Consider the following 56,013-nt stretch of genomic DNA (forward strand, 5'->3'; position numbering starts at 1 on the left):
AGCGCCCAGGCGTTGGGAACAGAGTTATTCAACACCACGAATTCGTAGGGCAGGTCAGGGCGGTCGCTGACTTTGGCGAGTTTTTCCCCCACCTGGCGCACATAGAAGGTCAGCTCCGGATCAAGATAATACAGTCCGCCCTGGGATTGTTGTGCGGGTTGGTACTGTTCCTGTCCCAGGCTCATCTCCTGCTGCTCGCTGATGATCATGATCTCGCGCTTGCCGGTGACCGGGTTCACGCTGCATCCTTGCAGCAAGATCAGGATTAGGCACAGGCTACATGTAAAGAGGCGTAGCATTATCTTCTCCAAGCGTCTAAATGAATTTCTACAAAAAATGGTCAAAAATAATATCAAAGTATCTAACGATTAAGGTGTTATGAATCTACTGGATTATTTTGCTCTCGTCTGGTTCTTATTGAATTGCGTCGGTTACACCTATTATTCGGAGCACCGCGCTAAAACCCGGCCCTGCTTGTCCAATACGTTGGACCTGTATCGCGCCGACTGGATGCGTCGTACGCTGATGCGGGACGCTCGCATCGCCGACGCCTCCGTAGTGGGCAGCCTGGAGCGCAACGGCGCTTTCTTCGCATCCAGCAGCTTGTTGATCCTTGCGGGTTTGATCACTGCTATAGGGTATACGGACAAAGCCATGTCCGTCTTTAGTGATCTACCCTATATCGCCCAGACCGGCAAGTTCATGTGGGAACTCAAGCTGGTGGTGTTGTGCGCAGTGTTCGTGTATTCCTTTTTCAAATTCACCTGGTCAATGCGCCAATACAACTTCTGTGGCGTGCTGATCAGCAGCGCGCCGTTGACCTATGAGGACAAAGTCAGCTCCGGCGCGCGCGAGGCGCTGGCCCAGTCCGCCGCACGGGTGGCGAATCTGGCCGGGGATTCTTTTAACCTGGGTTTGCGTTCATACTATTACGGACTCGCCGTACTGACCTGGTTTATCCATCCGATATTGTTCATGGCGATAACCAGCGCAGTGGTGGCCATCCTGTTTCAACGGGAGTTCCGGTCCCGCGCTCTGAAAGCGCTGCGCGCCGGTAAAACCTTTGAGGATGCGGCGGCGGGGAAAGAGTAATCGCGGAGCGTCAGTTATGTATTGCATGTGACGTCGCCGCGGTTGAATCACTTCTGCGTTTAGGGCGATTGAGATTGATGAAATCGGTCGCCGCCACGCAGGACGTTCATTCAATTTATATAGCGACGGATAACTGAAACATGCAGCAGTACGAACCCTGGGAGAACGACGAGATTCGTTTCGGCCGGGTATCGAGGTTTCTGGATAGCCTTAATCAATGTCGAGAACTTGGCATCAAAGTGACTTGCGCCAATGCGGATGGCCTGGAGCTGGAACTGCCTTACAGCGAACACATCGTTGGCGACACCGATACGGGCGTCATTCATGGCGGCGCCATCACAACGTTGATGGATACCGCTTCCGGCGGCAGCGTATTGTGTTGTCTGCCCGAGCTGGAGTTATGTCCCACCCTGGATCTGCGGGTGGACTATATGCGTCCGGCGCAGCCCGGCAAAACGGTCTACGCGCGCGCGCGGTGTTATCGGGTGACCGGTACGATCGTCTTCACTCGCTGTGAAGCGTTTCAACGGGGCCCGGATACGACAGTGGCCAACTGCGTCGCCACGTTCATGCGGATTGGGCGTGATGCGTCCCCCGATTGGTTCTGGGAAAAGATCGAGGGCAGGAAGTAATCATGGAGTCTTTACAGCAACACGTCGCCCAGGCGCACCGCAGCGGCGACTACAACAAGCTTCTGGAACTGATTCCTTACGCCAGCACCCTTGGTGTGCGCTGTGAGCGTTTCGGTAATGAAGTGGTGTTTATTCTGCCCAAGCGGGAGCAGAATTTGGGCAATCCCATTTTGCCGGCGATTCACGGTGGCGTGATCGGTGGTTTCATGGAGTTGGCCGCCGCCTTCCATCTTGCCATTTTCCTGGAGATCGACACTTTTCCCCGGATTGTCGACTTTTCGTTGGACTATCTGCGTGCAGGTCTGTATCAGGAGACCTATGCGGAATGTAAGCTGACCCGTCGCGGCAACCGCGTCGCCAATGTCAGCGTCAGCGCATGGCAGAAGAAGCGAAAGGACCCGATTGCATTGGCGCGCGCGCACTTTTTGCTCGGCTGAGCCGCTTTATCGAGCCGCGGGTTGTCACCTGCGGCTTTTCCTTTATATACCTTCTTATATATGTTCTCGGTTTCCGAAGCTATTTTGGGGCTCGTCGCGCCAATGCGGAGTTTAACCTGAGCCTTCTTAGCTAGGCGGGGGCGATCACTTCGCAATGAATTTCACCGTCGCTGAGACGGGCTTTGACTTTTTGTCCCGTGCGCACTTCTTTCTCGCTGCGAATAATCTGGCCGTTTTCGTCAGAGACGATGGCGTATCCTCGCGCCAGGGTGGCGATAGGGCTGACCGCTTCCATGTGTCCGCACAACTTGGCGAAGTGCTGAGACTTGTGTCTTAACACAGACAGAACGGCGGTTTGCAAACGGTGATCAAGGGCGTCCACGGTGGCGTAGCGGTTTTTTAAGGATTGCTTGGGGCTGGACGCCAACAGGCGGTCATGTAGATGCATCAACTGATTGCGACGGGCGGATAGCAGGTTTTGCGCTTGCCGGTGCAGACGCATCTCCAGGTCATCCAGGCGTTGCGCGGATTCCTGCAGACGCCGACCAGGATGCTTGAGACGCTCCCGAAGCTGGTTGAGACGCATGCCTTCCTGGCGTAGCAGGCGCTGCGCGGCGGCCCCGAGCCTTTGTTCATAAACCAGAAAGCGGTGTTTCCACTCGGCCTGGTCCGGGCTGACTTTTTCCGCCGCAGCGGACGGCGTGGGCGCGCGCAGGTCGGCGACCAGATCGGCGATGGTGATGTCGGTCTCGTGGCCGACGGCGCTGACGATGGGAATAGCGCTCGCTGCGATGGCGCGGGCCACGGGTTCTTCATTAAAGGCCCACAGATCTTCCAGTGAGCCGCCGCCGCGGCCGACAATCAGCACATCGCAGGCATTAAGTCGGTTGGCGCTCGCTATCGCTGCGACGATAGCTGGTCCAGCCTCTTTGCCTTGAACTGGTACAGGGAACAGCAAGACGGGAATGGCAGGAAAGCGTCTTTTCAGTACGGTGAGAATATCGCGCACTGCCGCGCCGGTCGGAGAGGTAATCACGCCAACCTGCTTGGGCATGGCCGGTAATGGGCGCTTGCGGCTCTCTTCAAATAGCCCTTCACGGGATAGTTTGAGTTTCAGCTCCTCGAATGCGCGTCGCAGTTCGCCTTCTCCCGCCAGTTCCATACCTTCCGCAATCAACTGAAACTCGCCGCGTCCTTCATAAAGGCTGACTTTGGCGCGCAAAGTAACCGCCTCGCCATCCCGGGGGCGCTGTTTCACAAACATATTGCGATTGCGAAACATGGCGCAGCGCACCTGTGCTTTGTCGTCCTTTAGAGAGAAATACCAATGTCCTGAACTGGGGCAACTGAAGTTGGAGATTTCGCCCGTCACCCAGACTTGCATGAAGCTGACTTCCAAAAGTCGGCGCACTTGACGGTTTAATTCACTGACGGAAAGGGGAGAATGGGGGCTGAGTTCGCTCATTACGCTGTATTTTTATCCAACTCTGTGGCTTGTTTTGCCCATTTGCAGGCGAAATACGGAATTTCTTAGAGAAAAGCGGGTATTAGGGAAGTCCGTAAGTTTACTGATTATGCCTTAAAATTTATAATAGTCCGATTAACTTATTTGCAAGCAAAAAGGCGATTCATATGCTGCGCATAGCTCAAGAAGCGCTAACCTTCGACGACGTTCTCCTCATCCCCGGTTATTCTGAAGTCCTGCCCAAAGACGTCAGCCTGACCACCCGACTTACCCGCGACATCACGATCAACCTCCCCCTTGTCTCCGCCGCCATGGATACCGTAACGGAAGCCCGTTTGGCTATCGCATTGGCGCAGGAAGGCGGCATCGGCATTATTCATAAGAATATGACGATCGACCAACAAGCGGCGGAAGTGCGTACGGTGAAGAAATTTGAAAGTGGTGTGGTGAAAGACCCCATCACTGTTTCACCGAGCAACACGGTCAGTGAAGTCCGCGCTATCACCATGGCCAATAATATTTCTGGTCTGCCGGTGGTGGACGGTAAGGATCTGGTGGGCATTATCACCGGTCGCGACATCCGTTTTGAAAATAACCTGAACAAGAAAGTTCAGGAACTGATGACGCCAAAAGAGAAGCTGGTCACCGTCACCGAAGGTTACGACATGGAAACGGTGAAGAACCTGTTGCACCGCCACCGTATCGAAAAAGTGTTGGTGGTGAACAACGAGTTCGAGCTTAAGGGCTTGATCACGCTGAAAGATATTCAGAAGGCGCAGGACTACCCGCGCGCATCCAAGGACGAGCAAGGGCGTTTGCGCGTCGGCGCTGCGGTCGGTACTGGCGAAGGCACTGATGAGCGTATCGCTGCATTGGCCGCCGCTGGCGTAGACGTCATCGTGGTCGATACCGCGCACGGTCACTCTCTCGGTGTGTTAAATCGCGTGCGTTGGGTGAAGACTCATTTCCCTGAAGTACAGGTGATTGGCGGCAACATCGCCACGGGCGAAGCGGCTCTGGCGCTGGTGGAAGCTGGCGCAGACGGCGTCAAAGTGGGTATCGGCCCCGGTTCCATCTGTACTACCCGTATAGTCGCAGGTATCGGCGTACCTCAGATGTCAGCCATTGCGAATGTGGCGGCGGCCCTGAAAGACAGCGGCGTCCCCTTGATCGCAGACGGCGGCATCCGCTTCTCTGGCGATATCGCCAAAGCGATCGCCGCTGGCGCCTCCAGCGTCATGGTTGGCGGTCTGTTGGCGGGTACTGATGAATCTCCAGGTGAAGTGGAGCTGTATCAGGGCCGTAGCTACAAAGCCTATCGCGGCATGGGGTCTCTGGGCGCCATGGCGCAAAGCCAGGGCTCCAGCGACCGTTACTTCCAAGACGCCAGTTCAGGTGTTGAAAAACTGGTGCCGGAAGGCATTGAAGGTCGCGTCGCCAGCAAGGGGCCATTGACCAATGTCGTGCATCAGTTGATGGGTGGCCTGCGTTCCTCTATGGGATACACCGGCTGCGCAACAATTGAAGAAATGCGCACCAAGCCCCAGTTCACCCGCATTACCAACGCCGGCATCCATGAGAGCCACGTTCATGACGTGACGATCACCAAGGAAGCGCCTAACTACCGTTCAGGCGGATAGGGACGCTCGGGTTGAAGATGGCGCATATGCAATTCTCGTCAGGCTCGGCTCATAAACCGGGCCGCGAGGCGAGATTGCGCGCCTCGGCGCCCAGTGATAGCGGCTGGCGCCGAAAAGATGTTTTTTAAACTATGGCGGGGCTGAAAGGCCCCGCCCTTGTTTCTGTCTGAGGAAGGCTTCGAATGTCCGAAAATATTCATTCCCATCGTATTTTGATCCTGGATTTCGGTTCTCAATACACGCAGTTGATTGCACGCCGGGTTCGCGAAATCGGCGTTTACTGCGAAATTTACCCCTTCGATATGAGCGAAGCGGATATTCGCGAGTTCAATCCTAAAGGCGTGATCCTGGCTGGCGGCCCTGAGTCTGTGACGGAAATGGGTTCGCCGCGTGCGCCTGAGTGTCTGTTTGGCATGGATCTGCCTCTGTTGGGTATTTGCTATGGCATGCAGACCATGGCGGAACAGATGGGCGGCAAGGTTGCAGGTTCGAATGTGCGGGAGTTCGGCTATGCGCAGGTGAAGATCGAGCGCTCCGAAGACGGTTTATTTGAAAATATCAAAGATCATGTGGCGGACGACGGTAAGCCTTTGCTGGATGTCTGGATGAGCCATGGCGATAAAGTCGTGACTCTGCCGGAAAGCTTTGTGATTAGCGCCTCTACGCCCAGCGCGCCTATCGCTGCGATGCAGCATGAGAGCAAGCCCTGGTTTGGCGTGCAGTTCCACCCGGAAGTGACCCACACGCTACAGGGACGTCGCATGCTGGAGCGGTTCCTGGTGAATATCTGCGGATGTAAGCAACTGTGGACGCCTGGACGCATTATTGAAGACGCCATCACGCAGATTCGTAATCAAGTGGGGCAGGACAAGGTGCTGCTGGGTCTGTCCGGCGGCGTGGACTCCTCAGTGGTTGCGGCGCTGCTGCATCGCGCTATCGGCGATCAGCTGACTTGCGTATTCGTGGACAATGGTCTGCTGCGTTTGAATGAAGGCGATCAGGTCATGGACATGTTCGCCAAGAATATGGGCATCAAAGTTGTGCGCGCCAATGCGCAGGAACAGTTTTTGAGCAAGCTGGCGGGTGAAAACGATCCGGAGCGCAAGCGCAAGATCATCGGCCATACTTTCATTGAAGTATTTGATGAAGAAGCCGCCAAGATCAAAGACGTGAAGTGGCTGGCGCAAGGCACTATCTACCCTGACGTCATTGAGTCCGCTGCAGCGAAAACCGGTAAAGCCCATGTCATAAAATCCCACCACAATGTTGGCGGATTGCCGGAAGACATGGAGATGCAACTGGTTGAGCCTTTGCGTGAGCTATTCAAGGACGAAGTCCGTAAGATCGGTCTGGAGCTGGGCCTCCCTTACGATATGGTATATCGCCACCCCTTCCCGGGACCGGGGCTGGGCGTGCGTATTCTTGGCGAAGTGAAGAAAGAATATGCGGATATTCTGCGCGAAGCGGACGCGATCTTCATCGAAGAGCTACATCACGCGGAGCTATATCACAAGGTGTCGCAGGCGTTTGCAGTGTTTCTGCCGGTTAAGTCGGTTGGCGTAGTCGGAGACGCTCGTCGTTATGAATACGTCATCGCGCTGAGAGCGGTGGAAACCATCGACTTTATGACGGCTCGCTGGGCGCATCTGCCTTATGAACTATTGGAAAAGATCTCCAATCGTATTATTAATGAGATTTCCGGCGTGTCACGGGTGGTTTATGACGTTTCGTCCAAACCGCCTGCTACTATTGAGTGGGAATAATCACACTGATAGTAATCTGTTAATCGGAATAGCCTAGAGGGATTTGTCCCCATATAGAAGGAGCCTGAGGGCTCCTTTTTGTCGGAAGGTCCCTGGCGAAATTTGTAAAGTTGAAAGAGTAATATGCAGGACGGTTTTGATTCGTTTCCCGGGAAACCGGATGAGGACGAATACTGGATGCGGCGGGCGCTTGGCCTGGCGGCGCAGGCGCTGGCGTATGACGAAGTGCCGGTGGGCGCCATTCTGGTGCGGGACGGTCAGGTGTTGGGGGAAGGGTGGAATCAGCCTATCCGCAGCCATGACCCTACCGCTCATGCGGAAATCAGTGCGATTCGCAAAGCGTCCGCGGTAGCGGGGAATTACCGCTTGCCGGGCTCCACGTTGTATGTGACGCTGGAGCCTTGCGTCATGTGTCTCGGCGCGCTGGTGCATGCGCGCGTGTCCAGACTGGTGTTTGGCGCCTATGAACCCAAAGCCGGCGCCGTATGCAGTAGCAGCCGCCTGCTGGATGAGCATAACTTTAACTGGAAACTGGAATGGACCGGCGGCGTGCTGGAACAACCCTGTTCGCAACTTCTCAGTGGTTTTTTTCAGCGCCGGCGTTCTGAAGCCAAAGACGAGCGACGGAAGCAACAGCCATCCTCTTAAGAATTCAGCTAACCTCAATGAAAATATTTAAGGATACGGATTAATGAAAGTATTAGTTACAGGCGGCGCCGGCTATATCGGCAGTCACGTAGTGCGTCAGTTGGGCGAAGCCGGGCATGACATCGTAGTGTACGACAACCTGTCCACCGGCCACCCCTGGGCTGTCACTTACGGCGAACTGGTGCAGGCGGACCTGGCGGATACAGACGCGCTGGATGCGGTGTTCGAGAAAGGGCAGTTTGAGGCGGTGTTGCACTTCGCCGCCAACATTGTGGTGCCGGAGTCGGTAGAGAATCCGCTTAAGTACTACAGCAACAATACCCGTAATACGCTCAATCTGTTGGGCGCGATTCAGAAGCACAAAGTTCCTTACATGGTGTTCTCTTCCACGGCGGCGGTCTATGGCATGCCGGAGAACACGATGATTACCGAAGAAACGCCGTTGATGCCGATTAATCCTTACGGCGCTTCCAAGATGATGAGTGAGCGCATGATTCAGGATCTGGCGTTCGCAACCGACCTCAACTACACCATTCTGCGTTATTTCAATGTGGCGGGCGCTGACCTGGAGAGCCGCATCGGCCAGGCGACGCCGGAAGCGACTCACTTGATCAAAGTGGCCTGTGAATGCGTACAGGGCGTGCGCGCCGGTATGAAAGTATTCGGTACTGACTACGATACCCGCGACGGCACCTGTATCCGTGACTACATCCACGTAGATGATCTGGCCAAAGCCCACGTGATGGCGCTGGATCATATGAAGGCGGGCGGCGGCTCCAATATTTTCAATTGCGGCTACGGACGCGGCTTCACCGTGAAAGAAGTGATTGATGTCGTGAAAGCGGAGTCCGGCAAAGACTTCCCGGTTGAGGAAGTTGACCGTCGCGCAGGCGACCCTGACGCGCTGGTGGCGATGAACGATAAAATCAAATCTGTCCTGGGCTGGAAGCCCGATCATGATGATCTGAATGTCATCGTTAAGTCCGCTTTGAATTGGGAAGCGGTCTGGCAGAACAAACAGAAAGAGATCTGAGATTAAGCAATAGGAACGTGCACTCATGAAAATAGCCATCTTCGGCACCGGATACGTAGGTTTGGTGACGGGCGCCTGTCTGGCGGACGTCGGACATCAGGTGCTCTGCGTCGACGTGGACGAAAAGAAGATCCAGAACCTGAAAAACGGTTTGATTCCAATCTATGAGCCAGGGCTTGAGCCCATCGTGAAGCTGAATGTGGAGGCGGGACGCCTGTCATTCACAACCAATGCTGAAGAAGCCGTGGCGTTTGGCGACTTGCAGTTTATCGCTGTGGGTACGCCGCCGGACGAAGATGGTTCTGCGAATCTGCAATATGTTTTGACCGTGGCGCGCACAATCGGGCGCCACATGCAGGACTATAAAGTAGTCGTGGATAAATCAACGGTGCCGGTTGGCACCGGCGATAAGGTTGGCGCGGCCATCAGCGATGAGCTGGCGAGACGAGGCGTTTCCTTGGATTTTGACGTTGTCTCCAACCCTGAGTTTTTGAAGGAAGGCGATGCGGTGGGCGACTTTATGAAGCCGGATCGTATTGTCGTGGGAGTGCAAAGTGAGCGCGCCGTCAGTCTGATGCGTGAAGCCTACGAGCCGTTCAACCGTAATCACGACCGAATGGTGGTGATGGATGTGCGTTCGGCGGAGCTGACCAAGTACGCCGCCAACGCCATGTTGGCCACCAAAATCAGCTTTATGAATGAAATCGCCAATCTGGCGGAACTGCTCGGCGCGGATATTGAACAGGTGCGTAAAGGCATTGGCTCTGATCCTCGTATCGGGTACCACTTCATTTATCCTGGCTGCGGTTATGGCGGGTCTTGTTTCCCAAAAGACGTCAAGGCGCTCGTACGCACCGCCAAAGATGTGGCTTACGATGCGAAGTTGCTGTCTTCGGTGGAGTCTGTGAACGACTCTCAGAAGCACGTGCTGTTCCGTAAACTCAGTGAACATTTCAATGGCAAGCTGGCGGGACGCACTTTTGCGCTGTGGGGGCTGGCGTTCAAGCCGAATACGGATGACATGCGGGAAGCCTCCAGCCGTGTTCTGATGGAGTCGTTGTGGGCTGCTGGCGCCAAGGTGCAGGCGTTTGACCCGAAAGCGATGGAAGAAACCCAGCGTATTTACGCCGACAAAGACGAGCTGATGTTGTGCGGTACGAAAGAGCAGGCGCTGAAAGGCGCGGACGCGCTGATTATCTGTACGGAGTGGAAAGAGTTTCGCTCCCCGGATTTCGGCTATATCGTCAGCGCGCTGAAAGAGCCTGTGATTTTCGACGGCCGCAACCTGTATGACCCTGAGCGCGTACACCGTAAAGGCGTGCAGTATTACGGCATTGGTCGTGGGCTAAGTATCAGCAAGGGTGCGGAAGCCTGAGTTCAGGTAAAGGAGAAACGCTGTGAGTTTTGAGCTGCACGCGCAGTTGGCGAAAGACACGATAGTGATCGGCGATTTGCCTCTGTGCCGCCTGTTGCTGATGAATGACGCCCAGTACCCCTGGTGCATTCTGGTTCCGAGAGTGGAAGGCGTTCGCGAGGCTTATGAGTTAGGCCACGAGGCGCAAGAGCAGTTGACGCGTGAGTCGGCGATAGTCGGCAAGACGCTGATGGCGCTGTTCGATGGGCATAAGTTGAATGTAGCGGCCCTGGGCAATATGGTGCCGCAGCTGCATCTTCACCATATCGTTCGCTTTCCCACGGATGCAGCCTGGCCGAAGCCGGTTTGGGGCGTGAGCCCGGCGCAGCCCTATTCAGAGCAGGATGCGCAGGCGCTCAAACAGAAGATTCACGGGGCGCTCAGTCCGCTGATCGCCATCACCGTTTGAGTTTGCTGATATCACCCGCCTGGGTCGCTTGTTTTGGCGGCGCCAGGCTTCCTTTCTTGCACAAGTCCGCCTCTCAACACCATACGTAGCTGAGTGGACAGTTTTAGTTTCAGTTGCTTTCTTTCCGCTGCGTCGGCGTCCAAACCCTCTGAGCCGCAGTTAAACACCAGCACCACCAGCGCATCCGCGACTGCTTTCGGGTCTCGTAACGGCGCGCCGCCATTTTCTCCAAATCGACCCAGGTCCGCCGCCAGCTCCGTAATGAAATGATCGGTTTCCGCTTTGATGGCTGTGCGAAAGCGCAACGAGACGCCGCTTTTTTCCCTCAGCAGTAAGCGAAACAGGTTGGCGTTGGAGTTCAGATACTCGAAAAAAGTATCGATGGAGGTTTCCACCAGGCCTCCTTTCTTGGCGACCCTTTTACGCGCTTGCCGCATTAGTCGGCGCAAGGTGATGCCTGCTTCGTCCACCAGAGCCAGACCGAGTTCTTCCAGGTCATTGAAATGGCGATAAAAAGAGGTGGGAGCGATGCCTGCTTCGCGCGCGACTTCTCTCAGGCTGAGGCTGGCGAAGTTGCGGTCTGGGCCGAGTTGTTGCAGGGCGGCGTTCATTAGCGCTTGGCGGGTGCGCTCTTTCTGTTGGGCTCTCGTGGTCAATAGCGAAATCCTGATTGGACGATCAGCGTGCGCCGCACTCCTCCATAGGAGTGCGGCTTGTTCAAGGCGGGCTAGTATAACTCGTATTTCAGTGGTCGGATGACGGCGTTAAACACATCGACCCATTTTTGTGAGAACTGGCTGCCGGAGCGGCTGTTAATTTCCAGCACCGCCCTGATAAAGGGACGTTTATAGCGACTGGAGTAGATGCGTGGGTGAGAAATCGCTTCGAAGGCGTCCGCGATGGCGATGATCTTGGCTCCATCGCAAATCTCCCGGTCCCGCAGTCCAATAGGGTAGCCCTTGCCGCTGACATGCTCATGGTGTTGATCAATGATGCGGCGTGACTCCTGCCACTCAGGCATGTTGATCAGCAAGGCGCTGCCTACGCTGGTGTGCTTATGAATGCTGTGGTCTTCTGACTCGGAGAGACTGCTGCTTTTATGCAGGATATCGAGGGGAAGGAAGGACATGCCGATATCATGCACCAGGGCGGCGGCGCTAAGCTGAGCTGGATCTACTGGTTCGCGCGCGTGCCGATTCATCGCCAGGGCGAGTAAAAGCACACGTCTGTTTTTACCCAGCCAAAAACGTGACCGTGCTTCAGCCGGCGTCGCGAGACTGAGGAAGAACAGCAGGTCGGCGTTGGTATGGACATCGTACTTGCGCCACAGCGCCAGCAGCTCGGAATAAACGTCATTCGCGTTGCGTCCCGCCGTTTGCGCACTGACTTCCGGGGCGAGCAGCGCCAGAAGCTCCTGCATGGCCTCGTTGCGACCGTTCGCGACGGTCTTGGGAAGCTGACAAAGCAGATCGCTGATTCTGGCGTTCTCCACCATTTGAATATTTTCGAAGCTGCCGTTATCGATAGCGACGGCGCAAACCTGGATGCGCTCCATCGCCAGCAACAGCAGGTCGCTGATTTCCGGGCGGAAGTTCAATTGCTTGTCAGCAATTCCGGCCATGATGGTGTAAATGCCCTGCATCAATGATCCCAGTTCGATCTCGGCGAACTTTATTTCCTGTGCGATGGCTTCGTAGTTTGCACAGAGACGGGCGATCAGTGTGGCGTCGTTGGGCGCGGCTTCCAGCTCTACCAGATTTTTTTCGAAACTTTCACGCAAGTCCGACAGTATGTCTGGCCTGAGAGTGGTTGCATGGAAATAGGGGAGAGGGGATGGTTGGGCCATATCTTATTACCAGCATGGATACAGTCATACTTTGAAGTATAGCCAGAAAAATAGTTATTGCCCGACTTCGCCGCACGGGCGCTATAGACCTCCCGGCGGCGTATGGGGAGCTAATGCGAGTGATTACGCAGTAGCGCGCTGCAGGCGGCTCATTTCGTCGTGACAGCGCTTCAAAGTAGGATAGATATCCTGGAGAGTGGCTTGAACGCCGGGAGCCTTCACTTCTTCGATGGCGTCGCGGATTTTTTCCAGGGTTTTGTCCTCGACTTCCTCCAGTTGCTCGATATACACATGTTCCGAATCGTCCTTGATGGCGGCCAGGATTTTTGCGTAATGCTCGCGCAGAATGCCGCCGAGAGTGTGTCCGGTCTCTTTTTCACCTTTTTCGAAGACAATATAGGGCTGCAACCGGCCTACTGCGCCTTCGCGAATGGCTGACATGCGTTCGAACACCAGACGCACTGCATTGCTCTTCACTTTGTCTTTGGCTTCGGTATAGAAATCGATGCCATCGTTAAGCACTTTTACCAGGTCTCTCAAGCTGTTTGTTTCTGATTTAGTCATCATTGATCTCCTCAGTATTCCTTGGATCTACATCTTGCGGGTTGTCCGCGGCTCATTAGTAGTAGAGCAACAGTCGTGCCAGACTTGGAGGAATTTGTAAGGTGTTGAAAATATTGGATTTTTGTCTGCATGGGGAGCTTGGAGTGAGGCGCAGGAAAGAAGGTCGTGTAAATACGAAAAAAGGAAGGCCGCTTTGTTGTGGCTTTTACAAGTCGGCCGGGATGTAGGGAGCGCCAATAGGCGTCAAAGCGAATTTTTGGCGGGAAGCACGGCTGTCAGTTCGCCCAGGGATACGGGCTTCATCAGGTGATGCTGAAATCCCGCTTCTGAGGAGCGACGTTTATCCTCCGCATAGCCGCTTAATGCAATAAGGCGGGCTTCTGTAAGGCCTTGGTCGCGTATTCTCCGGGCTAGACTGTAGCCGTCAGTATCAGGAAGATTTAAGTCCAGCACGACCGCAGAAGGCTTTATCCGCTCCGCCATTTGTAGCGCTTCGGCGCCGTTTGCGGCGCAGTGTACGCGCCAGCCCAAATGCTCCAGCAGGGCGGCGGTGGCGGCGCTGGCGTCTGCATTATCTTCCACCAGTAATAAGGAGGGTGACTTGGTCTGTGTGTTCGGTAGATGACGCTCAATCAGTGTGAACAGCTGACTGACGTTGACCGGCTTGCTCAAATGATCCGTACAGCCGCTGGCCAGGCAGCGTTCCCGTTCACCGCGCATGGTGGCGGCGGTCAGCGCCAGGACTGGCGTTTCGTGGCCGCGGCGACGCAGTTCGCGGGTAGCGGAGTGTCCGTCCAGCACGGGCATATGCATATCCATGATCACCAGATCAATCGGGCTATCCGATTGCGCAGCCTCAGATACGATGCGTACCGCCTCTGCGCCATTTTGCGCGTAACTGACTCGCGCTCCGGCGCTTTCCACCAGGTGGCCGATCAGGCGGCGAATATCCGGCAGATCATCAGCGACCAAAAGGTGGCCCTGCACTTGATGGGTTCGCGTCGCATGAGGTTCCGCCGCGCCGCCTGTTTCCAGGTCTGGTTGAATGCGTTTCACGCCTTCCAGCGGGCCGGGTTTGACGATAGCGGTGAAATCGCTGCCTTCTCCAGGTCTGCTGCTCAGGCGAATGTCGCCGCCCAGCCGGTGCGCTAATTGACGACTGATGGCCAGTCCCAGCCCCGCGCCTTCGCCGCGGCGCATGCTGTTGGCGTAAACCTGAGTGAACGGCTGAAACAGGCGCTTTTGGTCCGCGAGGCTGATGCCGGGGCCGGTGTCCAGCACTTTGAACTGGACTTTCTCCTGCTCCTCTTCCTTGACCATCTGTACGCGTACGGTGACTTCCCCTTGTTCGGTGAACTTGATGGCGTTGCCGATCAGGTTCAACAATATCTGTCGCAGACGAATAGGGTCGGTTTCAATATTTTCCGGTAGTGGCGAGTCGGCGATAAAACTCAGGTGCAGGTTTTTATCCTGTGCGGATACCGCCATGAGAGAGTATAGGTCGGCCAGAAATGCCTGTAGATTGACGCGCACAAACTCCATTTCGAGCTTGCCCGCCTCGATCTTGGAGATATCCAGAATGTCGTTGAGCAGGCTTAACAGATGCTGCCCATTACGTTGGACGATCTGCAGGTAAGACAGGTTGTCAGGCGCATTGTCCTGCGCGATGAGCAGCTCGGTATAACCCAGGATGGCGGTCAATGGCGTGCGCAACTCATGACTGAGGTGCGCCAGGAATTCACTTTTGGAGCGGTTTTCCGCTTCCGCCTTCAGTCTTTCCAGCCTCTCCGTTTCCATCTCGCGGCGAGCCAGCGCATAACGGATGGATCTGGCCAAATGGGCGGAATTGAGATCGGATTTCACCAGATAATCGACGGCTCCTCCACGAAGCGCGTCGGCGTCAAGGCGGCTGTCATCCTGGCCCGTAAGCATGATTATCGGGCCGTGAAAGCCCAGCTTGGGAGCCTCCCGTAATAGCATCAGGCCGTCATCCGGGCCTAAGCGATAGTCCATAAGACAGACATGGTGTTCGTCTCTGGCCAGGGCGGCGCGGGCTATTTCCGCGTTGCTGGCCCAATCCAGCTCGAATTGCGAGGGCGCTATCTGCTCCAGGAGATCCTTGGCGATGATATAGTCGTCTTCGTCGTCCTCCACCAGCAACAATTTGATCGGTGTGGGGAAGTTCGTCTGGTTCTCCGTCATTAGCGCCCTCCGTGATGATCAATGGCCGTGATTGGGCAATTCCACGAATTCGACCCAGTAATGTCCCAGCGCGCGCATGAGGGCGACCAGTCCTTCAAAGGTCACAGGCTTGGTGATGTACGACGCGGCGCCCAGATCATAGCCGCGCAGCATATCCTGCTCTGCTTTTGAGGTAGTGAGAATGACGACTGGCGTGCGTCGCAGCGCCGGGTCCGCCTTAATCTCCGCCAGCGCTTCGCGGCCGTCTTTGCGAGGCATGTTCAGGTCCAGAAGGATAATGCCGGGAGTCGGCGAGTTGGCGGGATCTTCAAACTCGCCTTCTCGACGCAGATACTGCATTAATTCAAAACCATCTTTCACAAATCGCAGCTCGTTCAGCACGCGGCTTTCGCGCATGGCTTCCAGGGCGAGCTGTCGATCATCTTCGTCGTCATCCGCCATTAAAATGACCAGTGGTCTTTTAGTGTCAGGCATATTGTTCAGGCTCCATTTCAGAAATAGGCGTATGCTGCAGCGGCAGGTTTACAATGAATGTGGCGCCTTGACCGGGGGCGCTCTCGGCGTTAATGGCGCCGCTATGGCGTTCAACGATGCGACGGCATACTGCTAGTCCTATGCCGGTTCCCTCGTATTCTCCGCGCTGGTGCAGGCGCTGGAAAGGAGTGAATATCCGGTCTTTGAATTTTTCTTCAAAGCCGATTCCGTTATCGCTGAAACGAAGCTCGCACCACTCCGTTTCCTCGCCTCCCTCCAGTAGCGAATGTTGATAGCTCTTCACGCTGATGGTGATTAGCGGCTTCTGTTCAGGAGGAATAAACTTCAATGAGTTGCCAATCAGATTTTGTATGAGCTGGCGCATTTGCGTGGGGTCCGCGTCCAGGGTCGGCAGTGGTGACGCGTTGATTTCGGCGCCGCTTTCATTGATGGGAATCTCCAGGTCTTCCAGCACTTCGTCGAGAATCTCGTTCAAATCCACTTGCGTGAATGGCTGCGCCTTGGTGGAAACCCGGGAAAAGGAGAGCAGGTCGTTAATCAGGCGCGACATGCGTTCTGCGGCGGATTGCATGCGCCGAATATAGTCGGCGCCGCTGTCTTCCAGCTTATCCGCGTATTTTTGTTGCAGACGGTCGCCAAACGCGCGAATTTTTCTTAACGGCTCCTGCAGATCATGGGATGCGACGAACGCAAAATCCTGCAACTCCCGATTGCTGCGCTCAAGCTCTTTGGAAAAGTGAGTCAGCACGGCGGTGCGTTCGGAGACTTTTTCCTCCAGCAGGTCATTCTCTGTCCGCAGAATTTCTGTAATGCGGGTGTGCTGGAGAAGATTTCTCTGCAGCAGGTAATAAACGAAGCCAATCAGCCCCAGGCTGGCCAGTGTTGCGGCCACCAGGGTGAAGATGGTTTCCCGTTGGTTCAGGTAGGACTCGTGGCGTCGTTGCGCCAGTAGCGCATACTCTTCCGCCTCCATTTCCTCCACCAGCTTGCTGATGATATCCATGAGGCGCTTGCCTTTGTCGGTATTCACGATTTCCGTGGCGGCCGCCACATCGCTGTTTTTGCGCAGTTGAATCACCTCGCGCATTTCGCCGATCTTGCTTTGAGTGACCTGACGCAGGCGCAGGAAGCGTTCCTGCTGTCCTGGTATTTCCGAGTCAGTCGCCTGCAGCTGGTTAAGGTAAATCTCCAGCGAATTCATGGCGTCATGGAAAGGCTCCAGATAGGCCTCGTCGCCGGTGATCAGGTAGCCCCGTTGGCCGGTTTCAGCGCCCTGGATGGCCGAGAAGGTGTTCCTGATAATGCCGATCACTTGCAGAGTATGGGAGACGCTGCTCTCAATGCGCACCAACTCGCGCATGGCGCGGTAGGAAGTGAGTCCATTGACGACCAATAACAACGCTACGGCGACGAAGGCGAAACGCCAGCGCCGGCTTAGCAGTAGAGGGCTTCTATGAGGCATTGTCCGTATCCGTTGCGCTGGCGTTGACCAAGTCGTTGATGCGCGCGCTACAGCGTTTGCATTCTTCCAGTATGCGCTCCACGCACACCAGGATTTCTTCCTTGTCGCGATTGGTCTGAAGTTGGAGCTTGGCCAGCTCCGCATTCACTGAAATGCTGTTCAACGGATTGCGGAGGTCGTGCGCTAATTTGGCGATATCGGCTTCCTGGGTCATAGGGGCATCCTGTCTCTTTTTTGGGAAATGACTTATACGGGCGTTTCCGTGTTTTCATTCTCTCCATAGCTGTTCAGGCGGTTATAGAGGGTTTTCAAGCTGATGCCGAGCATGTCCGCCGCGCGGCGCTTGTCGCCATCTAGCTGGGCAAGGGTGAGGGTGATAAGCTCGCGCTCCATCTCCTCTATGGTTTTGCCCACCTGCAGTCCGGGGGAGCCCTGTCGCTCGCGGGCGAAAGGCGAGGCGAGATTGTCCGGCAGGCTCAGTTCGGATTGAGCTGGATCAGTCATAATGAACGCGCGATGAATAGCGTGACGCAGCTCGCGCACATTGCCTGGCCAGTCGTAATCCTGCAGTCGTTTGAGGTTTTTTTCCCCCAGCCCGAAAGCGGAGCCATTCTCTTCGTTCAGCTCCTGCAGGAAGCGTCTGGCCAATAGTGGAATATCTTCCCGGCGCTGCCGCAAAGGCGGAATCTGAATGGGGAATACGGCCAGACGGAAGTAAATGTCCTCACGCAGGCATTCGTCTTCCGCCAGCTGTTGCTGGGTGCGGTTGGTGGCTGAAACCACTCGGCAATCCACCGGAATCTCTTCGGCGCCGCCGACTCGGATGACTTTATTGGTTTCAAGTACTCTCAACAGCGTTGGCTGCATGTCGATCGGCATCTCGGTGACTTCGTCGAGAAACAATACGCCGCCTTTGGCTTGTTCGAATAGACCGATTTTTCTGCTGACTGCGCCGGTAAATGCGCCTTTTTCATGTCCAAACAGTTCGCTGCCGATTAACTCGCGGGAAAGCGCGCCGCAGTTGGCCGCCACGAATGGCCCTTGAGAGCCCCTGGCGGCATGTATGGCGCGGGCGACCAGTTCTTTGCCGACGCCGCTTTCGCCTTGCAGCAGCACGTTGGCTCTGGTTTGGGCGACGCGTTCGATCATCTGGTAAAGCTCGCGCATGGCCGGCGATTCGCCGATCAAACTATTGAAGTGGCGGGGCGCGTCGATTTCCGACTGCTCCGGGCTGGTTTTTTCGATCAGCGCTTTTATCTGCTCAATATCAATGGGTTTGATCAGATAGCTGATGTTGGGTCCACAGACCGTTTTCACCAGTGATTTTACAGTCGGGTGGCCTGTGACAATGGCGATGTGGCCGGGTTGTTTGCGGGAGCCATTCAGGGCGTCCAGCACATGCAGGCCGCTTCCATCTGGAAGCATCAGGTCAAGTAATACGATATCGAATTGATTCGCCTGCAGAATGGTGTTGGCTTCCGCGACGCTGGCGGCGGAGCTGGCGTTATGCCCCAGCATTTCAAGAAGTGTCCGCGTGGCTTGGACGAAACCTTCATCGTCGTCCACGAGCAATATACTTGCCAAGGTGTGTTCCCTCGTGTGATTTTGAGTTCCCGCCGGTTAATATACCAACCGGCCGTATCAGGCGCTACCTGATAGTTGGGGCTAAAGTCGCTAGTATCAAGGGTTTACAGGTTAGGACTGATTTTGCGGAAAATAATGTTTATAATACAGCGCTTTTTTTGTCCGTCTGCGGTCGCTTCCTCTGTGGAATGACCTGTCCAAGGGCGTCTAGAAGCCTTCTAACTTAATATGATTTTTTGGTTTTTTCTGGAAAAGAGGTCAGAGAAAAATGCCGATTTACGAATACGTTTGTAAATCCTGCGGGTTTGAGAAAGATGTTCTACAAAGCTTGAGTGAAGCGCCGTTAACCGACTGCCCAAGCTGCGAGAAACCCGAGTTTAAGAAGAAGATTTCAGCGGCGGGTTTTCGTCTGAAGGGCGGCGGCTGGTATGAGACAGATTTTAAAACCGGCAAGAAGAAAAACTTGGCGGGCGATAGCGGCTCTTCGTCCTCTAGCGCGGGTTCCAGCTCTAAAAGCAGCAGTTCCGCGGACTGATCGGCGCGGCCCTTTTTTATACATATCATGCAGCCGGAGCGCGGTCTCCGGCTGAAAATTAACAGACAGTAATCAGAATTTAAGACAGGATCAGGATTATGCGCAGTCATTATTGCGGTGAGGTCAACGAATCTCTTGTAGATCAAGAAGTTACGCTGTGCGGTTGGGTTCATCGCCGTCGCGATCACGGAGGCGTCATCTTTTTGGATCTGCGAGATCGGGATGGTGTCGCGCAAGTAGTGTATGACCCTGATACAAATGAAGTTTTCCAGTTGGCAGAGCAGATTCGCGATGAGTTCGTGGTGAAAGTCACGGGTCGCGTGCGCTTGAGACCTGATGGAAAGGCCAACGCCGATATGTCCACTGGTAAGGTGGAAGTGCTGGGCAAACAGCTGGAGATTCTGAGCACGGCGAAAACGCCTCCCTTCCAGTTGGACGAATTCGTTCAGGTGGGCGAGGACGTACGTCTGCGTTATCGCTACATGGACTTGCGTCGCCCTGAAATGCTCAACAAGCTGCGTTTCCGCTCCAAGGTCACCAGCTACATCCGTAACTTCCTTGACAGCAATGGCTTCATGGATGTGGAAACGCCAATCCTGACTCGGGCTACTCCAGAAGGCGCACGGGATTATCTGGTGCCCAGCCGTACTCATGAAGGCAGTTTCTTCGCCCTGCCGCAGTCTCCACAGTTGTTCAAACAGTTGCTGATGATGTCCGGCGTAGATCGTTACTACCAAATCGCCAAGTGCTTCCGTGATGAAGACTTGCGTGCAGACCGTCAGCCTGAATTCACCCAGGTGGATATTGAGACTTCCTTCTTAAGCGAAGACGAAATTATGTCCATCACCGAGCGTTTGGTGCGGGATATGTTCCGCGATCTGCTTGAGGTGGAATTACCAGAATTTCCGCGTATGCCGTTCGCCGAAGCGATGAATCGTTACGGTAGCGACAAGCCTGACCTGCGTATTCCTTTGGAACTGGTGGATGTGGGCGACCTGTTGACCAACGTGAGCTTCAATGTTTTCAGCGGTCCGGCTAACGATCTGAAGAGCCGTGTGGCGGCATTGCGTCTTCCCAAGGGGGGCGAACTGCTGTCCCGTAAACAGATCGACGACTATACCAAGTTTGTTGGCATCTACGGCGCCAAAGGCTTGCCTTATATTAAGGTTAACGAAAAAGCCAAAGGTCTTGAGGGGTTGCAGTCTCCGATCGTTAAGCACATCGCTGACGTTATCGACCAGTTGTTGGAGCGTGTGGGCGCGGAAGATGGCGACATTATCTTCTTCGGTACCGACAAGACCCGCGTTGTCAACGAAGCGCTGGGCGCATTGCGCGTTAAGCTGGGCCATGACCTTAACCTGCTTGAGAAACAATGGGCGCCGCTGTGGGTTGTCGACTTCCCCATGTTTGAGGAAGACGGCGAAGGCGGCTGGACCGCTATTCACCACCCATTCACTGCGCCTTCCTGTGCGGTGGAGATGCTGGAATCCGACCCTGAAAACGCGTTGTCCCGCGCTTATGACATGGTGTTGAACGGCACCGAATTGGGCGGCGGCTCCGTTCGTATTCACGATTCTGAGATGCAGGAGACGGTGCTGCGCATTCTGGGCATTGGTCAGGAAGAAGCGCAAGAGAAGTTCGGCTTCCTGCTGGATGCGCTGAAGTTTGGTTGCCCGCCACATGGTGGTTTGGCGTTTGGTCTGGATCGTCTGGTTATGTTGATGACAGGCGCTCAGTCTATTCGTGAAGTGATTGCATTCCCGAAAACCCAGAGCGCGATGTGCATGATGACGCAGGCTCCAGGCAAAGTGGACCCGAGACAACTGCGTGAGCTGAATATTCGTCTGCGTAAAACCGAGCAGCCTGAATAAGTTTGAGTGACGCCAAAGCGCTGTCTTTGGCGTCGGCATGGCAAATCTATTTGTTGAAAGTAAAAGTATTTAGCGGAGAGTAACATGGCGGGGCACAGTAAGTGGGCCAATATCAAGCACCGTAAAGCGTCTCAAGACGCCAAGCGCGGAAAGATATTCACCAAGCTGATCCGGGAAATTACCGTGGCGGCGAAAAATGGAGCATTGCCTGAAGACAACCCAAGGTTGCGCGCGGTCATGGATAAAGCCCTGACCGTGAATATGAAAAAGGACACTATTGAGAAAGCGATTCAACGCGGCGCAGGCGGCGGCGATGACTCCAACTTTGACGAGCTGACCTACGAGGGCTACGGTCCTGGTGGCGTCGCCGTGTATGTTGAGGTTATGACTGATAATCGTAATCGCACCGTAGCGGAAGTGCGTCATGCATTCAGCAAGCATGGCGGCAACCTGGGCACTGACGGTTCCGTTGCATACTTGTTCAGCAAGACCGGCGTAATTTTATTTGCGCCAGGCGTTGATGAAGATGCAGTGATGGAAGCGGCCCTGGAAGCGGGCGCTCAGGATGTTATCGCTAATGATGACGGTTCTGTGGAAGTGCAAACCGCCGCTGAAGACTTCATGTCTGTCAAAGACGCGCTGATGGCGGCGGGCTTGACGCCAGAATCGGCGGACGTCTCCATGGTGCCGGCGACCATGGCGCCTTTGGATGTGGAAAACGGCGAAAAGGTCATGAAGCTGATCGAAATGCTGGAAGACCTGGATGATGTGCAGAATGTCTACAGTAATGCGGACATTCCTGATGAAGTGCTGGAGAGCATGGGCGGTTAATTCGCGACATGCTACACATGAGCTTCTCCTGAAAGGCGGCCTTAGCCGCCTTTTTTGTTGGCGTTGCCGTAGTTATTGAGGCTTGCGTCATCCGGGCGGCTCATATAGAAATGAAACGGCTCTGACGGGCTAAGTGGCCAATTTATGTTGAAAGTGTTAGGTATAGACCCCGGTTCGCGATTCACGGGTTATGGTGTGGTGGAGTGGGGAGGCGGCAAGCCTCGCTATGTCGCCAGCGGTTGTATTCGCGTTACCGGGGAGACATTGGCTGAGCGCCTGCGTTGTATCTATTTGGGGGTAACTCAGGTCGTCAGCATGTATGCGCCTCACGAAGCGGCGATTGAGCAGGTTTTTATGGCTCGTAACGCGGACTCCGCGCTGAAGCTGGGGCAGGCGCGAGGCGTGGCGATTCTGGCTATGGCGGAACAGGGACTGCAGGTGGCGGAATACTCCGCCAAAAAGGTAAAGCAGTCTGTCGTAGGTAAAGGGAATGCGGAAAAGTGGCAGGTGCAACATATGATGCAGGCAATGCTGGCTTTGGAGGCCAAGCCGCAGGCGGACGCGGCGGATGCTCTGGCGATCGCTGTCTGTCATCTGCATACTCAGCAAAGTTTGATGCGTATTGGATCGGTGTCGGGCAGTCGCCGTGGTCGCATGCGATAAGTACTTTTTACTGAGCGCTGGTTAATTGTTGGCCGCTTATGGTCGCGTGTTAGGTTTTTGATACGATTGCGCTCCTGAAATTATTGGCTGATATATAAAAGAAGAGGTTTCCCTTGATAGGAAGACTGGTCGGTAAGTTGGCGGAAAATCATCCGCCTTTCGTATTGTTGGATGTGAATGGCGTAGGTTACGAAGTGGAAGTGCCTTTGTCTGCGCTGGGATACTTGCCCAAGTTGGGCGAATCCTGCTCTTTATTTACGCATTTCGTGGTGCGCGAAGACGCGCAACTGTTGTACGGATTTATCCGTCGCGAAGATCGCGAACTGTTTCGCTTGCTGCTGAAGGTCAATGGCGTGGGCCCGAAAATGGCGGTGGCGATTCTGTCTCACATGTCCCCGAATGAGTTTGTTGAGTGCGTTCGCGGCGATAATCTCACTCGCCTGACCAAGATGCCTGGCGTGGGTAAAAAAACGGCAGAAAGGCTGTTGATCGAAATGCGTGACCGGATCAAAGACTGGGGCGCAGGAGATCGTGAATCGGCGACGCCGGAGCTGCTGAATCCGTCTGCTGGCGGGCATTCCCATCTTGAAGAAGCGGAAGCCGCTTTACTGGCTTTGGGCTACAAGCCGCAGGAAGCCAGTCGCGCGATTAACGCGGTCTATAAGGACGGCATGGGGCGTGATGAGCTGATCCGCCTGTCCCTGAAGGGGATGGTAAAAACCAAGTAGCCACGCTATGATGCCCCGAACGTTTGACGCCAATAAAGACCTCAAAAACACCCCATGATCGAAGCAGATCGCATTATCTCGCCAAGCGCCACTCTGCAGGAAGATTCTCAAGATCGAGCCATACGCCCTAAAAGATTGGAAGACTATGTCGGCCAGCCTCAGGTGCGTGAGCAAATGGAGATCTTCATCAATGCTGCGCGTGGACGCCAGGAAGCATTAGACCACACCCTGATATTCGGTCCTCCTGGGCTGGGTAAAACCACGTTAGCGAATATCATCGCCAACGAGATGGACGTCTCCATCAAAACCACCTCTGGTCCCGTATTGGAAAAAGCCGGCGATCTTGCTGCGCTATTGACCAATCTGGAGCCGAAGGATGTGCTGTTCATTGATGAAATTCATCGGCTCAGCGCGGCGGTTGAAGAGGTGTTATACCCGGCGATGGAAGACTACCAGCTGGATATCATGATCGGGGAAGGGCCGGCGGCGCGCTCCATCAAACTGGATCTGCCTCCGTTTACCCTGGTGGGCGCCACCACCCGGGCGGGACTGCTGACGTCGCCGCTGCGAGACCGTTTTGGAATCGTGCAGCGCTTGGAGTTTTACTCGGTTGAGGATTTGCGCCATATCGTTTCCCGTTCGGCCAGCTTGCTCGGCGTATCCATTGATGACGGCGGCGCCCATGAAATCGCCAGACGCTCAAGAGGAACGCCCCGTATCGCCAACCGCTTACTGCGTCGCGTGCGCGATTATGCGGAAGTAAAAGCGGATGGAGCCATTACCAATGATGTGGCGGACAAGGCTCTCAACATGCTGAACGTGGATTTGCACGGCTTCGATCATATGGATCGCCGTCTGTTGCTGGCCGTCATGGAAAAGTTTGATGGCGGTCCGGTGGGCGTGGAGAGTCTGGCTGCGGCTATCGGTGAAGAAAAGGGCACGATCGAGGATGTAGTGGAGCCATATCTGATTCAACAGGGTTTCCTAATGCGCACGCCGCGCGGCAGGGTGGCGACTCAGGCGGCGTACGATCACTTCGGATTAACCATGCCGGAGTAGAGATGACAAGGCTTTTGGCGAAATTTTATTAAGGGAATTTAATGACTTCCGGCTCGTTTGTGTGGCCCGTTCGAGTATATATTGAAGACACTGACGCTGGCGGTATCGTTTTCTACGCCAATTATCTGCGTTTTATGGAAAGAGCTCGCACCGAGTTCATCCGGTCTCTTGGGTTCCCCAGGCTGGAGACGGTGGATCTTGACGCCCAGTTCGTCGTGCATAGTTTAGCCTTGCAATATCACAGCCCGGCGCGACTTGACGACGAAGTGGCGGTAAGCGCCAACATTGTCAAATTGGGGCGCACCTACATGGAGTTTGAGCAGAACATCACTCGAGGCGCTAAGGCGGAACTGCTGGTCTCGGGTAGAGTCAAAGTCGCCTGCATCGACAAAGTCAGCTTTAAGCCCAGGCCGATTCCAGGAAATTTGGCCTCGGCGCTGCAAAAAGGTATAAACGTTTAGTTTTTGCGGCTCCGCTATGAAAGGCGGCGGCCCGCCCACGATAAAAACAGCAATAGGAGTCCTATAAGTGGAGGATAAACTTTCAATTTGGGCGCTGATTAGCAACGCCAGCTTTTTGGTGCAGATTGTCATGCTGATCCTGCTCGCAGCCTCGATTGTCTCCTGGATGATTATCTTCCAGCGCGCCAGAATATTTGGCTTGGCGCGCAGGGCGACCACCAAATTTGAGGAGCGTTTCTGGTCCGGTATGGATCTTAATCAGCTCTACCGCGAGTCCAGCGCCGCGCCGAACCCTAATAGCGGCATGGAGCAAATCTTCCGTTCCGGTTTCAAAGAATTCTCTCGTTTGCGCCAGCAAACCGGCGTCGATCCTGATGCAGTGATGGAAGGCACGCAGCGTTCAATGCGCGTCGCCATGTCCAGAGAGATGGATCGGTTGGAGGCCCACTTGCCGTTTCTGGCGACAGTCGGCTCCACCAGTCCTTATATCGGATTGTTCGGTACGGTATGGGGGATCATGAACTCCTTCCGTGGGCTCGCGCAAATTCAGCAGGCCACTATCTCTACCGTGGCGCCGGGTATTTCTGAAGCGTTGATTGCAACGGCCATGGGGCTTTTCGCCGCAATTCCGGCGGTAATCGCATACAACCGTTATTCGGCCAGAAGCGAGAGTCTCGCCAATTCCTTTCAGACTTTTGCGGAAGAGTTTTCCAGCATCCTGCATCGCAGAGTTCACGCAAAGTCCTCTTAAAAGGAGAACCAATCCTTGGATTTTACTCGCGTAAAGAAAAAGCAGATGGCGGAAATCAACGTCGTCCCCTACATCGACGTCATGTTGGTGCTGCTGGTCATTTTTATGATTACGGCGCCCATGTTGATGCAGGGCGTGGACGTGGATTTGCCGCAAACAGAGTCAGAAGCGTTACAGATTTCTCCCGATACGCCCCCTCTAGTGGTGTCGGTTGACGCGTTTGGCGCTTACTTCGTGGAAGTGGGCGACGACCGTTCCAAGCCCATGCCTCTGGATGATGTAGTGAAGCGGGTGAGCACCGTGCGGGAGGCCAATAAGTCTGTGATGGTCCTGGTGCGAGGCGACCGTAATGTGCCGTACGGAACGATAGTGGGGCTGATGGCGGCGTTGAAGGACGCTGGCGTGGCGAATGTCGGGCTGATTACAGAGAAGCCTTAAGCTGTTATGGGTGAAAGATAAGCTGTGATGGATAGCCCCGGTAATCAACCAAAAAGCGGATACATCGGTCCGGCGCTGTTTTCCGTTATCTTGCACTTGGGTATTGCGGGTCTGGCGTTTCTGGGCTGGTCCGCGCATACGCCCCCGACTCCTGTTGTTCCACATATGCAGGCGATGGTGATTGACGCAGAAACGTTGAAGCAAATGACCAAGCCTCAGCCTAAACCCGCGGTCAAGAAAGAAGAGCCGAAGCGGGAAGAAGAGCAACAAAAGAAACAGCAAGATCAGGAAAGGCAGCGCCAGGAAGAGTTGAAGCGTCAAGAGCAGGCGAAGCAGGAAGCTGAGCGTAAGGCTGCGGCGGAAAAAAAGCGTGAACAAGAGGCCATTGCGCTGAAGAAAAAGCAGGAAGAGGAGCGCAAGAAGAAAGAGGAAGAAAAACGTCAGGAAGACGAAAAGCGTAAGGCCGAAGAAAAGAAAAAGGCTGAAGAAAAACGCAAGGCGGAAGAAGAGCGTAAAAAGAAAGACGCTGAGCGTAAGAAAAAAGAGGAAGAAAAACGTCTGGCCGAGCAAAAGCAAAAAGAGCTTGAGCGTCAGATGAAAGAGGCGCGTGAGAAGAAGCGCCAGGAAGAGCTGAAAAAAGCGGAAGAGCTGAAAATGGCTCAGGAAGCGGCCGAGTATGAGCGTCGCTTGCAAGAGCAGCTTGAAGCGGAGAGTTCTGCACAGCGGCAACAGCGTGAACTAACTGAAGTTGAGAAGTACAAAGCGCTGATTTATTCCTCTTTGGTTCAGGCTTGGCTGCAGCCTCCGGGGGAGATCAAAGGCTTGAAGGCGGAGCTACAGCTTCAGTTGCTGCCAACTGGAGAACTTTTGTCCGTCAAGGTTGTTAAATCTAGCGGCAATAGCGCTTTCGATCAGTCTGCGATTGGCGCCGCGAATGCGGTAAGAAAATATTCTGTACCCTCTGATCCCAGTTTGTTTAATCGGGAATTCAGAAACGTAACCATTATTTTTAGTCCCAAATAAAAATCACTGCCTATTTGTAAATGTTCCAATGAAAAAACATATTTTTTTTACACTGGTGTTATTGATAAGCGGGTTGGCGAGAGCCGATCTGGTCATTGAAATTGATAAAGGGAGTCGGGCCGCTATACCTGTGGCGGTGGTTCCATTCGCCAATGAGTCAGGGCAACCGCTGGCGGAAGATATCGGACAAATTGTCACTGAGGATTTAAAGCGTTCCGGAGATATAGAACCTCTAGATCGCACCAAAATGCTAAGTATTCCCAGCAAGGCTGAGGAAATCTATTTTCGCGATTGGGGATTGCTGGGGCAGCGTTACCTGCTGGTTGGCGGTGTTCAATACGATGCTCCATCGCAGGTCTATAAGGTGCGTTACGAACTCTATAACGTTCAGTCGCAACAACGGGTGATTGGAAAAATCATCAGTGGAAAAAGTGAGCAGCTGAGAGATTTGGGGCACGCTATTGCGGATGCCGTATATGAAGCGGTGACGGGAATTCGTGGTGTATTTTCTACGCGTATCGCCTACGTCACTTTAGAGAAGAGCGGTTCCAAAAATATTTATAAGCTGGAAGTGGCGGATGCAGACGGGCGTCGCTCGAAGCTGGTTTACAAGTCGCCAATGCCTATTATTTCTCCTGCCTGGTCTCCTGATGGTAAAAAGTTGGCGTATGTCTCTTTTGAATCTCAGCGCCCAGCCATATACGTGCAGGATGTCGCCAGCGGCGTACGGACGCAGGTAACGTCTTATAAAGGCCTGAATAGCGCCCCTACCTGGTCTCCAGACGGAAGCAAACTGGCGGTGACTTTGTCGAAAGACGGCAATGCCGAACTTTATGTGCTGGACCTGCGTAATAATTCCCTGAAGCGACTGACCAATCACTGGGCGATCGATACTGAGGCATCCTGGTCTCCTGACGGCAGAACTATTGCCTTTACTTCGGATCGCGGCGGCGGCCCGCAAATCTACTTGATGGATGCTTCTGGCGGCTCTCCCCGCAGATTGACTTTCGAAGGTCGCTATAATTCACGTCCTCGTTTTAGCGTTGACGGCAAGAAGGTCTATTATGTTCATCAACGTGACGGTTCATTCAATGTGGCGTCACTGGATTTGGAGTCAGGACAGGATCAGATTTTGACGCAAACCGAAATGGATGAATCTCCAAGTGTCGCGCCCAATGGAAGTATGATAATTTATGCAACCCAGAAAAACGGTAAGGGCGTATTGGCGGTTGTAGGAGTGAATTCCGGATCGAAGTATACCCTGCCGGCCCAGTTTGGCGACGTGCGGGAACCGGCCTGGTCCCCGTATATTTCAAGATAAAACAAGCTAAGTATGTAAGGAAAAGCTATGAATGTACTGAGTATTCGTAATATTTTCGCGCTGGTGTTGGTCTCTTTTATTGCAGCAGGTTGTACTTCAACCGATACCAAACCAGACGAAACTGTTGGCGTAGTTGATCAAGACGGCGCTGACGCAGGCGGCGTTGGCCTGGGCAACGGCACTGGTTTGTCTGAAGAAGAATTGGCTGAGCAGCAGCGTCTGGCTGAGCAAAACGCAATGACTGCAGAGCAAGATGCTCTGCGTGAAGTGCGCGTATTCTACTTCGATTTCGACAAAACTATCGTGAAGCCAGATTCTCACATGTCTCTGCGCGCTCACGCGGCGTTGCTGGCGGCTAACCCTGCAGTAAAAGTAGTTCTGAACGGCTATGCCGATGAGCGTGGCACTAAAGAATACAACCTTGCGTTGGGCGAGCGTCGCGCGCAGGCGATCGAGCGTTTCCTGGTGGTCAATGGCGCCAGCGATAGCCAGATCGAAACTGTTAGCTACGGTGAAGAGTTCCCGGTTGATCCTTCTCACAACGAAGCAGCTTGGAACAAGAACCGTCGCGTAGTGATTGAGTACAAGTAATCTTATTTGAACTATTAAGGACGGATAGCCGAACTGATGTCTAAGAAAACTATTCGGAAGGTAACTCTCCTTGGCGTATTGGCGTGTGGAGCATTGTCTCCACTGGCGTTGGCGGCTTCGTCAACGACGACGCCAGTGCTGCAGGTGCGTCCGGCGCAACAGCAAGCCCCTTCTGCGGGCGGTTCTGCGGCGGAAATGCTCTACATGTTTGAGCAGATGCAACAGGAGGTGAGGGAGCTCAGAGGGCAAGTGGAAGAGCTCAGGCATCAGGTTGACCAGATGAAGAAGCAAGAGCGTGAGCGCTACATTGATCTGGATCGGCGAATATTGGAGTTGCAGCGCCAGGGGACTCAGACGCGGGAAACCCGTCCCCCTGTCGCTGTTGACGGACCTGCGCCAACGACAGGCGTGGATGCGTCAGTTACGCCAACTCCGGGCCCTGCGAGCAGCTCGGATGAGTCGCTGGTGTTGACGCCAAATAAAGCGCCTCCCTCCGCAGCGGAGCAACAAGAGTATGATCAGGCGTTTGATTTGATCAAGCGGCGCGAGTATGACAAAGCAGTGGAAGCCTTACATGCTTTCATCAAAAAGTATCCAGAGTCTGATCTTTCCGCTAATGCGTATTATTGGTTGGGAGAGGTGTATCTGGTGATTCCTAAGCTCGAGCAGGCGCGTCAGGCGTTTGTTGTGGTTGTGGGAAAGTATCCAGAACATAGAAAGGCTCCAGACGCCATGTATAAGCTTGGCGTTACCTTTCATCGTTTGGGCGATAACGCTGAAGCGAAGAAGTATTTGAGTGAAACAGTCAGCCGTTTTCCGGGCACTTCCCCTGCAAATTTGGCGAAAGATTATTTAAGACAGGTGCAGTGAGGGCGCCTGAAAAAAAGATGCGTTTTTTCTGAAAAAAATTTGAAAAAACCTCTTGTCATTTCCCTCAGAATCAGTAGTATATGCGCCTCGCTTGGGTCGTTAGCTCAGTCGGTAGAGCAGTTGGCTTTTAACCAATTGGTCGATGGTTCGAATCCATCACGACCCACCATTAAATTCCAGATTGTCGTCATCGAGACGATAATCATCCAAGAAAGTTTCTTGGGTCGTTAGCTCAGTCGGTAGAGCAGTTGGCTTTTAACCAATTGGTCGATGGTTCGAATCCATCACGACCCACCATTCTTCGCAAAGCGGGGCCTTCAAGGCCCCGTTTTTGTTTCTCTCGCACTCCAGTTCCTTGCGCTCCTTATCCGTATATCGATGAAAGGCTTAATCGGCGTTCATCATGTCGTATAATGTTGCTGTGGCGGTAAAATGCTGTGGATACAAAATACTATTAAATACGGGTCAAAATTGATGAGTGCTATAAGCGACCGAATTTTTGTTCAGGAGCATCTCGCTCGAGAGCACGAAGCCAGTGAATTAAGTCCGGAGGAAGCGGAGCGCCTGAAGGCGGAGATAAAAGAGCTGTTGGTGCAGGAAGACGCTGTGCTGGTGGCTCATTATTACACTGATCCTTTGTTGCAGGCGTTGGCGGAAGAGACCGGAGGCTGCGTCGCAGACTCTCTGGAGATGGCCCGTTTTGGCAATCAACATCCAGCGTCCACTCTGATGGTGTGTGGCGTTCGTTTTATGGGGGAGACGGCGAAGATCCTTAACCCTGAGAAAACGGTTCTGATGCCCACTCTGGAGGCGACATGCTCACTGGACATCGGTTGCCCCGTAGAAGAGTTCTCTGCGTTCTGTGATGAACACAAAGACCGCACGGTAGTGGTGTACGCGAATACTTCCGCGGCGGTGAAGGCGCGCGCAGACTGGGTGGTCACATCCAGCATCGCCCTGGATATCGTCGAATTCCTGCATGAGCGGGGCGAGAAGATCATATGGGCTCCTGACAAGCATCTGGGCGGCTATGTGAAAAACAAGACTGGAGCGGATGTCCTGCTGTGGGATGGCTCTTGTATCGTGCATGAGGAGTTCAAATCAAAAGGTTTGTCTGACCTCAAGCAGCTTTATCCTGACGCTGCGGTATTGGTGCATCCTGAATCGCCGGAGGCTGTCGTGGAGATGGCGGACGTTGTAGGCTCTACGTCGCAGTTGATCAACGCGGTCAAGAACATGTCGAACGAGCAATTCATCGTCGCAACCGATGCTGGCATTTTCTATAAGATGCAGCAAATGGCTCCAGAGAAAACGCTTATCGAGGCGCCGACTGCTGGGAATGGCGCTACTTGTAGAAGCTGCGCGCACTGTCCCTGGATGGCGATGAACGGACTGGAGAATTTGCGTGACGTTTTGATCAGTAAGCGTCAGGAAATTATCGTGGAAGCGGATTTGCGGGAGAAGGCGCTTATTCCATTGCAGCGGATGCTTAACTTCTCCAAAGAGCGCCAGATGGCTGTAAAAGGCAACGCGTAATCATATGGCTATGAAGGCGCTTCGATATGGAGCGCCTTTAGTGCTAAAACTTAAATTCCTTTCCTGCCTCGGCAAAGTCTTTCATCCGCTTTTGGATGACCGCCATTCTTTGATAGTTCCCTTCACTTTTGCTGAGCGCCTGACGTAACTGTTGCGTTGCTTTGGCGATATTGCCGGTCAGATAGAAATATTCCGCTCGCGCCTGATGCAGCTCGGCGATTGAACCGGCCAATCCATGGGTTTCCGCCAGTTCATACCAGAGGCTGGGCTCGGCGCCGTAACTGGAGGTTAATCCGCGTAGCAGGCGTTCCGCCTCCTTGTGATCGCCCCGTTGATTCAGCAGGCGAGCTAAATCCATGCTGAGCGGATAGTTGCCTGGACTGCGCTGCAGATGCTTGTTGAGCACCTGAATGGCTTCATCGTTTCTTTTGCTTGCCGCCAGCCAGTCCGCATAGGCGATGACGATGGAGATTCGATTGCTGTCTGCTTTAAGCAGTTGCTCCATTGCCTCTTTGGCGTCCTGTGGGCGCTCCACTTTGTTGGCGCTGATCACTTGTCCGTACAACGCCGCCAAACGCGAATTTTCTGTGCCGCCGGTGGCTTGCGCCTTGAAAAGATTAAAGGCGTCCTCAGCGTTCTTGGCGTAATGCAAAAGCACGCGGCTTTGCATGATGTAGTAGTCTGGGTCTTCTTCGTATACGCCGGCTGGATAGTTGGCGGCTCTGGCGGCGGTGTCCGATACGCGGCTCTCTGTCAGAGGGTGAGTGCGCAGGTATTCAGGAAATTGCTGTGCGTAGCGGTTGTTGCGCAGCATCTTTTCAAACATGGTGGACATGGCGCGAGGCTCCATGCCGCTGGCTGCGAGGGTTTCCAGACCGAGCCGGTCCGCTTCCTGCTCGTTCTGTCTGCTATAGCTCAATTGTTCCTGTATCGAATAGGCCTGTGTTGAGGCTAAGGCTGCGACGCCAGCATCTGAACCGGCAGTGGCGGCGATAATCACGCTTGCTAGAATTCCCGCCATGTTGAGAGCCGTGTGCATCTTGCTTTCTTCCAGGCGTCGGGCGAAATGGCGTTGGCTTAAGTGGGCGATTTCGTGAGCGAGCACGCCGGCCATTTCCTGTTCGCTCTGGGCATACAAAAACAAGCCGGCGTTGACGCCTATAACGCCGCCGGGAACGGCGAATGCGTTCAGGATATTAGAGTCGACGACTACCGTGGTCAGGTTGTGGTCCTGCAGCTCGCTGTTGGGCGCTAGTTTGTAGATCAGGTCTCGCACGTAAACTGTCAGTAACGGATCGGCGTACGTAGGAAGCTGAGAACGCAGAGAGCGCAGCCAGGCTTGTCCCAGTGCTTGCTCTTGAGCGGGCGTAATGATTGCGCCGCTGCTGTCGCCCAGCTCCGGTAGCGTGGATTCGTCGGCGTGAGTGACGGGGGAAAGAGTCAGGCTGAACAGTAATGGGATAAGGTATTTTTTGCGCATGGGACCAGGTTTCGGCAGCAGAATCCGTCAAATGGCGGAATGCGTGATTTACACGACTTTAAGCTGTTTTGGAGAAATCTTCTAATACTTTAACGCCTGAGATTGTACGTCAATCGGCGGAAAGAAGTGACGTCTTATCAATTACAATATAGCAATATGTAGTTGATATCCCTATCATGCGGGGCGAATCAACCGGTATTTGGAGGGGCGATGTCTAATCAGGAAGCGGCGGTCAGCACGCTTGATTTGAGGGGCTTGAAATGCCCGATGCCGTTGTTGAAGGCCAAGCAGAAACTGAATGCAATGGCCGCTGGCGAACAATTGTTGGTGTTAACGACTGATCCAGGTTCGCAAAGGGATTTTTCTTCCTATTTGCAACTTAGTGCGCACACTCTGGTGGAGAGCAGGGTGGAAGAGGGCGAGTTTCATTTCCTGATCTTGCGCGGCTGATTCTCTCCGGTGACATTAGATGTGAGCGCATTTCGATGTTAAAAGTATTTAAGAGCTGGTTTGACAAGTACTTCTCTGATGAGGAAGCCGTCATTCTGTTTATCCTGCTGGTGGCGGGCGTTCTGGTAATGGCGTTTTTCGGCGCCATGCTGGCGCCGGTGATCGGCAGTATTGTCATTGCTTATATTTTGCAGGGGTTGGTGATCAAGCTGCAGCGTCTGGGAATGGGGCATATTTATGCAGTGCTTTCCGTATTTGCGCTATTCGTAGGCGTGACGCTGGCGAGCGTGCTGCTGATCCTTCCGTTGATGGTGCGTCAGGTCACCTCCTTATTTCAGGAGCTGCCCACCATGATGACCAATCTGCAAACCTTGATAAAACTCCTGCCTGAGCAATACCCTCAATTCTTTACGGAAGAGAGTGTGGTGGGGCTGTCTCGTCAATTGACGACAGAAGTGAGCAAAATCACGCAGTGGGTTTTCTCTTTCTCTTTATCCAGCATTCCCACTTTGCTTGCGATCATGATCTATGCGGTGCTGGTGCCGATCATGGTGTTCTTCTTCCTGAAAGATCGCGGCGTCATTTTGAATTCGCTATCGACGCTGCTGCCGACAGAGCGTCGCTTAATGACCAATATCTGGGCGGAGGCCAACATGCAGTTCGCCAACTACATCCGTGGCAAGGTGTTGGAGATTCTGATAGTGGGAGTGGCGACCTATGTCGCATTCGTACTGATGGGGCTCAACTATTCTCTGCTGTTGGCGGTTCTGGTTGGGCTGTCGGTGGTGATTCCCTACATTGGCGCGGCTATTGTGACCATTCCTGTGGCGTTGATTGCGCTGTTTCAGTGGGGATGGGGGCCTGATTTCATCTGGTTGATGGTGGCCTACGGCGTTATTCAGGCGCTGGATGGTAATGTATTGGTGCCATTGTTGTTCTCCGAAGTGGTGAACCTGCATCCAGTGGTGATTATTGTCAGCGTATTGGTATTTGGCGGGTTGTGGGGTATTTGGGGAGTGTTTTTCGCGATTCCTCTGGCGACCTTATTGAAGGCGATCTTTTCAGCCTGGCCAACCGTCAAAGCGGCGGGAGTGTAATGTCAGGACGAGCCCGGCGATCCGGGCTCGTCCATAAAATCAAGAAAGTTCTTTGGCTGCCTTTACAACGCTTTGGCGGCTTCCAGTACTTCCGCTACGTGTCCTTTCACCTTTACTTTGCGCCACTCGTTGCGCAGCACGCCTTCGGCGTCAATGAGAAAGGTTGAGCGATCAATTCCCATATATTCCTTGCCATAAAGCTTCTTCAGTTTGATGACGTCGAATACCTTGCATACGACCTCGTCCGGGTCCGTGATGAGTTCGAATGGGAAGTCGTGTTTGGCTTTGAAATTTTGGTGGGTTTTCAGGCTGTCTTTAGAGACGCCGAACACCACTGTGTTCAGCTTTTCGAATTCGGCGTAGTTATCTCTGAAATCCTGGCCTTCTGTGGTGCACCCTGGAGTATGGTCCTTAGGGTAGAAATAAATGACGACATTTTTGCCTTTCAGGTCGCTCAGTCGAACGGTTTGATCCGGGGTGGCCTGGGCCTCGAAATCGGGAACGGCTTGTCCTGGTTGCGCCATGGTGGCTCCTTATTTCTGTTACGGTCGAATTGATGGGGATTAATAGATGCGCGGAGCGCCTAACTGTGCGTTTTACGTTGGCGCTCTGATGACGGATGTATATCGCGCTAAGTTAAATTGAGCGCATTGGCTCCAGTACTGCGTCCAGATTAAGGTCGTCGCAGAACAGCATGAACTCTTCGCGCAAACTCGCCAAGTGCATATCCGCAGGAATGTTTACGGTCATGTTGATATTAAACATCTGCGTGCCGGAATGCGGGGCGCTGTAGGTGTTGGTCTGTAGCTCATCAATATTGATTTTGCGGGAATAAAAGAACTGCGCAATCCGGTAGACGATGCCTGGGTGATCCAGCGCCACTACATTGACGTTATAAGTGAGCGCGCGCGCTGGGCGTCGGGCCTGAGTCTGTTTAATGATCAGGTTTAGATCAAGCTTGCGGGCCAACGGGGGGATTATATTTTCCAGTTTGGCGATGGCGTCCCAGCTGCCGGACACCATCATAACCAGGGCGAATTCGGTTCCCAGCACCGTCATGCGACTGTCGACAATGTTGCACTGGTAGTCTGAGCAGGCTTTGGCCAATTCGTTAACGATTCCCGGGCGGTCTTCGCCAATAGCGGAAATGACCAGATAATTTTCTCTAGGCAATGTATTTCCCATTCTTAATGTATATGTGTAGATGGATTGCAACGCACATACTCCTCCGGGCCCCCGCCACTGTCAAGTGTCCCCGGGGCGTGGCGTTGCGGGTCCTTTTATCCGCGCCAGTCTTGTTAATATTAAGGGTGGGAAGTACCATACCCGGGTTAGTAGAGGAAGGGCTCTCGGCGCCGTCCAAGCGCTGTTGTGAAATCGCTTTACAGCACATTCCGGAATTATTCATGGCATTCCTATTCCGCATGGATGGCGAGCGTTGTCCATAGGCGGCGCGTTTTATTCCACAAGCGTCCTGCGACGCCGGTTTAGTGCGTAAAGAACTAGTTGTTAATACGTGGAGAACAAGATGATAAAAGGTAGCTTGGTTGCATTGGTGACTCCCATGCTTGAGGATGGCTCCATTGACTGGCCAAACCTTGACCGATTGCTCGATTTTCATATTGATAACGGCACTCACGGCATTGTCGCCGTAGGCACCACAGGGGAGTCCGCGACCCTGGATTTTGAAGAGCACGAAACAGTTATCAAGCGGGTGGTGGATTACGTCAACGGACGCATCCCCGTTATTGCAGGCACGGGCGCCAACTCCACGACCGAAGCCCTGCATCTCACGGCGCAGGCGAAAAAAGCCGGCGCTGACGCCTGTCTTCTGGTAACTCCCTACTACAACAAGCCCACTCAGGAAGGTCTTTTCCAGCATTTCAAAAAGCTGGCGGAAGCCGTCGATATTCCACAGATTCTTTACAACGTGCCAGGGCGCACCGCCTGCGATATGTCCAATGAGACCGCGCTGCGATTGGCGCAGATCCCTAATATAGTGGGGATTAAAGACGCGACGGGTAACCTGGAAAGAGGGCGGCAGCTTATTAACGCTTCCCCTGAGGGGTTTGCGGTTTACTCTGGGGATGACGGCACTGCGGTTGAGTTAATGCTCGCCGGCGGCAAAGGCAATATTTCCGTCACCGCCAACGTAGCGCCTAAATTATTGTCCAGCCTGTGTGAGTTTGCTCTGAAAGGCGATGCGGATGCCGCTCGCGCCCTGCAGGAGAAACTGCAACCGCTGCATAGCGCCATGTTCGTTGAATCCAACCCGATCCCGGTGAAGTGGGCGATGGCTGAAATGGGGCTGATCAGTTCCGGAATTCGTCTCCCACTGACGGAGTTGAGCTCTGAACGCAGACCTCAAGTGCGCGACGCTCTAATGGCGTTGGACCTGATTAGCGAATAACGGACGGCCTCTGTTTTGATGAAACGTTTATTAAGTAGTGTTCTTATTGCGGCGGGGCTGTCGGGATGTAGTCTCATGACTGACCGTTCCAATCAATATATGCAGGCTGAGCGCGGCGATCCTTTGGTCGTGCCGGAGTGGTATTCCACCCGTCGCCTGCAGGACCGTTTCCCTGTGCCGCACGCGGAAAAGGCGTTTGTCGCCAGCAAGGACTTCGTGGTCCCGCCTCCGCCAGCGCCTGGCTCTGATCTGTTGCAAGAGCATTTCGCCATCAAGAAAACGGCTGACGATATCTGGTTGCTGGCCAGTGAGCCGCCAGGAAAAGTTTGGCCTGCGCTGAAACGCTATTGGGAGTCCATCGGCGGCAGCGTGGCGGAAGTGGATACCGCGGAAGGACGTATGCAGGTGAGCCTGCCGATGAACTCGCTGAAAGCGTCTGAGTTTGTCAGCAAAATGCAGTTGCAGCCTTACGTCAATAATGAGCAGTTGCAACTGCAGGTGCGAGTGCAGCAAGGTTTGAAAAGACTGAGCTCGGAAGTTCGAGTGACGGTCCAGGGTATGCCATTGATGGGGCCAACGCCTCAGCAGGAAAGCCTGTTGACGGATATGCGTCAGTATATGAGCGATCAAGGCGAGAGCCTGGGTAGTTACTCACTGGTGGCTCAGAATATCGGCGGCGAGTCTCGCGTATCGCTGGTGGAGAATGCTGATCAGCCCTATCTGCGGGTGGATCTCAATTATGACCGCGCCTGGTTTGCGCTGGGGCAGGCGTTGAATGACAGCCGCATTCCCGTGATTGATATCAACCGGAGCGAGGGTGTGTACTTCGTGCGCTTCGTCGAGAAAGAGCATGAGAAAAACACAAGCTGGTGGTCTGGCTGGTTTGGCGGTAAAGAGGAAGAGAAACTGTCCGACAGATTCAACTTCCGTGTTTTGCTGTCTCCCGCAGACGATGGCGTACACATATCCTCCGAACCAACGTCCTCGGACGTTGGCCGGCAAGAGCAGTTGATCCTGCTGAACAAGATTCTGGATAACATGTCTTAATTCAACTAACTGCGGAGACGCCCTCAATGCAAAAGCTCGAAGAGCTGTATTCTGGAAAAGCCAAGTCGATCTTTAAAACGGATGACGCGGACCTGTTTGTAATGGAGTTCCGTGACGATACTTCCGCTTTCGACGGTGTAAAGAAAGCGAAGCTGAGCCGCAAGGGTGAAGTAAACAATAAATTCAATGCTTTCATTATGAGCAAGTTGGCGGAAGCTGGCGTGCCCGTCCATTTTGTTCGCCTGCTTTCCGAGCGTGAGTCCCTGGTTAAGCGCTTGCAGATGATTCCTGTGGAGTGCGTTGTGCGTAACGTGGCCGCCGGCAGCCTGTGTCGCCGTCTGGGAATTCGTGAAGGCATGGAACTGACTCCTCCTACTTACGAACTGTTCCTGAAGAACGATGAGCTGCATGATCCGATGATTAATGAGCATCATGCGCGGGCTTTCGGTTGGGCGACGGACGAACAGCTTGAGGAAATGAAGGCGCAGACTTTCAAAGTGAACGAGATTCTGAAGTCTTTGTTCGACGCCGCCGGCATGACCCTGGTGGACTACAAGCTGGAGTTCGGCCTGGTTGACGGAAAAGTCACGCTGGGCGATGAATTCAGCCCTGACGGCTGCCGTATCTGGGACAAGGCCACTGGTGAGAAAATGGACAAGGACCGTTTCCGTCAGGATCTGGGCGACGTCATCGAATATTACGAAGAAGTCGGCCGCAGGTTAGGCGTCCAGTTCTAATCACTCTCCTAATCGGGCCGGCCATCGCCGGCCCTTTTTGTAAATAAAGTTGGTTCAGCAAGCGTTCATAATCAATAATTAAGCTGTGCCCGGGAGCCTTCGCACGACGCCCGGCCTGACGCAGGCTCCTCTCATTACTTTAAGCCCATCTGGTAAAGCAGGGCGGGCTATTCGCCAATGAAATAGAGGAATAATTAATGAAAAGAGCAACGATGACGTTATTGGCGGCGATTGCCTGTAACGGCGCTTATGCTGATACGATTGGGCTGTTCGCCGGCGTGAGCGGCTGGAACGCGGACTTTACCGGCGACGTCCAGTCGGGTTCAGAATCCGTGGATCTGGAAAATGATCTGGGATTGGGCGACGACACATTCATTCAGGGCTATGTGGCGTTTGAGCACTTTGTTCCCGGGCTGCCCAATTTGCGTCTGCAGTACACCGAGCTGAGCCAGAACGGCCAAGGCACGTTGACCAAAACATTCGATGGCGTGACCTTTACTGGCGATGTCGACACCGATGTAGATCTGACTCATACCGACCTTATAGCCTATTGGCGTCTTTTAGATAATGTCGTATCACTTGACCTTGGTCTGCAGGCCCGTATTTTTGACGGTGAGATCACTATTAAGCAAAAAGGCGCATCCACGAATGAAAGCACCACAGCCATCGACGAAGTCGTGCCAATGCTGTACGGCGCAGTGGGTGTAGACCTTCCTCTTACCGGCTTAAGCGCCGGCGCATCTCTTGCAGGCCTGAAATACAGCGACAACCGTATGCTCGACGTTACCGCCCGCATCAACTATGAAATTGAGGTGGTGGGCGTTGAGCTGGGTTGGCGTGAAATGCAACTGGAGCTGGACGATGTCAGCGATGTGGACGCTGATGTGAATATCGGCGGACCATATCTCGGAGTAAGCGTTCATTTCTGATGTGATTGCGCCCTGATTGTTTGCAGGGCGTTTGAGTTGTTTTTGAGCGCCTGGCGCACTGTTTTTCGCCTGGCGCGCTTCGAGACTGAATTCGTATAGGGGGATGTAAAATGAAAGTATTAGTAACAGGAACGGCCGGCTTTATCGGCTCTCATGTCGCATTGAGGCTGCTGGATCGTGGGGATGAGGTTATCGGTGTTGATAATCTCAATGATTATTATGAAGTTTCCCTGAAAGAAGCCCGTCTCGCACGTTTGACGCCATACAAAGGCTTTACTGATGTGCGCCTGGATGTCGCGGATCGCGAAGGCATTGAAGCGCTATTCGCCAAACACAAGCCTGATCGCGTGGTTCACCTTGCCGCTCAGGCCGGTGTTCGTTACTCCATCGAAAACCCGCATGCCTATGTGTCCGCGAACCTGGTGGGGCACATGAATATTCTGGAAGGCTGCCGTCATAACAAGGTTGATCATCTGGTTTACGCTTCCAGCAGCTCTGTATACGGCGCTAATGAATCCATGCCTTTCTCCGTGCATGACAATGTGGATCACCCTTTGAGCCTGTATGCGGCGACCAAGAAGTCCAATGAGCTGATGTCCCATACCTATAGTTCGCTGTATGGGATTCCGACGACGGGTTTACGCTTCTTTACTGTGTACGGTCCTTGGGGGCGTCCGGATATGGCGCTATTTATTTTTACGCGCAAAATCATCGCTGGCGAGCCAATCGACGTATTCAACTATGGCAAGCACAAGCGCGACTTCACTTATATCGACGATATTGTGGAAGGCATCATCCGTACGCTGGATCACGTGGCTCCAAGCAACCTGGAATGGGACGGCATGCAGCCTGATCCTGGCACCAGCAAAGCGCCGTATCGCATTTACAACATCGGCAGCAACAATCCGGTGGAGCTGTCCCGCTATATAGAAATTCTGGAAGAGTGCCTGGGCAAAAAAGCGGAAAGAAATCTGCTGCCCATGCAGCCTGGTGATGTGCCCGCCACCTATGCGGATGTGCAGGCGCTGATCGACGACGTGGGTTATCGTCCCTCCACGACAGTGGAAGAGGGCGTTAAGAAATTTGTTGAATGGTATCGTGACTATTATCGTGTGTGATAGATGGACGAAATTAATCAGCTTCTTATAAACAACAAAAAATGGTCGGAGAAAATCCGTAAGGCTGATCCCGACTTTTTTCCTACTTTGGAGCGCCAACAGGCGCCCACTTTTATGTGGATCGGCTGCTCCGACAGCCGCGTGCCGGCGAATGAAATCGTCGGTATGCTGCCTGGAGAGGTCTTTGTGCACCGCAACGTCGCTAACGTGGTGGTCAACTCTGATCTCAATTGCCTTTCCTCCATCCAGTTTGCGGTGGAAGTCCTGAAGGTGCGGCACATTATCGTCACCGGCCATTACGGCTGTGGCGGCGTGCGTGCGGCGCTGGGCGCGGATCAGTTCGGCTTGATCGACAACTGGTTGCGGCATATCAAGGATATTTACGCCCAACATCAGGATGAAGTGGACGCCATTGAAGACATGGGCGAGCGCGTCAACCGCATGTGCGAGCTCAATGTCATGCATCAGGTGCGCCACGTTTGCCATACAGGCATCGTTCAGAACGCCTGGAGCAGAGGGCAGCCGTTGTCAGTGCATGGATGGTGCTATGGGCTTAGCGACGGGTTGCTCAAAGATCTGCAGGTGACTCAATCCGGCCCTGAGCAACTGGGTTCCGTGTATACCTATATTGGGAAATAGTAATTTCTGCCTGCTCCCGGCAGAATCCGACACAAATGGTCAAGGTGTAAAATCATGGGACAGCATATCGTAGCCGAGTTCATGCCGCTCAATGTGGCGGTGTTGACCGTTTCCGATACTCGCACGCAGGAGACGGATACCTCCGGACAGGCTCTTGTGGACGGCGCGCGGGGAGCGGGACATGAAATTATTGATCGGACGTTGATTCCAGATGACGTCTATCTGATGAGGGCGGTGGTTTCCGCCTGGATTGCGGACCCGCAAGTGCAGGTGGTGTTGATTACCGGCGGCACTGGTTTTACCGGCAGAGACAGTACCCCGGAAGCGATCAAGCCGCTGTTCGATAAAGAAGTGGAAGGGTTTGGAGAGCTGTTTCGCGCCATTTCCTATCAAGAGATTGGCACCTCTACTGTGCAGTCCAGAGCCATCGCCGGGCTGGCTAATGGCACGGTGGTTTTCTGTATGCCGGGCTCTACCAACGCCTGTAAAACCGCTTGGAATAAAATCATCGCCGAACAACTGGATGCGCGACATAAACCTTGTAACTTTGTTGGCTTGTTGAAGCAGCCGGGAAAGTCTGCTGAGGGCTCTGAGAAGCCCGGCTGCGGACCTCGCGGATGAGCGCCTCCAATACTCAGGCGCATAGTCGCCACAGTTGTGACGCGCCGTCTTCTGGACTGCGCCCTGTCGCGGACGCCAAGGGTATTCTGCAAGCGGCTGCGCAGCCCATCGTAGGGGATGAAATTGTTCCTCTGCTTGAAGCGGCTGGCAGAGTGCTGGCGGAGGATGTGGTATCGGCCATTATGGTCCCTCCAACGGATAATAGCGCTGTGGATGGTTACGCCATTCCCAGAGAGGCCTGCGAGGCGGAGTTGGAAATAGCGCTGCCAATTTCTCAGCGTATCCCTGCGGGAGAAAGTCCGCCCCCCTTAAAAGCGGGCTCTGCGGCGCGCATTTTTACGGGGGCGGCTATTCCTGAGAGCGCCGCCGCTGTCGTCATGCAGGAGCACTGTCGGCTGGAAGGCGAGACCGTGGTTGTTCCCGCTGGGGTGCGACAAGGTAATAATCTGCGTCAGGCCGGTCAGGATATCCAGGTAGGACAGACTGTTGTTGGCGCAGGTAAGAAGCTGCTTCCGCAGGACCTGGGTCTGATCGCCTCCGTAGGCGTGGCGCAGGTTAAAGTGCGTCGCAAACTTCGGGTGGCGGTGTTGTCCACGGGCGATGAGCTGGTTGAGCCTGGCGCGCCTCTGCCGGCGGGTAAGATTTATAACTCGAACCGCTACACTCTGTGTGGCCTGTTATCTCGCTTTCAGTGCGAGATTATCGATCTTGGCGTGATAGCCGACACCTACGAGGCGACGGAGCGGGCGTTATTGCAGGCGGCAGCGGATGCGGATTTGATTATCTCCAGCGGCGGCGTTTCGGTGGGAGAAGAGGATCATGTCAAGGCTGCGGTGGAAGCGAACGGGGAGCTGAATATGTGGCGGTTGGCCATAAAGCCCGGTAAGCCCCTTGCTTTTGGTCAGGTTGGCGCAACCCCGTTTCTAGGCCTTCCTGGTAACCCTGCCGCAGTGTTCGTGACTTTTTGCATACTGGCGCGCCCCTATATTTTGAAGATGCAGGGCGCTGCTGAGAGTGGGGCGTCTGCGGTGGCGCGCCTGCCCGCGTTGTTTGATATCCCCAGGCCTGGCGGGCGTGAGGAATATCTGCGCGTGAGAGTCTCAGTGGACGATGAGGGAAGGGCGGGGCTGGAAATGCACCCCAATCAAAGCTCAGGCGTGCTGTCTTCCGCAAGCTGGGCGGATGGCTTTGCTGTAGCGCCAGCAAATACGACGATTCAACGTGGAGATCTGGTAGAGTATATTTCCTTTATCTCCATGGGCTTGTGAGTACGTTTTTTAGCCGTATTTCGTGGAAGGAATCAAATATTTAACGGATGTGCGTAATATGAATAAAAGTGCTTGCTCAGGTCAGGCTTCTTTGTTATCTTACGCACCCGCTGACAGCAGGACCGTAGCTCAGTTGGTTAGAGCGCCACGTTGACATCGTGGAGGTCACCAGTTCGAATCTGGTCGGTCCTACCAATTCCCTTCTTTGTCAGTATTTTTTTTAGTTTCTCAAATTATTCAAAAATAGTTTGCTGTCCACGGCCCTTGTGGCGTCTGAATGGCTGGTTTGTATTGACTTTTTAGTGATACGATTGCCGAAAACCAGTCACGGAGCGGGGCATGAAGTATCTTCGAACCTTCTATCAGCGCCTTCGGGATTTTCGGCACAAGAAAAAGCTTACCCTTGAGGACATCGCTACCTTTTGTCAGGTGGATGTCACGGTTGTGGCTGGTTGGGAAAATCCTATTGAATCCCAGCGTTGTTTCCCTTCTATCGATAATCTGTTTGACCTTTGCGTAAAGACGGGCGTTTCCCTGGATGCGCTGCTGGACTTTGATCAGAACGAAAAAACCAATCCTCAGTTGGACTTACCCGGTTTTGAGTTGGGCGAGGATGGGGATTTGGATACGGTCATTGAGCGCCTGACCAAAGTGATGGAAGAGGCATTGCCCGACTCGACGGAGCGGTTGTTGCTGAAACGCTTTCGCGCCAGTGACGAAGATAAAAAGCGCTTTATCCTGCAGTTAATGAATAGCGGAGAATGATGCTTCCCTCAGTTCGCGTCTATTGTCTTTGTCTGTATGCTCTGTTCTAGATGGCAGGGCGCCCCAAATAAAAAAGCGCCCATTTAGGCGCTTTTTTGGTGCATGGAAAAAGGTGATGAATTACATCAGGCCTTTTTTGTACACGTTTTCGTAGACATAGTTGGTGGCTTCAACAAAGCCATCGATGCTGCCGCAGTCGAAACGACGTCCCTTGAACTTATACGCCAGCACGCAGCCGTCTTTGGCTTGCTTCAGCAGTGCGTCGGTCACTTGAACTTCGCCGTTCTTGCCGGGCTCTGTGTCGCGGATGATGTCGAAAATATCCGGCGTCAGAATATAGCGGCCGATAATGGCGTAGTTGGACGGAGCCTGGTCGACGGGTGGCTTCTCCACCATGTCTGTGACGCGGAACAGGCCTTCTTTCATTGGGTCGCCAGCGATGACGCCATACTTATGAACTTCGTCGTGTGGAACTTCCTGGATGGCCACAATGCTGCAACGGAATTGATTGTACAGCTTGGTCATCTGGGCCAGCACGCTGTCTTCGCCTTCTTCCACCATGCAGAGGTCGTCTGCAAGTACGACTGCGAACGGCTCGTCGCCGATCAGAGTCTGTCCGGAAAGAATAGCGTGTCCTAAACCTTTCATTTCATTTTGGCGGGTGAATGAGAATTTATTGTTATTTATCAGGCTGCGAATGCTGGAGAGAAGCTCTTCCTTACCGGTTCCCTTGATCTGTTGTTCCAGCTCATAAGAAATATCAAAGTGGTCCGCAATGGCCCGCTTACCCCGGCCGGTAACAAAACCGAAAGAGTTCATGCCGGCGGCGACTGCTTCTTCTACGCCGTACTGAACCAGTGGTTTGCTTACGACAGGCAGCATTTCTTTAGGCATGGCTTTGGTGGCGGGCAGGAATCGGGTTCCATAACCCGCTACCGGAAACAGGCACTTTTTAATCATATATTCTCCTTGAAGTTGTGTAGGGCGTTAGTCTACTTGGATTTAGTTATCTTGCAAATCTCGGTCCACCGTTTCCAAAAACGAAAAAAGGAGGGACTCACCCTCCTATTTTGACATTGATTTCATAACAACTTTATTAACAGTTGTTCAGCCGCACTTACTGTCGCCACAATTGAGACAGGTTTGGCATCCATCCATCAAGATCACGGATTTTTGGCTGCATTTCTTACACATTGTCGCGTTTGTAGGGAAGGCGGAGCCATCCGCACTCGCTTCATTTTTCTGCCGCGCCTCGTACTCTGCGCGTTTCTCCGCGATCATGCGTTTATGAGCGTCGCTCATTTCCTCGGACTCGATAATGCCCAGCGCTTTCATGTGCTTTTCAATGACTGCGCCGATTTCCGCCACCAGGGAGGGGACAAAAATGCCACCTTTCTTGTAGTAGCCGCCGCTGGGATCATGCACGGACAGCAGCTCTTCCAGCAGGAAGGTAATGTCGCCGCCTTTGCGGAACACGGCGGAGATAACCCGCGTCAGTGCGATAACCCACTGAAAGTGTTCCATGGATTTGGAGTTGATGAAGATTTCATACGGACGACGAGCTTCGTGGTCGGTGCCTTCATTCAACAGGATGTCGTTGATGGTGATATAAAACGCATGCTCCGACACCGGGGGTTTGATCTTGTACGTCGTGCCGAGAAGGAAATCCGGGCGCTCGATTTTTTCATTCATTTCAACCGGCTGTGGTTGCTCCTGAACCGGTTCGCTCGCCGGCGCAACGTCACTGGGCTTGTGAACTTTGTAGCCGACAATTTTCTTTTCAATTTTAACAGCCATGACTGTATACCCTTGTGTACGGTGGCTTTGCTCAGGTTTTCCCGGGAAAACCTAGCTGCAGGCGCATATTATGCGCCCATTTTTAACATTTTCTATGGAGAAACCCGGCGATTTTACGAAATCGCCAGGACTTCGCCTCAGTATTTTCCGTAAGTGCCTTCTTTCAAGGCGTCGAACAGGTTGGCGGCGGTGTGGGTTTCACCGTCATACTCAACTTCTTCGTTGCCTTTCAGTTTAATGGTTTGGCCATCTTCGGTGGTGAACTCGTAAAAGGTGTTCTCCAGGTCTTTCTCTTTGACCAATACGCCCTGGAAGGCTTCCGGGTTGAAGCGGAAGGTGGTGCAGCCTTTCAGGCCTTTTTCGTAGGCGTACATGTAAATGTCCTTGAACTCCCCATATGGGAAGTCGGTCGGGACATTGGCGGTTTTGGAGATGGAAGAGTCCACCCACAGTTGCGCCGCCGCCTGAATATCCACGTGCTGCTTGGGCGTCACGTCGTCACTGGTGGTGAAGTACGCAGGCAATTGCGCTTCGGCGTCCTCTGAGAATGGCATGGCTTTGGGATTGACCAGGTGGCGATACGCCAGCAGCTCATAGGAGAATACGTCCATTTTCTCTTTGGTCTTCTTGCCCTGGCGAATCACGTTACGGGAATAGTGATGGGCGAAGCTGGGCTCAATGCCGTTGCTGGCGTTGTTGGCAAGTGACAGGGAAATGGTGCCAGTAGGAGCAATGGACGTATGGTGCGTGAAGCGCGCGCCTTTTTTAGCCAGTGCGTCGACCAGCTTGGGATCAGCTTCCGCAACGCGCTGCATGTAGCGGCTGTACTTGGCGTGCAGCACTTTACCTTTCAGTTTGTCGCCGGCTTTCAGGCCGTCTTTCGCCATTTCCGGACGCAGGCGCAGCATTTCTTCGGTGACGACAAAAGTGTCTTCCATGATAGGAGCCGGGCCTTTTTCTTTCGCCAGCTCCAAACCTTGGCGCCAGCCTTCCAGCGCCATCTCGCGGCATACTTCTTCAGTGAAGCTGACGGATTCGTCTGAACCGTAAGGCATGCGCAACATGGCCAGCGTGGAGCCCAGGCCCAGAATGCCCATGCCGTGGCGGCGCTTATACTGAATTTCGTGACGCTGACCTTCCAGCGGCAGGCCGTTGATCTCCACCACGTTATCCAGCATGCGGGTGAAAATGGCCACGACCTTGCGATACTTGTCGAAGTTGAACTTGGCGTTTTCAGTGAACGGATATTCCACGAACTTGGTCAGGTTCACTGAGCCCAGCAGACAGCTGCCGTAAGGCGGCAGAGGCTGTTCGCCGCAGGGGTTGGTGGCGCGAATGTTCTCGCAGAACCAGTTGTTGTTCATTTCATTGACTTTGTCGATCAGGATGAAGCCTGGCTCGGCGAAGTCATAAGTGGACGTCATGATGGCGTCCCAAATAGAACGCGCTTTAACTGTTCGGTAAATACGGCAGGCGACGCGGCCGCTTTCATCCGTCATATAGCCGTCTTTTACCGGGAAGTCGCGATACAGGTATTGAGTTTCGTCGTTGACGTCAATGTTGTCTTCTTCCGCTTCTTTGCGAGTGATGGGGAAGGAGAAACGCCAATCTTCGTCGTTTTGAACCGCTTTGATGAAGTCTTCAGTGATCAGCAGGGACAGGTTGAACTGACGTAGGCGACCGTCTTCGCGCTTGGCGCGAACGAAATCAAAGACGTCCGGGTGATGCACGTCGAAAGTGGCCATCTGCGCGCCGCGGCGTCCGCCGGCGGAGGAGACGGTGAAGCACATCTTGTCGAAGATATCCATGAACGACAATGGGCCGGAAGTGGTGGCGCCGGCGCCGGCCACATACGCGCCTTTCGGACGCAGTGTGGAGAATTCATAACCAATGCCGCAGCCAGCCTTGAGGGTGAGGCCGGCTTCGTGGTTTTTCAGCAGGATATCGTCCATTGAATCCATGATGCTGCCGGATACGGTGCAGTTGATCGTGGACGTGGCGGGCTTGTGTTCTTCCGCTCCAGCGTTGGACATGATGCGACCGGCTGGAATGGCTCCGTTTTCCAGCGCCCATACGAAGTCCGCCAGCACCTTCTCGCGTATGCTGTCGGCTTCCACGGAGGACAGCGCCTTGGCGACGCGTTCGTAAGTACCCAGGATGTCTTTGTCCACAGGGCTTCCAGACTTGGTTTTCAGTTGGTATTTGGTTTCCCAGATATCGACGGAAGCGGGCTGCATATCAATAGGCGCGATAAGCTGCTGGACTTTGGCGTTCATAATATCCCTCAAATCTTCTAACCCCGAACAAGGTTTATTTTAAAACTGCAGTGTTGTTGGTCAGACCGCCAATTTCAGATAGCGCTGCGAGATACGACTGATTCGCAAGGTAAACTTCCTGTGTTGCGTTACAAAAACTGGCGACCACAATATGTTGTGCACCTTACTTGTGCGGCAGGTTGTGAAAAACCTGGTGTCCGATGAAGTTCTGTGTATGTCCGGGCCTTTGCGGCCCTGGAGAGAACGCGCCATTTTACGGGTAGAGACTCCCATCGGAGACTTGACTGTCAGAATGCGGGCTGTTAGCGGCTCTGACCCTATATATGGCGATTTCCGCAAAGTATAGCACTATATAATGTGATGTGAAGGCTTGTGAAAAAAATCATTTTAGCGTAGGTAAAGGCCTGTGGAAGGCGTTTATCAGACCTTTGGCCGCCGCATTTCTGGGCTGACGGGGAATATGACAGCAAGGTTGCATAGTAAAAATACGTCTATCAGGCGTCCACTATATATAGTGTTGCTATAAAGCTTAAAATTTAACCAAAATGATGCGCGGTAGAGGCTGATGAGCTGAAAGGAAGTAAGGCCGTGGCAGCCTTACTTTCTATACGGGATTGTCACAGGCTATACGGGCTTGCCACAGGTTCGTCTTAGGCGGAAGCCGGATGGGTGGGGATTTTCGGCGCCACTTTGGCGGCGATGCGAGGTTTCAGTTTGTTCTGGGACAGCAGCCAGGCGATACAGTCCTTCAGTGTCTCTTCCGCATCACGAGGTTTGACTCCCAAATCTTTGGCCGCCTCGCTGCAATCATAGTACGCATAGCGACCCACAACCTCGTAGACCAGATCGTAGGTAAATGGCGGTTTGATGTGCAGCAGCTTGCACAATGTCTCCACCACGCGGGCGAATGTCAGAGTGAGGCCGCGGCCAGTCGGCAGATGGATCGGTTTGACGCCAGTGAGGCGTTTCAAGGCCGCGCCAATTTCTTTAACTTCGATATTCTCTCCGCCCACGACGTAACGTTTGCAGTTTTCCCCTTTGCTTAACGCGGCGACATGAGCGGCGGCGACGTCGCGTACGTCAACCAGGTTTAATCCGCCAGGGTAGGTTTGCCCGAAGCCGTTCAACCAATCCATCACTAACTGGTTGGAAGGAGTGATGCGATAGTCGTTCGGGCCTAACACGATAGCGGGGCAGATGACCACCAGGTGGATGTCATATTCGCGGGCTAGTTTCTGCGCGGCTTTTTCGCTGCGGGTCTTGGCGACGTAGTAGGCGTTTTGCGCGTCGTCGTTCCAGTCCTCTCCGCTGCGTAATGCATGCGGATCATAGGAAAAACCGATGGAGGCCACGGAGCTGGTGTATACCACACGCTTGACGCCGTGTTTGTGGGCGGCCTTGAATACATTTTCCGCGCCTTGCAGCGCCGGTTCGACGATTTCCTCGACGGACTTGGCGATGGTTTTGTACACCGCGGCCATATGAATGATGGCGTCGCAACCTTCGGCGGCGGCTTCCACGGCGGTGGGGTCTTTGACGTCGCCGTAGGCGAACTCTGGCTTGAGTCCGTTGAGCCCGCGCAAATCTGAGCTTTTGCGCACAAAGGCGCGTACTTCATGGTTTTGGTCGAGTAGTTGCCTTACCACGTGGGAGCCGATATGTCCGTTTGCTCCGGTTACCAATACTTTCATGATGTCTCCAGCGTGATGGTCTTGTCTTTGTCTGTTGTAATAATCTAATCGGTCATAAGTACTATTAGCATTGGAATGCGGGTAGCTTAACTCCATCGGAGACGCGAGCCCAGACGAAATGCCCCTTGCAGGCGAATTTTTTGCCCTTTCTCGACTATGCTTAGTTCACATTGGTCATAAGTTATCCGGCCGATGGCGGATCAACCCAAAGGATCACTATTTTTCATGAGCGATGTGAACCGGACGCTTGCCCGCTCCATTCCAGAAACTGAAATACACGATGACGCGGATTTACTGACGAGGCTGGAGCAGCGTCTGGGATTTGTGCATGCGCGTCAGCGCCTGGGAATAGAACAGGATCATGCCCAACGGGTATTCGGCGGTGGAGGTATTAACTTTTTCCACCCGGAAAACTGGTACTCCATGCAAACTCTGATGCGCTGGACCTTCAAGCTGGCGGGAATGTATGAATGGGGGCGACGCAACGCCAGAAACATTCAAGTGACTCACAACCCTGTGCGGCACAGGAAGATTCCTGCTGTGTTCAAGGGCTTTCGCCTGCTGCATCTCACGGACCTCCATGTGGATATGGATGAAGCGATCACCGCCAGATTATTGGAGATTACCGGTAGCCTGGAATATGACCTCTGTGTGATCACCGGCGATTATCGGGCGCAGACCTATGGTCCCGAAGAGGGTGCTCTGGAGGGAATGCGACGTCTGCGTGAACGACTGCGGGGCGAGGCTTACGCCATTTTCGGCAACCACGACAGTATCCGCATGCTGCCGCCTCTGGAGGATATGGGCTATCGCATGCTGATGAACGAGTCTGCGCTGATTGAGAGAGAAGGAGAGAAAATCCAGATCGTGGGCGTGGACGATCCTCACTACTATCGCGTGGACAATCTGCAGATGGCGGCGCAGGGCCTGGATATGTCCCGCTATACTCTGTTGTTGTCGCATACGCCGGAAATTTTCAAACAGGCGGCGCACGCGGGCATTGATCTCATGTTGTGCGGTCATACCCACGGAGGCCAGGTGTGTCTGCCTGGCGGAACGGCGATTACGCTCGACTCGGATTGTCCTCGCTTTGTCGGCAGAGGAAACTGGCGCTGGCGTGATATGGATGGCTACACCAGCACCGGCGCCGGCAGTTCGTTATTGCCGGTGCGCTTTAATTGTCCGCCGGAAGTGGTGGTGCATACGTTTTATCCGGGTTAAACCTGTTTTCCGTGGTGAAGTAGCGCTGAAACAGCAGCGGGTCATCCAGATGGCGACGGCTGGCGAAGGCGACGGCGTGATGTCCCCATTGTCGCATGGCCCCTGCGGAAGGGACGCCCATATTCCAAATCAGAAATCGCTCCAGTCGCTCTGTCCCTTCTACTAAACCATCAGGTTGGAACAGACTTAGCCATGTATCGCCGTCGCGCATCAGGCGCAGAGCGTTGTAATCCTGTAATAGATAAGCCGGGGCTTTCTCTGGAATATTCTCGCGGGGACGGTGCTCCAGTCCTACGACATAATGCGCGCCTGAGCTTAAGCGTAGGACGGGCGTCTCGGAGATTAGCTCGGGCGGGGGCGGTAAGATGATCAGGCGTTCATCGCCTGGCGGCGCGCCAGCAAAGCGAATGTTGGGCTGAACGGGATACCACTTATGATAGCAACCACAGGGATGCACGCTGTCAAAGAACAGAGGGACGCCTTGTGGGTCCAGCGTCACTCGCCACATCAGGCCGTCCAGGGTTCCTCCCAGAATGTCGAAGGGGCTGGTTTTGGGGCGGCTGTTAAACCAGAAAACGTAGACAAGCTGCGGCAGCCACTGTCCTTGCCAGTAAGTCTGCGAGACCCGCGTATAGGCGGTGGGCGTCGCATCAGTGGTCCAGCTTTGCCCTTCGTGAACTGGGCGTCCGGGGATATCGAAGTCGCCTCGCGTTTCGACTACCAGATCCGGGCTGTAGTAAGCGAATAGGCGCCGCCATTCCTGCTCGGAAAGTGAGGGTAATCCTAGGTTGTCCTTGGGTAATGGGAAATTGACTGGCGGCGCGCTGACCCGGGTGGCCGGTATGTAACGTCGCCATTCACCTGTTGGCTGATAATGTTGATACGCCGCAGTCACCTCGTCATTCAAAACGTCAACACGCCAGCTGATTAGTGGTTGCAATACGGCGGATAATCCCAGCCATCGGTGTAGACTGATGTAATCCTCTGGATAACTCAGGGTCTGCAGATGACGCCAGAATGCGGGTTGGCCGACTAATTGATCAGCTTGCTGATGCAGGCAGCTTTCCAGCGAATCGAGAGAAAGCGGTTGAAAAAGGCGCTGGTTTTCCATGTGTCTGGCAAGGCGGCCTTTGGCGTAGTCGCGAGCAACCCAGTCACGTCTTTGTTCTGTATCCAACGTACTCTTGCTCAGGAGCGACAATGTGCGGTCCATGCGCAGGTATTCGTAATCGGGAACCGGCCAGTCTTGTCCGTCAAATGTATGCTGACGAGAGACTGCCTGCTGAAATTGGCTCCAATCGTCGGCGCAGGGTAGGGGCAAAGGCGTCGCTGGCGATTCTGCCGGGTGGTAGCCAACGGAGGCGCAGGCGGACAGGGTCATTAATAAGACCGTTAACGTTAGACGCTTGATGGCGGTAATCATATCGTCCTCGTTACGCATGGATGGGTTTCGCGGCTTGTTCAGACAGGGCAGGATGCGTGTCTCGAATAAGGCGGACTGACCCAGTTTTTGTCCTGACCGGCTGTTTTCGTAAGCGGCGGCCCGGACTATGATGAATAAACATCTGCCTATACAAGAATAATACTTGCGGAGGGAATCCATGTTGAATTTAGCCACTATTCTTACTGAGAGCGCCAAACGTCATCCTCAAAAGGAGGCGCTGGTGTGCGGAGCCGTTCGCCTGACCTACGACCAGGTCGAACATATGACGAATCAGGTCGCCAATAATTTGCTGGCGGCGGGCATTCAGCCCGGCGACCGGGTGGCGCTAAGCTGTCCTAATCTCCATTTTTTTCCTGTCGCTTACTTCGGCATCGTCAAAGCCGGTGCGGTAGCGGTTCCGTTAAATGTGTTACTCAGCGAAGATGAAATCGCCTATCACCTGCGCGATTCGCAAGCCAAGGCCTATATCTGTTTCGAAGGCGTCGCTGACCTGCCGTTGGGACCAAGAGGCGTGGCGGCCTATCATGCTGTCGCCGAGTGTGAGCGCTTTTGGTTGATTCCCAGCGGAGCGGGATTGGTAAAAAGCGACATCCCCGCGTTTTTTGATGAGCTTCTGTCGGGTGATGTACCGGCGCCGGATATTGTGACTCAGGCGGATGACACCGTCGTGGTTCTATATACCTCCGGCACTACTGGTAAACCCAAAGGCGCTGAGCTGACTCACGCTAATATTTTCCTGAATGTGGCGCAATTCGCCCGGCTCAGCGAAGCGCGCCTCGATGATAACCAGCTGGTGGCGTTGCCGTTGTTTCACACATTTGGACAGACGGTGCAGATGTGCGGCGGCTTCTACAACAGTAATAAACTGGTGCTGATTCCCCGTTTTGATCCTAAAGCCGTGGTGGACGCCATGGTGAAAGAGGACATTACCGTATTCTGCGGCGTTCCCACCATGTATTGGGCGTTGTTGCACGGCATTGAGCTGGACGAAGCCACGGTTGTGCGGATTCGCGACCGCTTACGGCTATGCGGATCGGGCGGGTCTTCTTTGGCCATTGAGATTCTGCGCGGCTTTGAAGCCAAATTTCAGGTGCCGATTCTGGAAGGTTACGGCCTCTCCGAAACGTCGCCGGTCGCCTCTTTTAATGTGCTGGATCGTCCTCGTAAGCCCGGCTCGGTGGGCGTGCCAATCTGGGGAGTGGATATCAGGATCGTCGATGAGAAAGGCGCTGAGGTCGCCCGAGGGCAGCGGGGAGAAATTGTTATCCGTGGGCATAATATAATGAAGGGGTATCTGAATCGACCTGAAGCGACGGCGGACGCCATTCGCAAAGGCTGGTTTCACTCTGGCGATATTGGGTATATGGATGAAGACGGCTATCTGTTCATCGTGGATCGCCTGAAGGACATGATTATTCGGGGCGGATATAACGTTTATCCCCGTGAACTGGAAGAGACTATCTTGACGCACCCTGCGGTGTCCTTGGCTGCGGTGGTGGGCGTGCCAGACTCGCAATACGGCGAGGAGATCAAAGCCTTCGTTATATTGAAAGAAGGCGCCAGCGCCGACGCGGATGCAATCCGGGAGTGGTGCAAGAGCAAAATGGCGGCCTACAAGTACCCGCGCCTGGTGGAGGTGTGCGATAGCCTGCCGATGACGGCCACCGGCAAAATTTTAAAGAGGGAGCTCAAATCACTTTAATTGCTGCGAACGCCAATGCCCTTGAGTACAAACAGGAAAGGGCATAGGCGATTTGTTATAAAAAATGACGAAAAGATGACGGCTTTTTCTTTTTGAGGGCGCTTATTAGGAGGAAAACAGGCAGTAACGACCCTGATATACGACTAAGGCCCCTCAGGCCTAAGGGAAAGAAAATGAAAGCACACATCTTTGCAGCACTGCTTGCGTTAATGATGGTGATGTTCCAAGTATTTCTAATGCAGAACAGCAGCGAAAAAACCGTTACCCAGAAAACCGGCGAGCAAGAAAACGCGCATGCCGCTATTCAAGAAGTCGCATTCAATTTCACTTGGCAAGAACCGCAACTGCTGAAAGCCGTTGACGAGCAGTGGAACTAGCGCGAAGGATCGCGCTGTCTGAAAATCTAGTTTGCTAGCCGCCCCTCAGCTCCCTAAAATACGAAGAATAAACAAGATTCTTCAGCATAGGGAATGCATGTTCCCCCGAATTCAGCAGGACTAAAGACTATGGCTGGCTCTCGCAACGTAACTCAGCTACTGGCCGACTGGCAGGCCGGTGATTCGCAAGCCCTTAATCATATTATCGAATCTCTGCACGGCGAACTGCGCACCATTGCGGGCCGCTACATGGCGGGCGAGCGTCAGGGGCACATGTTGCAGGCCACCGCGCTGGTGAATGAGGCCTATTTGCACCTGGTGGATGCAGAGGTCGCCTGGAACGATCGTATTCACTTTCTCGCCGTGGCGGCGCAGACCATGCGTCGCATCCTTGTAGACCATGCCCGTGCGCAGAAGCGTAAGAAGCGCGGCGGCGACGACATTCAGGTGACGCTGCATGAAGCGCAGATTTGCGATGACGGCAGTCAGCCAGACCTGCTTGACCTGGAAGACATCCTGCAAAAACTCTCCAATGTGGATGAGCGCAAGGCGCGCATCGTGGAGATGAGTTTCTTCGGAGGCATGACTCAGGAAGAAATCGCAGAATATCTGCAAGTTTCCCTCTCCACAGTGGAAAGGGACCTGCGTTTCGCCAAAGCTTGGCTGGTGAAAGAGCTTAAAATCTAGTCACGGCGCTCTGTTCAGAGCGCTATCTCTTTCAATTGCTGACTCACGATTTGCCGGTATTGGGGCTTGATATGCCCCACCAGCGAATTGATCAGAATTTCACGATTATCTGACGTGGATGCGTAACGCTGAATCAGTTTGGGAGCGGCCGGGCCGACATGGGCGGTTAGAGCCGCTGCCAAGCGCAACAGATACAAATCCGTCAACTCCTCCTTCACTACCGCTTCCTGATTCTCAATGCGCTGATCCTGACGAGCCCTGTTTTTGGCCCCGGCCTGAGCGATAGGCTGAATAGTGGTGAGCCATTGCAATACTTTGCCCATGGAGTCGAGGCGTTTTTCCGGCTTTTTATGCAGCATCGCCGTCAATAATCGCTTGAACAGCGGGTACTCCTGAAAAACCGCCAGACTGTAGTCCGGTTCTTCGTGCATGACGGCGTGTAATACGGTGGAGGATTTTTCGCCGTCGAACATTTCTCTGCCGGTCAGCATCTCATAAATCAACGTCGCCACGGACCAGACGTCTGTCTGCAGTCCCATGTCGCGACCTTGCAACTGTTCTGGCGACATATAGCGCAAGGTGCCCATACGAGCGCCGCCCAAGGTGATATCGACGCCAGACAGCTTGGCGATGCCGAAATCCAGTATTTTGACGATGCCGTCCTCGGAAAGCAGGATGTTGGCGGGTTTGATATCCCGGTGAATGATGTCGCGTTGATGGGCCGCCTGCAGACCATAAGCAATCTGCTTGGCGATACGGACTACTTGATCCGGCGTCAGCGCGCCTTTGGTTAACGCATTTTCCAGCGTCTCGCCGCTATAGTACTGCATGGCGATATACATGCCGCCGTCACTCATGGCGCCGACATCGTGGATAACACAGACGTTTGGATG

At 53.8% G+C, this 56,013-nt stretch carries 57 protein-coding genes and 3 tRNA genes (2 of these 60 only partly in view); 41 read left to right on the forward strand and 19 right to left on the reverse strand.

The window, feature by feature from the left end; translation table 11 throughout:
- Positions 1-239 carry the 5' portion of a M48 family metalloprotease gene (locus tag ONV78_RS12410; protein ID WP_279503444.1) on the reverse strand. 1,252 nt of this gene lie to the left of the window's left edge, so only the first 239 of its 1,491 coding nucleotides appear in the window; the start codon lies at positions 237-239; the stop codon falls past the left edge of the window.
- Positions 240-378: 139 nt separating this feature from the next.
- Between ONV78_RS12410 and ONV78_RS12415 the strand changes: the two genes are divergently transcribed.
- The 3 genes from ONV78_RS12415 to ONV78_RS12425 all read left to right on the forward strand — a co-directional run bounded on the left by ONV78_RS12415 (position 379) and on the right by ONV78_RS12425 (position 2,161).
- Positions 379-1,092 carry a DUF599 domain-containing protein gene (locus ONV78_RS12415; RefSeq protein ID WP_216737263.1) on the forward strand — a complete coding sequence of 238 codons (714 nt, stop codon included), beginning with the start codon at positions 379-381 and terminating at the stop codon, positions 1,090-1,092.
- A gap of 140 nt (positions 1,093-1,232) precedes the next feature.
- Positions 1,233-1,724, forward strand: a complete 492-nt coding sequence (locus ONV78_RS12420) for a PaaI family thioesterase (protein WP_279503447.1) — start codon at positions 1,233-1,235, stop codon at positions 1,722-1,724.
- 2 nt (positions 1,725-1,726) lie between these two features.
- Entirely contained in the window at positions 1,727-2,161 is a 435-nt protein-coding gene (locus ONV78_RS12425) for a PaaI family thioesterase (protein WP_206618130.1), read from the forward strand.
- A gap of 130 nt (positions 2,162-2,291) precedes the next feature.
- Here the strand turns inward: ONV78_RS12425 and xseA are convergent, their stop codons facing one another.
- The gene (gene xseA, locus ONV78_RS12430; RefSeq protein WP_279503448.1) at positions 2,292-3,626 is read right to left on the reverse strand and encodes an exodeoxyribonuclease VII large subunit; all 1,335 of its coding nucleotides are present in this window, start codon (positions 3,624-3,626) and stop codon (positions 2,292-2,294) included.
- A gap of 167 nt (positions 3,627-3,793) precedes the next feature.
- On the opposite strand from xseA, the gene guaB reads away from it, so the two are divergent.
- From guaB to ONV78_RS12460, 6 genes are all read left to right on the forward strand, one after another.
- Complete coding sequence (gene guaB, locus ONV78_RS12435) at positions 3,794-5,266, forward strand: IMP dehydrogenase (RefSeq protein ID WP_253938356.1); 1,473 nt, start codon at positions 3,794-3,796, stop codon at positions 5,264-5,266.
- 182 nt (positions 5,267-5,448) lie between these two features.
- A complete protein-coding gene (gene guaA, locus ONV78_RS12440; protein ID WP_216737260.1) occupies positions 5,449-7,029 on the forward strand; it encodes a glutamine-hydrolyzing GMP synthase in 1,581 nt (526 codons plus the stop codon).
- Positions 7,030-7,152: 123 nt separating this feature from the next.
- Complete coding sequence (tadA, locus tag ONV78_RS12445) at positions 7,153-7,677, forward strand: tRNA adenosine(34) deaminase TadA (protein WP_127969294.1); 525 nt, start codon at positions 7,153-7,155, stop codon at positions 7,675-7,677.
- 43 nt (positions 7,678-7,720) lie between these two features.
- Positions 7,721-8,710 carry a UDP-glucose 4-epimerase GalE gene (gene galE / locus ONV78_RS12450; RefSeq protein ID WP_216737259.1) on the forward strand — a complete coding sequence of 330 codons (990 nt, stop codon included), beginning with the start codon at positions 7,721-7,723 and terminating at the stop codon, positions 8,708-8,710.
- 25 nt (positions 8,711-8,735) lie between these two features.
- Entirely contained in the window at positions 8,736-10,085 is a 1,350-nt protein-coding gene (locus ONV78_RS12455) for a UDP-glucose/GDP-mannose dehydrogenase family protein (RefSeq protein WP_279503454.1), read from the forward strand.
- A gap of 22 nt (positions 10,086-10,107) precedes the next feature.
- Entirely contained in the window at positions 10,108-10,533 is a 426-nt protein-coding gene (locus ONV78_RS12460; protein WP_279503455.1) for an HIT domain-containing protein, read from the forward strand.
- Positions 10,534-10,544: 11 nt separating this feature from the next.
- Here ONV78_RS12460 and fabR read toward each other — a convergent pair whose 3' ends face one another.
- From fabR to ONV78_RS12500, 8 genes are all read right to left on the reverse strand, one after another.
- Positions 10,545-11,189, reverse strand: coding sequence for an HTH-type transcriptional repressor FabR (gene fabR, locus ONV78_RS12465; protein ID WP_347815412.1), 645 nt, complete (start codon positions 11,187-11,189; stop codon positions 10,545-10,547).
- Positions 11,190-11,260: 71 nt separating this feature from the next.
- Positions 11,261-12,379, reverse strand: coding sequence for an HD domain-containing phosphohydrolase (locus ONV78_RS12470; protein WP_216737255.1), 1,119 nt, complete (start codon positions 12,377-12,379; stop codon positions 11,261-11,263).
- A 123-nt stretch (positions 12,380-12,502) separates the two neighbouring features.
- A complete protein-coding gene (locus ONV78_RS12475) occupies positions 12,503-12,946 on the reverse strand; it encodes a PA2169 family four-helix-bundle protein (RefSeq protein WP_279503457.1) in 444 nt (147 codons plus the stop codon).
- Between the two features lie 240 nt (positions 12,947-13,186).
- Positions 13,187-15,145, reverse strand: a complete 1,959-nt coding sequence (locus ONV78_RS12480; protein ID WP_279503459.1) for a response regulator — start codon at positions 15,143-15,145, stop codon at positions 13,187-13,189.
- A gap of 18 nt (positions 15,146-15,163) precedes the next feature.
- The gene (locus tag ONV78_RS12485; RefSeq protein WP_127969302.1) at positions 15,164-15,619 is read right to left on the reverse strand and encodes a response regulator; all 456 of its coding nucleotides are present in this window, start codon (positions 15,617-15,619) and stop codon (positions 15,164-15,166) included.
- Positions 15,612-17,102 (reverse strand): sensor histidine kinase, encoded by a 1,491-nt coding sequence (locus ONV78_RS12490; protein WP_279503464.1) that lies wholly within the window; start codon positions 17,100-17,102, stop codon positions 15,612-15,614. Before ONV78_RS12490 ends, ONV78_RS12485 begins: the two co-directional genes overlap by 8 nt.
- Positions 17,092-17,316, reverse strand: a complete 225-nt coding sequence (locus ONV78_RS12495) for a histidine kinase dimerization/phospho-acceptor domain-containing protein (RefSeq protein ID WP_279503466.1) — start codon at positions 17,314-17,316, stop codon at positions 17,092-17,094. The genes ONV78_RS12490 and ONV78_RS12495 overlap by 11 nt, the downstream gene beginning before the upstream one ends.
- A 32-nt stretch (positions 17,317-17,348) precedes the next feature.
- The gene (locus tag ONV78_RS12500) at positions 17,349-18,686 is read right to left on the reverse strand and encodes a sigma-54 dependent transcriptional regulator (protein WP_279503467.1); all 1,338 of its coding nucleotides are present in this window, start codon (positions 18,684-18,686) and stop codon (positions 17,349-17,351) included.
- Between the two features lie 268 nt (positions 18,687-18,954).
- Between ONV78_RS12500 and ONV78_RS12505 the strand changes: the two genes are divergently transcribed.
- From ONV78_RS12505 to nadA, 16 genes are all read left to right on the forward strand, one after another.
- Positions 18,955-19,221 (forward strand): zinc ribbon domain-containing protein, encoded by a 267-nt coding sequence (locus ONV78_RS12505; protein ID WP_011398682.1) that lies wholly within the window; start codon positions 18,955-18,957, stop codon positions 19,219-19,221.
- Between the two features lie 98 nt (positions 19,222-19,319).
- Positions 19,320-21,092, forward strand: coding sequence for an aspartate--tRNA ligase (aspS, locus tag ONV78_RS12510; protein ID WP_279503468.1), 1,773 nt, complete (start codon positions 19,320-19,322; stop codon positions 21,090-21,092).
- A gap of 84 nt (positions 21,093-21,176) precedes the next feature.
- Positions 21,177-21,923: a YebC/PmpR family DNA-binding transcriptional regulator gene (locus tag ONV78_RS12515; RefSeq protein ID WP_279503469.1), complete on the forward strand. Its 747-nt coding sequence runs from the start codon at positions 21,177-21,179 to the stop codon at positions 21,921-21,923.
- A gap of 144 nt (positions 21,924-22,067) precedes the next feature.
- Complete coding sequence (gene ruvC, locus ONV78_RS12520) at positions 22,068-22,586, forward strand: crossover junction endodeoxyribonuclease RuvC (protein ID WP_216737248.1); 519 nt, start codon at positions 22,068-22,070, stop codon at positions 22,584-22,586.
- A 113-nt stretch (positions 22,587-22,699) separates the two neighbouring features.
- Positions 22,700-23,314 carry a Holliday junction branch migration protein RuvA gene (gene ruvA, locus ONV78_RS12525; RefSeq protein WP_279503470.1) on the forward strand — a complete coding sequence of 205 codons (615 nt, stop codon included), beginning with the start codon at positions 22,700-22,702 and terminating at the stop codon, positions 23,312-23,314.
- Between the two features lie 54 nt (positions 23,315-23,368).
- A complete protein-coding gene (ruvB, locus tag ONV78_RS12530; protein ID WP_127969309.1) occupies positions 23,369-24,373 on the forward strand; it encodes a Holliday junction branch migration DNA helicase RuvB in 1,005 nt (334 codons plus the stop codon).
- A gap of 41 nt (positions 24,374-24,414) precedes the next feature.
- The gene (ybgC, locus tag ONV78_RS12535) at positions 24,415-24,834 is read left to right on the forward strand and encodes a tol-pal system-associated acyl-CoA thioesterase (protein ID WP_216737247.1); all 420 of its coding nucleotides are present in this window, start codon (positions 24,415-24,417) and stop codon (positions 24,832-24,834) included.
- Between the two features lie 67 nt (positions 24,835-24,901).
- Entirely contained in the window at positions 24,902-25,585 is a 684-nt protein-coding gene (gene tolQ, locus ONV78_RS12540; RefSeq protein ID WP_127969311.1) for a protein TolQ, read from the forward strand.
- Positions 25,586-25,600: 15 nt separating this feature from the next.
- Entirely contained in the window at positions 25,601-26,023 is a 423-nt protein-coding gene (gene tolR, locus ONV78_RS12545) for a protein TolR (protein WP_253938354.1), read from the forward strand.
- 27 nt (positions 26,024-26,050) lie between these two features.
- A complete protein-coding gene (gene tolA / locus ONV78_RS12550; protein WP_279503672.1) occupies positions 26,051-27,046 on the forward strand; it encodes a cell envelope integrity protein TolA in 996 nt (331 codons plus the stop codon).
- 28 nt (positions 27,047-27,074) lie between these two features.
- Positions 27,075-28,367, forward strand: a complete 1,293-nt coding sequence (gene tolB, locus ONV78_RS12555) for a Tol-Pal system beta propeller repeat protein TolB (RefSeq protein WP_279503474.1) — start codon at positions 27,075-27,077, stop codon at positions 28,365-28,367.
- A 27-nt stretch (positions 28,368-28,394) separates the two neighbouring features.
- The gene (pal, locus tag ONV78_RS12560) at positions 28,395-28,958 is read left to right on the forward strand and encodes a peptidoglycan-associated lipoprotein Pal (RefSeq protein ID WP_279503476.1); all 564 of its coding nucleotides are present in this window, start codon (positions 28,395-28,397) and stop codon (positions 28,956-28,958) included.
- Positions 28,959-28,994: 36 nt separating this feature from the next.
- Complete coding sequence (ybgF, locus tag ONV78_RS12565; RefSeq protein WP_216737243.1) at positions 28,995-29,828, forward strand: tol-pal system protein YbgF; 834 nt, start codon at positions 28,995-28,997, stop codon at positions 29,826-29,828.
- 93 nt (positions 29,829-29,921) lie between these two features.
- Positions 29,922-29,997, forward strand: a tRNA-Lys gene (locus ONV78_RS12570).
- A 52-nt stretch (positions 29,998-30,049) separates the two neighbouring features.
- Positions 30,050-30,125, forward strand: a tRNA-Lys gene (locus tag ONV78_RS12575).
- 177 nt (positions 30,126-30,302) lie between these two features.
- On the forward strand, positions 30,303-31,364 hold the full coding sequence (gene nadA / locus ONV78_RS12580) for a quinolinate synthase NadA (RefSeq protein ID WP_279503480.1): 1,062 nt from the start codon (positions 30,303-30,305) through the stop codon (positions 31,362-31,364).
- A gap of 43 nt (positions 31,365-31,407) precedes the next feature.
- Here the strand turns inward: nadA and ONV78_RS12585 are convergent, their stop codons facing one another.
- Positions 31,408-32,844, reverse strand: a complete 1,437-nt coding sequence (locus ONV78_RS12585; RefSeq protein WP_279503482.1) for a M48 family metalloprotease — start codon at positions 32,842-32,844, stop codon at positions 31,408-31,410.
- A gap of 210 nt (positions 32,845-33,054) precedes the next feature.
- Here ONV78_RS12585 and ONV78_RS12590 point away from each other — a divergent pair, with 210 nt between their 5' ends.
- Together ONV78_RS12590 and ONV78_RS12595 are read left to right on the forward strand one after the other, a co-directional pair.
- The gene (locus ONV78_RS12590) at positions 33,055-33,294 is read left to right on the forward strand and encodes a sulfurtransferase TusA family protein (protein ID WP_279503483.1); all 240 of its coding nucleotides are present in this window, start codon (positions 33,055-33,057) and stop codon (positions 33,292-33,294) included.
- 35 nt (positions 33,295-33,329) lie between these two features.
- Positions 33,330-34,391, forward strand: a complete 1,062-nt coding sequence (locus ONV78_RS12595) for an AI-2E family transporter (protein WP_216737241.1) — start codon at positions 33,330-33,332, stop codon at positions 34,389-34,391.
- Positions 34,392-34,453: 62 nt separating this feature from the next.
- Here ONV78_RS12595 and ONV78_RS12600 read toward each other — a convergent pair whose 3' ends face one another.
- Positions 34,454-34,915, reverse strand: a complete 462-nt coding sequence (locus ONV78_RS12600; RefSeq protein ID WP_279503486.1) for a peroxiredoxin — start codon at positions 34,913-34,915, stop codon at positions 34,454-34,456.
- A gap of 112 nt (positions 34,916-35,027) precedes the next feature.
- A complete protein-coding gene (locus tag ONV78_RS12605) occupies positions 35,028-35,564 on the reverse strand; it encodes a glycine cleavage system protein R (RefSeq protein WP_347815413.1) in 537 nt (178 codons plus the stop codon).
- 355 nt (positions 35,565-35,919) lie between these two features.
- Between ONV78_RS12605 and dapA the strand changes: the two genes are divergently transcribed.
- The 10 genes from dapA (at position 35,920) to ONV78_RS12655 (ending at position 43,925) form a co-directional block, all read left to right on the forward strand.
- Positions 35,920-36,801, forward strand: coding sequence for a 4-hydroxy-tetrahydrodipicolinate synthase (gene dapA, locus ONV78_RS12610; RefSeq protein WP_279503488.1), 882 nt, complete (start codon positions 35,920-35,922; stop codon positions 36,799-36,801).
- 75 nt (positions 36,802-36,876) lie between these two features.
- On the forward strand, positions 36,877-37,848 hold the full coding sequence (gene bamC / locus ONV78_RS12615; protein WP_279503501.1) for an outer membrane protein assembly factor BamC: 972 nt from the start codon (positions 36,877-36,879) through the stop codon (positions 37,846-37,848).
- 26 nt (positions 37,849-37,874) lie between these two features.
- The gene (gene purC / locus ONV78_RS12620) at positions 37,875-38,585 is read left to right on the forward strand and encodes a phosphoribosylaminoimidazolesuccinocarboxamide synthase (protein ID WP_216737237.1); all 711 of its coding nucleotides are present in this window, start codon (positions 37,875-37,877) and stop codon (positions 38,583-38,585) included.
- Between the two features lie 197 nt (positions 38,586-38,782).
- The gene (locus ONV78_RS12625; RefSeq protein WP_216737236.1) at positions 38,783-39,514 is read left to right on the forward strand and encodes a TIGR04219 family outer membrane beta-barrel protein; all 732 of its coding nucleotides are present in this window, start codon (positions 38,783-38,785) and stop codon (positions 39,512-39,514) included.
- A 110-nt stretch (positions 39,515-39,624) separates the two neighbouring features.
- A complete protein-coding gene (locus tag ONV78_RS12630) occupies positions 39,625-40,632 on the forward strand; it encodes an NAD-dependent epimerase (protein ID WP_127969325.1) in 1,008 nt (335 codons plus the stop codon).
- Positions 40,633-40,635: 3 nt separating this feature from the next.
- Complete coding sequence (gene can / locus ONV78_RS12635) at positions 40,636-41,271, forward strand: carbonate dehydratase (protein ID WP_216737234.1); 636 nt, start codon at positions 40,636-40,638, stop codon at positions 41,269-41,271.
- A gap of 54 nt (positions 41,272-41,325) precedes the next feature.
- Positions 41,326-41,892, forward strand: a complete 567-nt coding sequence (gene moaB, locus ONV78_RS12640; RefSeq protein ID WP_216737233.1) for a molybdenum cofactor biosynthesis protein B — start codon at positions 41,326-41,328, stop codon at positions 41,890-41,892.
- Complete coding sequence (glp, locus tag ONV78_RS12645) at positions 41,889-43,160, forward strand: gephyrin-like molybdotransferase Glp (protein ID WP_279503503.1); 1,272 nt, start codon at positions 41,889-41,891, stop codon at positions 43,158-43,160. The genes moaB and glp overlap by 4 nt, the downstream gene beginning before the upstream one ends.
- 118 nt (positions 43,161-43,278) lie before the next feature.
- Positions 43,279-43,355 (forward strand) — tRNA-Val (locus ONV78_RS12650).
- A gap of 144 nt (positions 43,356-43,499) precedes the next feature.
- Entirely contained in the window at positions 43,500-43,925 is a 426-nt protein-coding gene (locus ONV78_RS12655) for a helix-turn-helix transcriptional regulator (protein WP_279503504.1), read from the forward strand.
- A 120-nt stretch (positions 43,926-44,045) separates the two neighbouring features.
- On the opposite strand, the gene galU is transcribed toward ONV78_RS12655, so the two are convergent.
- From galU to ONV78_RS12675, 4 genes are all read right to left on the reverse strand, one after another.
- Positions 44,046-44,885 (reverse strand): UTP--glucose-1-phosphate uridylyltransferase GalU, encoded by an 840-nt coding sequence (gene galU / locus ONV78_RS12660; RefSeq protein WP_127969330.1) that lies wholly within the window; start codon positions 44,883-44,885, stop codon positions 44,046-44,048.
- A gap of 147 nt (positions 44,886-45,032) precedes the next feature.
- On the reverse strand, positions 45,033-45,722 hold the full coding sequence (locus ONV78_RS12665; protein ID WP_279503505.1) for an NrdJb: 690 nt from the start codon (positions 45,720-45,722) through the stop codon (positions 45,033-45,035).
- 137 nt (positions 45,723-45,859) lie between these two features.
- Positions 45,860-47,998 (reverse strand): adenosylcobalamin-dependent ribonucleoside-diphosphate reductase, encoded by a 2,139-nt coding sequence (locus ONV78_RS12670; protein ID WP_216737229.1) that lies wholly within the window; start codon positions 47,996-47,998, stop codon positions 45,860-45,862.
- A gap of 650 nt (positions 47,999-48,648) precedes the next feature.
- Positions 48,649-49,689 carry an NAD-dependent epimerase/dehydratase family protein gene (locus ONV78_RS12675; protein ID WP_279503506.1) on the reverse strand — a complete coding sequence of 347 codons (1,041 nt, stop codon included), beginning with the start codon at positions 49,687-49,689 and terminating at the stop codon, positions 48,649-48,651.
- A gap of 225 nt (positions 49,690-49,914) precedes the next feature.
- Here ONV78_RS12675 and ONV78_RS12680 point away from each other — a divergent pair, with 225 nt between their 5' ends.
- Positions 49,915-50,910, forward strand: coding sequence for a metallophosphoesterase (locus tag ONV78_RS12680; protein WP_279503508.1), 996 nt, complete (start codon positions 49,915-49,917; stop codon positions 50,908-50,910).
- Here ONV78_RS12680 and ONV78_RS12685 read toward each other — a convergent pair.
- Positions 50,864-52,351 carry a hypothetical protein gene (locus tag ONV78_RS12685; protein WP_279503510.1) on the reverse strand — a complete coding sequence of 496 codons (1,488 nt, stop codon included), beginning with the start codon at positions 52,349-52,351 and terminating at the stop codon, positions 50,864-50,866. The two genes, ONV78_RS12680 and ONV78_RS12685, sit on opposite strands and share 47 nt — an antisense overlap.
- Positions 52,352-52,511: 160 nt before the next feature.
- On the opposite strand from ONV78_RS12685, the gene ONV78_RS12690 reads away from it, so the two are divergent.
- The 3 genes from ONV78_RS12690 (at position 52,512) to ONV78_RS12700 (ending at position 55,120) form a co-directional block, all read left to right on the forward strand.
- Positions 52,512-54,056 carry a long-chain fatty acid--CoA ligase gene (locus tag ONV78_RS12690; RefSeq protein ID WP_279503512.1) on the forward strand — a complete coding sequence of 515 codons (1,545 nt, stop codon included), beginning with the start codon at positions 52,512-52,514 and terminating at the stop codon, positions 54,054-54,056.
- Between the two features lie 173 nt (positions 54,057-54,229).
- The gene (locus tag ONV78_RS12695; protein WP_216737224.1) at positions 54,230-54,433 is read left to right on the forward strand and encodes a hypothetical protein; all 204 of its coding nucleotides are present in this window, start codon (positions 54,230-54,232) and stop codon (positions 54,431-54,433) included.
- 129 nt (positions 54,434-54,562) lie between these two features.
- Complete coding sequence (locus ONV78_RS12700) at positions 54,563-55,120, forward strand: sigma-70 family RNA polymerase sigma factor (protein WP_011398644.1); 558 nt, start codon at positions 54,563-54,565, stop codon at positions 55,118-55,120.
- Positions 55,121-55,134: 14 nt separating this feature from the next.
- Here the strand turns inward: ONV78_RS12700 and ONV78_RS12705 are convergent, their stop codons facing one another.
- Positions 55,135-56,013, reverse strand: the 3' portion of a protein-coding gene (locus tag ONV78_RS12705) for a serine/threonine-protein kinase (RefSeq protein WP_279503515.1). The gene runs 414 nt beyond the window's last position; 879 of the gene's 1,293 nt are visible here — the last part of the coding sequence; its start codon lies beyond the right edge, outside the window; it ends in the stop codon at positions 55,135-55,137.

It is taken from the genome of Hahella sp. CR1, assembly GCF_029813005.1.
Classification (GTDB): Bacteria; Pseudomonadota; Gammaproteobacteria; order Pseudomonadales; family Oleiphilaceae; genus Hahella.

What these genes read in the sequence shown, in the direction of transcription:
- ONV78_RS12415 (WP_216737263.1), top strand. Translation starts at nt 379, where the DNA reads ATGAATCTACTGGATTATTTTGCTCTCGTCTGGTTCTTATTGAATTGC.
- ONV78_RS12420 (WP_279503447.1), top strand. Translation starts at nt 1,233, where the DNA reads ATGCAGCAGTACGAACCCTGGGAGAACGACGAGATTCGTTTCGGCCGG.
- ONV78_RS12425 (WP_206618130.1), top strand. Translation starts at nt 1,727, where the DNA reads ATGGAGTCTTTACAGCAACACGTCGCCCAGGCGCACCGCAGCGGCGAC.
- xseA (WP_279503448.1), bottom strand. Translation starts at nt 3,626, where the DNA reads ATGAGCGAACTCAGCCCCCATTCTCCCCTTTCCGTCAGTGAATTAAAC.
- guaB (WP_253938356.1), top strand. Translation starts at nt 3,794, where the DNA reads ATGCTGCGCATAGCTCAAGAAGCGCTAACCTTCGACGACGTTCTCCTC.
- guaA (WP_216737260.1), top strand. Translation starts at nt 5,449, where the DNA reads ATGTCCGAAAATATTCATTCCCATCGTATTTTGATCCTGGATTTCGGT.
- tadA (WP_127969294.1), top strand. Translation starts at nt 7,153, where the DNA reads ATGCAGGACGGTTTTGATTCGTTTCCCGGGAAACCGGATGAGGACGAA.
- galE (WP_216737259.1), top strand. Translation starts at nt 7,721, where the DNA reads ATGAAAGTATTAGTTACAGGCGGCGCCGGCTATATCGGCAGTCACGTA.
- ONV78_RS12455 (WP_279503454.1), top strand. Translation starts at nt 8,736, where the DNA reads ATGAAAATAGCCATCTTCGGCACCGGATACGTAGGTTTGGTGACGGGC.
- ONV78_RS12470 (WP_216737255.1), bottom strand. Translation starts at nt 12,379, where the DNA reads ATGGCCCAACCATCCCCTCTCCCCTATTTCCATGCAACCACTCTCAGG.
- ONV78_RS12475 (WP_279503457.1), bottom strand. Translation starts at nt 12,946, where the DNA reads ATGATGACTAAATCAGAAACAAACAGCTTGAGAGACCTGGTAAAAGTG.
- ONV78_RS12480 (WP_279503459.1), bottom strand. Translation starts at nt 15,145, where the DNA reads ATGACGGAGAACCAGACGAACTTCCCCACACCGATCAAATTGTTGCTG.
- ONV78_RS12485 (WP_127969302.1), bottom strand. Translation starts at nt 15,619, where the DNA reads ATGCCTGACACTAAAAGACCACTGGTCATTTTAATGGCGGATGACGAC.
- ONV78_RS12490 (WP_279503464.1), bottom strand. Translation starts at nt 17,102, where the DNA reads ATGCCTCATAGAAGCCCTCTACTGCTAAGCCGGCGCTGGCGTTTCGCC.
- ONV78_RS12495 (WP_279503466.1), bottom strand. Translation starts at nt 17,316, where the DNA reads ATGACCCAGGAAGCCGATATCGCCAAATTAGCGCACGACCTCCGCAAT.
- ONV78_RS12505 (WP_011398682.1), top strand. Translation starts at nt 18,955, where the DNA reads ATGCCGATTTACGAATACGTTTGTAAATCCTGCGGGTTTGAGAAAGAT.
- aspS (WP_279503468.1), top strand. Translation starts at nt 19,320, where the DNA reads ATGCGCAGTCATTATTGCGGTGAGGTCAACGAATCTCTTGTAGATCAA.
- ONV78_RS12515 (WP_279503469.1), top strand. Translation starts at nt 21,177, where the DNA reads ATGGCGGGGCACAGTAAGTGGGCCAATATCAAGCACCGTAAAGCGTCT.
- ruvC (WP_216737248.1), top strand. Translation starts at nt 22,068, where the DNA reads ATGTTGAAAGTGTTAGGTATAGACCCCGGTTCGCGATTCACGGGTTAT.
- ruvB (WP_127969309.1), top strand. Translation starts at nt 23,369, where the DNA reads ATGATCGAAGCAGATCGCATTATCTCGCCAAGCGCCACTCTGCAGGAA.
- ybgC (WP_216737247.1), top strand. Translation starts at nt 24,415, where the DNA reads ATGACTTCCGGCTCGTTTGTGTGGCCCGTTCGAGTATATATTGAAGAC.
- tolA (WP_279503672.1), top strand. Translation starts at nt 26,051, where the DNA reads ATGGATAGCCCCGGTAATCAACCAAAAAGCGGATACATCGGTCCGGCG.
- tolB (WP_279503474.1), top strand. Translation starts at nt 27,075, where the DNA reads ATGAAAAAACATATTTTTTTTACACTGGTGTTATTGATAAGCGGGTTG.
- pal (WP_279503476.1), top strand. Translation starts at nt 28,395, where the DNA reads ATGAATGTACTGAGTATTCGTAATATTTTCGCGCTGGTGTTGGTCTCT.
- ybgF (WP_216737243.1), top strand. Translation starts at nt 28,995, where the DNA reads ATGTCTAAGAAAACTATTCGGAAGGTAACTCTCCTTGGCGTATTGGCG.
- nadA (WP_279503480.1), top strand. Translation starts at nt 30,303, where the DNA reads ATGAGTGCTATAAGCGACCGAATTTTTGTTCAGGAGCATCTCGCTCGA.
- ONV78_RS12585 (WP_279503482.1), bottom strand. Translation starts at nt 32,844, where the DNA reads ATGCGCAAAAAATACCTTATCCCATTACTGTTCAGCCTGACTCTTTCC.
- ONV78_RS12590 (WP_279503483.1), top strand. Translation starts at nt 33,055, where the DNA reads ATGTCTAATCAGGAAGCGGCGGTCAGCACGCTTGATTTGAGGGGCTTG.
- ONV78_RS12595 (WP_216737241.1), top strand. Translation starts at nt 33,330, where the DNA reads ATGTTAAAAGTATTTAAGAGCTGGTTTGACAAGTACTTCTCTGATGAG.
- ONV78_RS12600 (WP_279503486.1), bottom strand. Translation starts at nt 34,915, where the DNA reads ATGGCGCAACCAGGACAAGCCGTTCCCGATTTCGAGGCCCAGGCCACC.
- dapA (WP_279503488.1), top strand. Translation starts at nt 35,920, where the DNA reads ATGATAAAAGGTAGCTTGGTTGCATTGGTGACTCCCATGCTTGAGGAT.
- bamC (WP_279503501.1), top strand. Translation starts at nt 36,877, where the DNA reads ATGACTGACCGTTCCAATCAATATATGCAGGCTGAGCGCGGCGATCCT.
- purC (WP_216737237.1), top strand. Translation starts at nt 37,875, where the DNA reads ATGCAAAAGCTCGAAGAGCTGTATTCTGGAAAAGCCAAGTCGATCTTT.
- ONV78_RS12625 (WP_216737236.1), top strand. Translation starts at nt 38,783, where the DNA reads ATGAAAAGAGCAACGATGACGTTATTGGCGGCGATTGCCTGTAACGGC.
- ONV78_RS12630 (WP_127969325.1), top strand. Translation starts at nt 39,625, where the DNA reads ATGAAAGTATTAGTAACAGGAACGGCCGGCTTTATCGGCTCTCATGTC.
- can (WP_216737234.1), top strand. Translation starts at nt 40,636, where the DNA reads ATGGACGAAATTAATCAGCTTCTTATAAACAACAAAAAATGGTCGGAG.
- moaB (WP_216737233.1), top strand. Translation starts at nt 41,326, where the DNA reads ATGGGACAGCATATCGTAGCCGAGTTCATGCCGCTCAATGTGGCGGTG.
- glp (WP_279503503.1), top strand. Translation starts at nt 41,889, where the DNA reads ATGAGCGCCTCCAATACTCAGGCGCATAGTCGCCACAGTTGTGACGCG.
- ONV78_RS12655 (WP_279503504.1), top strand. Translation starts at nt 43,500, where the DNA reads ATGAAGTATCTTCGAACCTTCTATCAGCGCCTTCGGGATTTTCGGCAC.
- galU (WP_127969330.1), bottom strand. Translation starts at nt 44,885, where the DNA reads ATGATTAAAAAGTGCCTGTTTCCGGTAGCGGGTTATGGAACCCGATTC.
- ONV78_RS12665 (WP_279503505.1), bottom strand. Translation starts at nt 45,722, where the DNA reads ATGGCTGTTAAAATTGAAAAGAAAATTGTCGGCTACAAAGTTCACAAG.
- ONV78_RS12670 (WP_216737229.1), bottom strand. Translation starts at nt 47,998, where the DNA reads ATGAACGCCAAAGTCCAGCAGCTTATCGCGCCTATTGATATGCAGCCC.
- ONV78_RS12675 (WP_279503506.1), bottom strand. Translation starts at nt 49,689, where the DNA reads ATGAAAGTATTGGTAACCGGAGCAAACGGACATATCGGCTCCCACGTG.
- ONV78_RS12680 (WP_279503508.1), top strand. Translation starts at nt 49,915, where the DNA reads ATGAGCGATGTGAACCGGACGCTTGCCCGCTCCATTCCAGAAACTGAA.
- ONV78_RS12685 (WP_279503510.1), bottom strand. Translation starts at nt 52,351, where the DNA reads ATGCGTAACGAGGACGATATGATTACCGCCATCAAGCGTCTAACGTTA.
- ONV78_RS12690 (WP_279503512.1), top strand. Translation starts at nt 52,512, where the DNA reads ATGTTGAATTTAGCCACTATTCTTACTGAGAGCGCCAAACGTCATCCT.
- ONV78_RS12695 (WP_216737224.1), top strand. Translation starts at nt 54,230, where the DNA reads ATGAAAGCACACATCTTTGCAGCACTGCTTGCGTTAATGATGGTGATG.
- ONV78_RS12700 (WP_011398644.1), top strand. Translation starts at nt 54,563, where the DNA reads ATGGCTGGCTCTCGCAACGTAACTCAGCTACTGGCCGACTGGCAGGCC.